This is a genomic window from Corallococcus sp. AB038B (genome assembly GCF_003668955.1).
GTDB classification, from domain to species: Bacteria; Myxococcota; Myxococcia; order Myxococcales; family Myxococcaceae; genus Corallococcus; species Corallococcus exiguus.
In genome coordinates this window covers 224,921-281,275 of the sequence record NZ_RAWO01000007.1, presented here as the reverse complement: position 1 = coordinate 281,275, position 56,355 = coordinate 224,921, and the positions used below count along the sequence as shown (strand labels likewise).

Genomic DNA, 56,355 nt, shown 5'->3' with positions numbered 1-56,355 from the left:
TCACCGTTCCAAGTCCGACGCTCCGCGCCATGGGGAGGCCTGCGCCCGGCGCGGGGGGCCCTTATGATGGGGGCGTGTCCACCCGTCCAGACGACCTGAGAGCGCGGCTGGAGGACCGAGCGGACCTCCTGGAGGCCACGCGCCTGCGCTACCGCGCACTCAAGGGCGTACTGGAGTCCTTCTTCTGGAAGGACCGGATCCGCAACCACTTCGAGCTGCTGCGCGAGGTGGCCGCCGACCAGCCGGAGGTAGACGCGACGCTGGCCGCGATGCGGCGCCGCGTGGAGGCGGAAGGCTGGCCACCCAACGCGGCCCCCGTCCGGTTGATGCACGAGGTGGAGCGCCTGCGAGAGGCGGTGGAGCGCGCGGCCGAGAAGCGGCTGTCCGCCAGCGCATCCACGGCTTCCTACGACGAAGGCACCGCGGAGGAGGACGACGGCCCCGCCACGCTGGGAGAGCGGCTGCTGCGCCTGGAGACGGAGGTGCTGGACGCGGCACCGTTCCTGGGCGGCCGTGTCTGGGCCCAGGCGGTGGAGCTGTTGCCGCGCAACCTGCCGGAGCTGCGCGCCGCGTGCGCCGCGGGCGAGGTGTTCGAGCGAGTGTTCATGCGCCCGGTGACGGAAGGGGCGCCAGCCTTCTCCGACGACGAGGCGCGGGAGCTGGCCCGAGCGCTGCCGCTGGGCGCCGCCGCGCTGGTGGCGCTGTGGGAACGGCTGGAGCGCTACGACAGCCGGGGACGGGTGAAGGACTTCCTCCAGCGGCGCATGCGCCGAGCACCGACGCGGGTGGCGCGCAGCGGGCCGGAGCTGCTGTTGCACGCGGCCTTCTGGCACGACGTGGCGCGGGTGCGGGTGCGCGCGGTGCTGGAGGCGGAGCTGGCGCCGGTGGTGCCGCGCGAAGCGGAGCTGCCCACGCTGTTGTCCTGGCGGGCCGCACTGTCGGAGGACCCGGCGCTGCGACTGTCCGCGCGGAGCGTCTTCACGGAAGGTCGCGCGGGGTTGGTGGAGACGGCGGCGGCGCTGGCGGCCCTGTCTCGCGAGCGGCCCCGGGGCGCGTGGAGCGAAGAGGTGGCGTGGTCGCGGCTGGAGCAGGCCGCGATGAGGGCGCGCGCGGAGGAGGGGACGGAGGCGGAGGCCCTGCGGGACGCCCTGCGCCTCTTCGTGATGCTGCGAGGCCAGGCACGCACGCCCGCGCGGCTGTTCTCTCCGGAGCACGCGAAGCCAGCGGGGGGCGACGTGGCTCGGAATGGGGACCTGGTGGCGCTGGCGCAGGCGGCGCGGCACGCGGCGCTGCGGCAGGGCGGCTGAAGACAGACACCGGTTTGGGGGCGGTGGCGGGCTTCTGTTAGGTTGGGTGGGCCCGTTTCCCTTTCTCTGTCGCAATCCCTGCCCATGACCCAGCCTGTTCCTCCGCCGTCCGATGACGCGGCGTCGCTCCAGTTCGATCGCGCCGAGTTCACCGAAGCGCCCTCGGCACCGAAGTGCTCCGTCTGCCAGCGCGCCATCAAGAGCGTGTATTACGACTTGAACACGCGCCTGCTGTGTCCCGATTGCCGCGAGCAGGTAGAGGCCGCGATGACGGGCGGCTCGAAGTCGAAGCGCGCCCTGACGGCGTCGGTGTTTGGCTTTGGCGCGGCCATCGCGGGCGCGGCGCTGTACTGGGTGGTGGGCCTGTCGGGCTACAACATCGGCCTCATCGCCATCGCGGTGGGGTGGATGGTGGGGACCGCGGTGTTCAAGGGCTCGGAGTCGCGCGGCGGCTGGTTCTACCAGGTGCTGGCGGTGGGGCTGACGTACTTCGCGGTGGCGGCCTCGCTCGCGCCGGATGTCTACAAGGAGCTCACGACGCAGCCTCCGGCCGAGGTGGCCACTGAAGCGCCAGCGGAGGAAGCGGAGGCGTCATCCCCCGTGGTCACCATGGTCCTCGCGGGAGTGATTTCCGTGGCGGCGCCGGTAGTGGTGGGAATCAACAGCCCCATCTCCGGGCTCATCTACGGCTTCGCGCTGTTCGAGGCGTGGCGCCGCACGAAGCGGACAGAGCTGAACATCGCGGGGCCGTTCAAGCTGGCGGAGGCGCCGGCCGAGGGCGAAGCCGCGCCGACGGAGCAGGAGCGGTCCGTTGGCTGAGGCGCTCGCGGTATCGCTCCTCACGCAGCGGTGTGAGGGGTGTGGTTCGGAGCTGGCGCCCCGGCTGCTCACGTGTCCGTCGTGCCGGAAGCTGGTGCATGGGAAGCGGCTGACGCAGCTGGCGGCGGATGCGCAGGCGGCGTCGCAGCGGGGCGCGCCGATGGAGGCGCTGGCGCTGTGGCGCGAGGCGCTGGACCTGTTGCCGCCGGACACGGCGCAGCACGCGCAGGTGACGGCGCGGGTGACGGCGCTGAGTCAGCAGGCGGATGCACTGGGGTTGTCCGCGCCGTTGGCGGAGGCGGAGCGCAAGCGTTCGGGGATGCCGAAGGTGTTGGCCAGCATGGGCGCGGTGGGCCTGATGCTGTGGAAGTTCAAGTTCTTGCTGGCACTGCTGTTGGGCAAGGGGAAGCTGCTGCTGCTCGGGCTCACGAAGGCGAGCACGCTGTTCTCCATGATGTTCGCGGTGAGCGTGTACTGGACGATGTGGGGCTGGAGCTTCGCGCTGGGGCTGGTGGCCTGCATCTACGTGCACGAGATGGGGCACGTGGCGTCGCTGCGCCGGCTGGGCATGAAGGCGGACGCGCCCATGTTCATCCCGGGCCTGGGTGCGTTCGTGCGCCTGAAGCAGGTACCGGTGGATGAGCGCGAGGACGCGCGGGTGGGGCTCGCGGGGCCCATCTGGGGCACTGCGGCGGCGGTGGTGGTGATGGGGGCGGCGCTGCTGACGGGGTGGAAGGCGCTGGGCGCCATCGCGCACGCGGCGGCCTGGCTGAACCTGTTCAACCTGGTGCCGGTGTGGCAGCTGGATGGTTCACGAGGGTTCCGGGCCCTGGCGCGTCAACAGCGGTGGATCGCGGTGGCCGTGCTGGGCGCGACGTGGTTCGCCACGGGAGAGAACCTGCTGCTGATCATCGCCGGAGTGGCGGTGTTCCGGGCCCTGCTCACGCCCGCGTCGGAGACGGGAGACCGCCGCACGCTGGTGGAGTACTGCGTGTTGGTGGTGGGCCTGGGCGCGCTGGGCTGGGCCGCGCAGCATTGGACGGGAGCGACGGCGGCACTGTGACTGGACCCGAGACGCCCATCCAGGTGGGCCCCTACCGGCTCCTCCGCCTGCTGGGAAGCGGAGGCATGGGGCAGGTCTTCGCGGCGCTCCATGAAGGAACCGGACAGGAGGTGGCCCTCAAGCTGCTGTCGTCCGAGTCCGCGGAGGATCCCCAGCTTGTCGCGCGCTTCCTTCAGGAAGCGCAGGCCCTGGCGCGACTCGACCATCCTGGCGTGGTGCGCGTCCTCGACAGTGGGCGGATGGGCGCCACCGCGTTCCTCGCCATGGAACTGCTCCAAGGGCAGTCCTTGCGCGAATGGATGAATGCGTCCAGGGGCGACTTCCACGGGGCCCTGGCGCTGTGCCGACAGATCGCCAGCGTCATGGTGGACGTCCACGCACGCGGCATCGTCCACCGCGACCTGAAGCCCGAGAACATCTTCCTCTGCCCGGATGCCACGACGGCTCCGGGACAGAGGGTGAAGCTCCTGGACTTCGGCATCGCCAAGCTGCCGCCCGGTGACACGGGGCCCTTGGATCCGACCCAGGTCCATACGCATGAGTCGACCCTCATCGGCACGTACGCGTACATGGCGCCCGAACAGTTTCGCAGCGCCGCGACGGTCGGGCCCCGCGCGGATGTGTACTCCCTGGGGGTGGTGCTCTTCGAACTGCTCGCGGGCCGCACGCCCTTCGACTCGACCGAGCCCATTGAACTGCTGACCGCGCATGCGCGGGAGGAGCCTCCCGCCATGCGGCAAGGTGCTCCAGATGTGCCCGGAGCACTGTCCGCATTCGTGGCCACCCTCCTCTCCAAGGAGGCGGAGGACCGGCCCACCATGGCGCGGTGCCAGCAGGTCCTGGAGCAGCCCTGGAAGCCTGAACCCGAGGTCTGCTCCATCCCGGGGCTCGCCTCCTTCACCGAGTCCCATGCCGCGCTCTTCTATGGCCGTGACGCCGAAGTGGCGGCGCTGCTCGGGCTCCTGGAGGAAGCGCGCGTCGGGGCTCGACGCTGGGTCCAGGTGGAAGGCCCCAGTGGTGGAGGCAAATCCTCGCTGCTCCACGCGGGACGCCTGCCCCGGCTGAGGACCTTGGATATCCGGGAGGGAGCCCAATGGCTCATCGCCACGGTGCGTCCGTCGGCGACCCTCTGGGATGGCCTGGCCCAGGCGCTCACGACGGCGTTGGCCTCCGAGTCGAAGGATGCACTGCTTGGGACGCTGCGAGCGGGGCCCACCGCGCTGCGGGACTTCGTCTCGTCGAAGACGCCACGGGGCTTCCTCCTGCTGCTGGTCCTCGAGCCCCTGGAGGAACTGCTCACGCTCGACGTGGCGGACCGGCAGGCTGTTGATGCGTTGTTGGCCGAATCCTTGAGGGGCGGCGAAGTGCCACTGCGCCTGCTCACGGCGGTGCGCGGTGATTTCCTCCATCGGATGGAACAGCAGCTCCCCGCGCTGGCCCGGAACCTTCCCGAGGCCGTGCGCTACCCGTTGCCACCCATGAGGGCGTCTGGCCTCGCGCAGGTCGTCCACGGCCTGTCACGCCACGCGGGGCTCCATCTGGAGGAAGCGCTGGCTTCGCGGATGGTGGAGGACGCCCGTGATGAGGACGGACGCCTGCCGCTGCTGAGCCATGCGTTGAGGGGGCTCTGGGGTCTGCATGCGGAAGGTTCACTGACGCTCGCGGACTACGACCGGATGGGGGGCGTGGGCGGCGCGCTGTCGCGGCAGGCAGAGGGCTTGCTGGACGCCTTGGGGCCGCAGGGGAGGGAGCGGGCACCGTGCTGACATGGGGGTTCCCGCCTATCAGCAACCAGGGCTCCCCGGGCTTGGGATGGACATTGAGCAAGTCGCGCTGCTCACCGCGCGGATGACATTGCAGACGCTCGGAGATCGGATCGACGGAGGGCTCGACTACCCGAAGGCCCACGGCGATCACCTGATCTGGTCCAATCACGGAGGATGGGCAGTCGACGGTCCGCTTCAGGCGAGGGTGGAGCGTATTCCGCGAAACCGCGAATGCCTCGTGTGTGGGGTTGGAGGTGAACTCCCCCTGGCCTTGGAGGAGGAGCAAGAATTGGCCGCCCTGCAAGTGGTCCGAAAGTAAAACCTCACAGATTTCACCTTCCGTGCCGTCTCCCTCCGTTCCAGGTCGTCAAGTCAGCCCGCCCTGATAGTCCTTTCCTCGCATGGTTGTGCGGAGGATTCACGGAAGTTGAGGGGACTTTCCATGAGCAGAAGGTGGGGCCTGGCGCTGTGCCTCCTGTCATGGGCATGGCCTGACCGAGTGGCCGCACAGGAACTGGAACCGTCCAATGCCGCGGAGGACTGGCACTTCCTGACCCGGCTCGACGTGTCGACCCTGGCCCTGCTGCCTGGCGGCGACAGCGGGACACGCGAAGGTTTCATCCAGTTCGGTCCCACCCTGATGCTGGATGGTGGCGCGGAGTTCGGCGTCAACCTGGGGGCTCCGGTGAGGCTTCGCCTGTGGGGCGGCGCACGGAACGCGGGTGCCTTCCGCCAGGAAGACTGGGACAGTCTGTCCGACTGGGGGCAACTGATCCGGGCCCTCAAGCTGGGGTCGAATGAAGCGCCTCTGTCGCTGTGGATGGGGGCTCTGGATCGCTACAGCCTGCTGTCCGGGCACCTTGTGCGGCGCTACTCCAACCGCATCAACCCCGACTACCACCCGGCGGGTGGCTTCCTCACCGGGACGCTCGGCCCCCTCTACGTGGAGGCGTTTGCCTCGGACGTCCTGGGCGCGCGGATCTTCGGAGCGGAAGCCGAGGTGGACCTGGAGCACGTCCTCTTCGGGCGGCCCGCCCAGGCCGGAAGGTACACACTGGCCGTGTCCGCGGTACACGAGGGTGGCAAGGGAGAGGGAACCTCGCCCAAGGTCACGCTGGCCCATCTGGATGGAACCGCGGTGGTGTGGACGCGTCCGGGCTTCGAACTGCACCTGCTGGCTGGCTGGGGAGGCCAGCCTGGAACGGGTGGCGCGTGGGGCGCGGTGGCCGGAATCGGCGCGGACGTGGAGAGCCCCGCGTTGAATGCGCGGCTGCGCTTGGAGGCGCGGCGGCAGCACGGAGGCTTTCGCCAGGGTGCCTTCGGCCCGGACTACGAGCTGGCGCGCTTCCGCGCGGTGGGCGCTTCCAGACAGCCCCTGGCGAAGGCGTCATTCCCGGACGGGGGCTCTGTCTACGCCGAGGCAGACGTGAGCTGGGACGCAGAGCAGTTGGTGGGAAGGGTGCAGCGGCACCTGACCTTCTCCTGGGCGGTGGAGGTCTTCACCGGGGGGCGCGTGGACACGGACGGACGCCTCGCGCTCCAGCTCTTCGATCGGAACCTGGAACTCGCCGCGAGCGTGCTGGGAATGGGCCTGGGCCAGCCGGGGGCCCGTGTCCTCGTGTCCGGAGACCTGCGCTGGCGCTTCGCAGGCAGGCTGTACGCGCTGGGACAGGGAGGGACGCTGTTGTTCCCGGAGGCGGACGGGGCGCTGCGTCCGGGTGCCTATGCCTCGCTGGGTGTGGGAGTCGACAATGCGCGCTGAGGTGCTGCTGCTGAGCGCGGTCCTGCTCGTCACGGGCTGTGTTTCCACAAGGCCGCAGTCCGGGCACTCCAGCGTCCTCAATCGAGGCTCGGGGGTCGCGCCCTTGCGTCGTCATCACGCCGAGCGCTCCCTGGACACGGAAGCCGCACGGAGCACACGGAGCCAGGTCGCCGCGCGGGCCGTCCTTCACGGCACCGAGGAGGCTGATGCCTTCGAGCGTTTGTTGATGCTCGCGGGGCTGGCCCCCGGGGACGAACTGCCCCTGCGTGCGTCCGCGCTGACGCCAACGCAGGCCGCGCGATTGTTGTCGGTGTTGCTGAAGAAGCCTGTGACCCTGGGCAACTTCCCGCCTCGCATGGGCGCGAGCCTGCTGCTGCGCCAGGTGCTGGAGGGTGACCGCGTGTCGCGGGAGGAACTCCTGCGCCGGATGACACGCCTCGAACGGCTCGCGGTGTTAAGGCCCGACGGCTATCTCGCGTGGGTCATCAACGGGCATACGCAGCAACGCGTGGGGCCGGTGGAGTGGAAGGACGGAGCCTTCGTCGCGCTGGGCTTCGAACTGGGGCGCTTCTACGTCAACACCGGTGGCGTGTTCCGGCCGACGGATGAGCAGCTCCAGCCCGTGTTCAATGGGTTCGTCGTGGAGGTGTACGACGACGCGGACATCCTCGGCCGCTCACTGGACGGCGCCGGGGACGCGTTCTTCGAGCTGGCCATGTCCATCGGGAAGTTCTTCACCGCTCCAACGGACAGCCTCCTGGCACTTCAACACCTGCCAGAGGGCATCGCCGCCCTCGTCGCTTCCTCTCCCGAGTACCTGGAGCGCTTCACCTTCATGACGCGAGGAGAGCAGGTGAGGGCTGTCGCGAAGCTTTTGACGACGCTCTATGCCGGAGGAGGTGTCGCGAAAGGCTCCGCCGGCGCTCTGACCACGGCGATGGGCGGCGCGGACGCCATGCTCCCCGTGCTGTCCCTCACCGGCGAGGGGGCGCTGGTGATCGAGCGCGTCGCGATTCCCGTGGGACGGATGGCCCACGCGTTGGGGACCGGCGTCGGAGGACTCTATGTCCTTGCCTCAGCGGAGCCAGGGGGCGGAAGCGGTTTGAAGGTCGCGCCACCCGAGCGTGTGGTGAACGACCTCAAGGACTTCTCAGGGAAGCGTTTCCAGGCGGGCGCTGAGACGTTCCTTCTCGACAAGAAAGGGCTCCAGCACATCCTCGAACGGCATCACCCCCGGTATTGGGATGGGACGACGAAAGAGACGCAGAGTTTCTTTGGCGCGAAGATGAGCTTCGAGGACGTGATTCGTGCCATCGAGGCGGTCCTTCAGCAGAACCGGGCGCGGATGGTCGGGCGAGGAACACGCGGGATGTACCAACTGAGGGGGACTGTCGATGGAGTAGAGTACGTCCTGGGACTCAACCAGGGCCGAGTCGGCCAGTTCTACCCTCGATAGGTGAAGCAAGACGCATGGTCCAGATCGCCACCTACTTCAGGCAAGGAGAGGTCTTCGTCCCAATCGATGCCTTCGTCGGCCCCATCCCCGACGAGGACTACATCGAGGGCGCGCTGGAGTTCTCCATGGGTGGGCGCTCGATGTTGACCCGCCAGGAATGGGACTACATCGATCAGCTGTGGGCCTACCTCGTTGGAGGCGTAGCCGACCTTCAAAGGGGGGAAACGTTCCAGACCTTCTTCCCCGATCAGCCCATCGAACTGAGCATCACACCCGATGGGGTCGGTGGGCATGCCACGATGCGTGTCGTCATCGGGGGAGACGTTCGCGAGGCATCAGTAGAACTCGCCGTCCTTGTTGCCGAGGTCCTGAAGGAGGCCAGGCACTTCTTCGAGCGGATTCAGAAGGTGCTGCCCCGGGAGGCCTACCAACAGACGCTCCAGGAAATCTCAACGCTGGAGCGGATGCAGGGCTCAGCCTGAAGCCGCGCGCTTCCACCCGCGCCCACCAGCCAGGCGTCACCCGCTGAATCCCGCGCACCGCCGGCCGCCGCATCTGTAGTACGAAGGTCGGCCCCTTCACGGTGACGCTGTGCGCCTCCTCTCGCTCCAGGTCCAGGACTTCCGCAACCTCCCGGCGGTGCAGCTCGCACCCAGCCCCCACTCGACCATCGCCGTGGGCCAGAACGGGCAGGGGAAGACCAACCTCCTGGAGGCGCTCTACTTCCTCGCCACCCTCAAGCCCCTCCGCGCCGGACGCCTCTCCGAGCTCGTCCGCTGGGGCTCCCAGGCCGCTCGCGTCACCGGCCGCTTCCTCCTCAAGGGCGCCGAGCGCGAAATCTCCGTCGAGGTCGGCGGTGGTACCCGCCAGGCCCTCGTGGACGGCAAGAAGGCCGCCAGCCTCGAGGACTACTTCGGCGGCGTCTCCGTCGTCGCCTTCACCCCGGATGACCTGGAGGTCATCAAGGGCGGCCCCGACTCCCGCCGCGCCTTCCTCGACCGCGCCGTCTTCAACCGCTTCCCCGCCTTCCTCCGGGAAAGCCGCGAGTACGCCCGCGCCCTCAAGAACCGCAACCGCCTGCTTCGTGACGGCGCCACCGTCGACGCCGCGTACCTCGACGCTTACGACGAGACCCTCGCCGGCGCGGGCGCACGCCTCTACGCCCGCCGCCGCTCGCTGATGGCCGAACTCGCGCCCCGCGCCCAGGCCACCTTCGCGTCCATCGGCCGCACCGTCGACCCTGCCGTCTACGGCTACCACCCCGCGCACCTCGGCGCCGACTTCGCCCACGCCGACGAGGCCGCCCTCGCCTCCGCCCTGCGCGAAGCCCTCTCCGCGCGCCTGCGCCGTGACCTGGACCGCGGCTTCACCTCCGTGGGCCCGCATGTGGATGACGTGTCCGTGACGCTGGGCGGCCGCAGCGCTCGCGCCTACGCGAGCCAGGGCCAGCAGCGCGCCTTGGTGCTGGGGTGGAAGATCGCGGAGATTGAAAACCTGGAGGCCGCCATGGGCTTCCTCCCCCTGCTGCTGCTGGATGACGTCTCCAGCGAGCTGGACCCCGAGCGCAATGCCTATCTCATGGGCTACCTCGCCCGGAGCGGCGCGCAGGTCTTCCTCACCACCACCGACGCGGGGCTCGTCCGAGCCGCCGCCGCCAGTGACTCCCTCTGGCTCACCGTCCACGCGGGACAGGTGGCCACCGAACCTCCGTCACAACCCTAGTGCACCCGCCGCCGGTGCCAGGGCCAGTGCACCGACCGGCGCGGATGGTGGGGCAATTCCTGCCGCGTCACGTGCCCGAAGTACTCGAAGCGGAACTCCGCCCAGAGCAGCCCGAACGCCACCGCGAACAGGAACACCGCCATCGTCAGCCACCACACGGTGCTCGTCGCCAACGCGATGATGAACAACACCCCCAGCGCCGCCGCCACCCCCAGCGACACGTCGCGCAGGCGCTTCGACTCGCTGAACGCCATTCCCATCGCCAGCATGGAGAGCGCCAGGAGCGGCCACGCCAGCCAGTACGAAGTGCGCGCGTACAGGTTGGCAATCGACAGCAGGAACAACCCGAATCCGAATATCGCCAGTCCGCCGTCCATCGAATCCTCCTCGGGAGAATCCCCGGCTCCCGGCTGAACATGGGACCTCCTCATGTCCCCATGCACCCCGCCTCCCCCAGTCCGACCGGGGACACGGCGGGAGAGCGACCCCGGTACCCCCTCCGGAATAGACGACGCCTGGCCCCGGTCTCCTTCGTGTTCCCACGAACGCGTGCGCACCTGTCGCCCGGAGCCCGTTCGGGGTGCCGGGCCCTCGGCGGGCGCGCGTCCGTGAGTCGACGTTCGCTCCGACGAAGTTCTTGCGGACCTGCCGGGCGTGCACCATGACCATGCCCGCCGTCCCACCGGGCGGACCCGGGACGAACGAAATGGTGCCATGTCGCGTTTGCTGCTGACGCTCGTGCTGTCCACCCTCCTCGCGGGGTGCCACCGCGCGACGTTCGAGGACTCGGTGCTCCGGAAGTCCGACGTGAAGTACCGCGTCGGCCCGCTGTCCAATGACGTCTGGGAACGCCGCGGCTTCGACGACAACGACCTGGCCTTCGTGGAGCGCGGCGACACCGGCCGCGTCATCGCCACCAACTCCACCTGCCGGGACCATGACGACCCGTCCCTCCAGGTCCTCACGAAGCACCTGCTCATGGGCTTCACCGAGCGTCAGGACCTGGGCCAGCGCACCTTCACCCTGGACGACCGCGAGGCCCTGCGAAGCCGCTACGTCGCGAAGCTCGACGGCGTGCCCGTCTCCCTGGAGCTCGTGGTGGTGAAGAAGGACAACTGCGTCTTCGACTTCAGCTACGTCGCCCCCGTGGGCACCGCCGACGCGCGCATGGCGGACTTCGAGAGCCTCTTCCAGGGCTTCCACGCGGAGCGCCAGCGATGATGCCCGAGGCGAAGCTCTCCGGCGGCCCCAGCCTCAAGGAGCGCCTTCGCGAGCGCATGGAGTCCCTGGGCGCCCTGTCCGTCATGACGGGCCAGGTGTTCAGCCGCGCCGTGCGCCCACCCTACGACTGGGCCGGCCTCATCTTCCACACCGAGTCCCTGGGCGTGCGCTCGCTGCCCATCGCGCTGCTCACCGCGACGTTCGCCGGGCTCGTCATCTCCTTGCAGTTCGGCTACTTCCTCGCGCGCTTCGGCGTGCAGTACACCGTGGGGCGCGTGGTCATCCTCACGCTGTTCCGGGAGCTGGCCCCCGTGCTCACCGCCCTCACGGTGGGCGCGCGCATCGGGTCCGGCATCGCCGCGGAGCTGGGCTCCATGACCGTGACGGAGCAGGTGGACGCCATCCGCGCGCTGGGCGCGGACCCGCTGCGCAAGCTGGTGGTTCCGCGCGTGTTCGCGTGCCTCATCGTGATGCCGGTGCTCACCGTGTTCTCGGACGTGGTGGGCCTGGTGGGCGGCGCGCTGGTGGTGAAGTCCCAGTACGGCATCTCCCTGGACCAGTTCTCCCAGGGCGCGCTGGACGCGGTGTTGATGGGCGACTTCGTCTCCGGCGTCGTCAAGGGCGCCGTGTTCGGGCTCATCATCGGCCTGGTCGGCTGCTTCAAGGGGCTGGCGGTGGAGGGCGGCACGGAGGGCGTGGGCCGCGCCACCACGCAGACGGTGGCCATCACCTCCGTCACCGTGTGCCTGGCGGACTTCTTCATCACGAAAATCACGCTCTACTTCTGAAGCCAACCGCACCATGCGCAAGGCCCACCACCACCGAGACCCCGCCGTCCCGTTCAGCTTCCGCAAGCCCACGCCGGGCGAGGAGCTCATCCGCTTCGACGGGCTCATCAAGCAGTTCGGCCCCAAGCGCATCTACGACGGCGTGGACCTGGACGTGCGCGCTGGCGAGACGCTGGTGGTGCTGGGCGGCTCCGGCGTGGGCAAGAGCGTGCTGCTCAAGTGCCTCATCGGCCTGCTGCACCCGGACGGCGGCAGTGTCCTGTTCGAAGGCTACGACCTGGCGAAGTTCTCCGAGGAGCAGTTCCTGGAGGTCCGCAAGCACGTGGCCATGGTGTTCCAGGGCGCGGCGCTGTTCGACTCGCTCAGCGTGGCGGACAACGTGGCGTACCCGCTTCGCGAACACTTCCCCACCATGTCCCGCGCGGAAATCCAGAAGCGCGTGGCGGAGAAGCTGGAGCTGGTGGACCTGCCCAACACGGAGAAGCTGATGCCGTCGGACTTGTCCGGCGGTATGCGCAAGCGCGTGGGCCTGGCGCGCGCCATCGCCACGGACCCGGAGGTCATCCTCTGGGACGAGCCCACGACGGGCCTGGACCCCGTCACCACGCAGACCATCAACGAGTTGATTGATTCGATGAAGCAGCGCCTGGGCGCCACTTCCATTGTCGTCACGCACGACATGGTGAGCGCCTTCGTGCTGGCGGACCGGATGGCCATGCTGGCCAACCGGAAGATCGTCCAGGTAGGCACCCCGGAGGAGATGCGCCGCTCCCAGGTGCCGGAGGTGCGCGCCTTCATCGACGCGCGCCGCCTGGAGCTGAACCCCCGGGGAACACCATGAGTCTCTTCACGTCGACCTCGAAGGAGAAGCGCCTCGCCGTGCGCGCGGGCCTCTTCGTCGCCGTTGGCCTCGCCGTGGCAGGCATCGTCGTCTTCTTCATCGGCCGCGAGTCCAACCTCTTCCAGCGTCAGGTCATCTTCCACGCCTACTTCCCCAGCGTGGACGGCCTGAGCGACCAGTCCCCCGTGTGGATTGGCGGCCTGAAGGTGGGCCGCGTGAACAGCGTGTCCTTCTCCCAGGACCTGAAGGACAGCCGCCTGCAGGTGGAGCTCCAGGTGGCCAGCGCCTACGCCAGCCGTATCCGCGCGGACTCCGTGGCCCGCCTCACCAGCATGGGCGTCCTGGGCGACAAGGCGGTGGACATCTCCCTGGGCAGCGCGGACAAGCCCGCCGTGGAGCCCGGCGGTGTCATCCAGTCCAGCAGCGGCGGGGACCTGTCCAAGCTGATGACCAGCGCCAGCCGCGTCATGGAGAACTCGGTCGAAATCAGCGAGTCCCTCAAGGAGGCCGTGAAGGTCTACACGAACCCGGAGCTGTCGCGGGACCTGGCCAAGAGCGTCGCCTCGCTGCGCAACATCATGGAGGAGGTGGAGAAGGGCAACGGCGCCCTGCACGCGCTCATCTACGACCCGCGCACGGGCCAGGAGGTGAACACGCTGCTCGCCAACGCGTCCGGCGCCGCGAAGCGCATGGACGGTGCCCTGGGCCACGTGGAGGCCATCCTGTCGGAGGTTCGCCGCGGCGACGGCACCGCGCACGCGCTCATCTACGGCCAGGACGGTGCGGTGGCCATGCGGGAGCTGGGGGCGGCGGCCGGCCAGCTCGCGGGCCTGCTGGAGGACGCGAAGAAGAGCCCCAACGGCGCCGTGCACCAGCTCGTCTACGGCGACGCCAAGGGCATGTTCGCGGACCTGGGCAGCGCCGCCGCGGACATCAAGACCATCACCGCCACCGTGGCCAAGGGCGACGGCACCCTGGGCGCGCTCGTCAACGACCCCACCGTCTACGACGACCTGCGCGAGGTGCTGGGCAACGTGAAGCGCAACCGCATCCTCCGCGCCCTGGTGCGCTTCTCCGTGAGCAACCGCGAGTCCCTGGACCAGGTGGGAGCCCCCCAGACGGCGCCCACCCCGCTCACGCCCGCCCCGGACGCGGGTGACGCCCCCGCGCCGACGCCCTGAGCCACCGTTTGAGCCCATAGTGTTTTGCAGTGTTTCCAGGACTGTCCGTGGATTGACTCTGGAGTCACTAAAATCGTATTCCAGCTCCCCCCTACTTTTCGAGGAGTTGGGAAACCATGCTTCGTCACGTCGCGCAGCGCAGTGGCCGTTTCGCCGTTGTCGTTGGCACCCTGATGTCCCTGGTGGGCTGTAACAACAATGCCCCGACCACCGAGGAGCAGACTCCCGCTCCCGCGGAGGAGACCACCAACGCCCAGGCCATCCCGCACCGTGGCTGTGCGACCGTCGAGCCGTCGGCCGACGAGAAGCTGGAGATCGAGGCCGCGATCGCGGGCCACGTGTCGGCCAAGCGCGCGGTGGGCTCCGTGAACGTGCCCGTCTACTTCCACGTCATCCGCAAGGGCACGGGCCTCGCCAACGGCGACATCCCGGACTCGCAGATCACCTCGCAGATGAACGTGCTGAACGCGGCGTACGCCAACACCCCGTTCAAGTTCACGCTGGCCGGCACGGACCGCACGACCAACGCGACCTGGTACACGGTGACGCCGGGCAGCTCCGCCGAGACGAACATGAAGAACACCCTGCGCAAGGGTGGCAAGGAGTCGCTCAACCTCTACACCGCGAACATTGGCGGTGGCCTGCTGGGCTGGGCGACCTTCCCCTCCAGCTACACCAGCCAGCCGAAGAAGGACGGCGTGGTCATCCTCTACACCAGCGTCCCCGGCGGCACGGCGACCCCGTACAACCTGGGCGACACGGGCACGCACGAGGTCGGCCACTGGCTGGGCCTGTACCACACGTTCCAGGGCGGCTGCGCCAGCCCGGGCGACTCCGTCAGCGACACGCCGCCGGAGGCCTCGCCCGCGTACGGCTGCCCCGCCGGCCGTGACACCTGCTCCGGTGGCGGCGCGGACCCCATCTACAACTTCATGGACTACACGGACGACAGCTGCATGAACCAGTTCACCGCTGGCCAGATCACCCGCGCGGACAGCCTGACCCTGACGTACCGCTAGAAATAAACAGCGCGGCTGTGGCCGATGTGACGACGCCGGGGTCTCCGTTCAGGGGGCTCCGGCGTTTTCCATTTTTCGGGACGAAACACAGACAGGCCGTCTCCCGGCCCTGTGACGCTTGGTCTGTCTTGGGTGTTTTACCGCGAGTACATTTTTATCGCGCCATTTGACTTGCGCTGTTTCATCCGCGTATCAATGTTTCACCCATTTTCTGAGGAGTTGGGAAACGATGCTTCGTCACGTCGCGCAGCGTGGTGGTCGTCTCGTGGTTGTCTTTGGCACCTTGATGTCCCTGGCGGGCTGCAGCAGCAACGCCCCGACCACTGAGGAGCAGACCCCGGCTCCCGCGGAGGAGACCACCAACACTCAGGCCATCCCGCACCGTGGCTGCGCGACCATCGAGCCGTCGGCCGACGAGAAGCTGGAGATCGAGGCGGCGCTGGCGAACCGCGTGTCGGCCAAGCGCGCCGTGGGCTCCGTCAACGTTCCCGTCTACTTCCACGTCATCAACAAGGGCACGGGGCTCGCCAACGGCGACGTTCCGGACTCGCAGATCACCGCGCAGATGAACGTGCTGAACGCGGCGTACGCCAGCACCCCGTTCAAGTTCACGCTGGCCGGCACGGACCGCACCACGAACACCCAGTGGTTCGCGCTGGGTTCGGGCTCCGCCGCGGAGAAGAAGATGAAGCAGGCCCTGCGCAAGGGCGGCCCGGAGTCGCTGAACATCTACACCGCCAACCTCAAGGGCGGCCTGCTGGGCTGGGCGACCTTCCCCTCCAGCTACAGCAGCCAGCCGAAGATGGACGGCGTGGTGATGCTCTACAGCAGCGTCCCCGGCGGCACGGCTGTCCCCTACAACGAGGGCGACACGGCCACGCACGAGGTCGGCCACTGGCTGGGCCTGTACCACACGTTCCAGGGCGGCTGCACCGCCACGGGCGACTCCGTCAGCGACACGCCCCCGGAGGCCTCGGCCGCGTTTGGCTGCCCCGCCGGCCGTGACACCTGCGCGGGTGGTGGCGCGGACCCCATCTACAACTTCATGGACTACACGGACGACAACTGCATGAACCAGTTCACCGCCGGCCAGGTGACCCGCGCGGACAGCCTGACCGCGACGTACCGCTAGTCCACACCTTCGCTTCCTGAAGTCCATGACGCCGGAGTCCCCGCCGCAGGGGCTCCGGCGTCTGTGTTTCCAGCGTGGACAACCCGGGCCCGCGCTGGCCACAGTGGGGGACCGCCCTTCGGCTGTCCGGAGGGGGCCTTCAGGAGGAGTGGCGCCGTGAGAGACCTGTTGATGATTCCCGGGCCGGTGGACGTGGACGCGGACGTGTTGCAGGCGATGTCCGGGCCGGTGCCCGGGCACCTGGACGCGGGCTTCATCGCCACCTTCGGCCGGGCCCTCAAGCGCCTGCGCGAGGTGTCGCTCGCCCCCGGCGCGCAGCCCTTCGTCGTCTCTGGCAGCGGCACGCTGGCCATGGAGCTCGCCGTGGCCAACCTCATCGAGCCCGGTGACCGCGCGCTGGTGGTGAACACCGGCTACTTCAGCGACCGCATGGCCCACATCCTGGAGCGCCACGGCGCGAAGGTGACGCACGTGCGCGCGGCCGGCGTGGGCAGCGCCCCGGAGGTGGCCCAGGTGGAGGCGGAGCTGCGCGGCGGCGGCTTCAAGCTGATGACCGTCACGCACGTGGACACCTCCACCGCGGTGCTCGCGCCCGTGGAGCCGCTGGTGAAGGCCGCGCGCCAGTACGGCGTCCTGGCCGTGGTGGACGGCGTGTGCGCCACCGCCGGTGAGGCCTTCCAGCAGGACGCGTGGGGCGCGGACGTGTACCTCACCGCCAGCCAGAAGGCGGTGGGTGTGCCGCCGGGCCTGGCGCTCCTCACCGTGAGTCCCCGCGCCATCGCCGCGTGGAAGGCGCGCAAGACGCCCGTCGCCAGCGTGTACGCGGACTGGGCGGAGTGGCTTCCGGTGATGGAGGCCTACGAGGCCGGCAAGCCCGCCTACTTCGCCACCCCGCCCACGTCCCTGGTGTGCGCGCTGGAGGTCAGCCTGGGACAGATCCTGGCGGAGGGCATGGAGGCCCGCTTCGAGCGCCACCGCCGCATGGCCCGCGCCTTCCGCGCCGCCTGGAGCGCGCTGGGCCTGCGGCTCGTGCCCACCTCGGAAGGAGTGGCCGCCAACACCCTGAGCGCCGTGTACTACCCGGACGGCGTGGACGCGTCGCTCGTGGGCCGCGTGAAGGCGCAGGGCGTGGCCATCGCCGGCGGCCTCCACCCGGAAATCAAGACGCGCTACTTCCGCGTGGGCCACATGAACCGCGTCAGCGCCGGGGACGTGCTCGTCACCGTGGGCGCCATCGAGCGCGCCCTCCACGCCGCCGGTCACCGCGCGTTCGCCCCCGGAACCGCCGTCGCGGCCGCACAATCCGCGCTCTCCGGGTAAGACCCGGAGTGAGGGGTTTGGCCCCCATCTGTTTCTCAGTGTATAGGAAAGCCCATCCGCACTCCTATTAGAATTGTGTAATCCCGGAGATAATGGCAGGTACTTCCTGTCTTACTGGGATTTCTTGCCGCTCTGATGGAATTGTGTGATTGGGCTGCACGGTGTGAGCGGGGCGTGGGCCCCGGCACCTGTGAGGGGGAAGGGCTGCGCTGGCGGATGGACCCACGAAACGGGGGGGCCGATTCCAGCGCCTGAAGTGGAAGTGGAGGTCGGTATGGATCGCGGACCGGTGGAAGGTTCGACGAAGGCGGCGGGCTGGGTGCAGGAGCCTGCGGCGTGGCACCTGGTGGAGCGGTGCCTGGCCGCGACCCCGGAAGACGGGGCGCGCGGGATGTTCTTCCAGGGCGTGGTGGGCGTGGTGAACTTCCTCCAGGGCGAAGAGGCCGGAGCGAAGTGCCTCGCGGCGTCCGGGCTGAGGGAGCTGAACGCCGAGGAGCTGTACCCGGTGGCGCGCTTCCTGGAGATGTCCGCCGAGGCGACGCGAATCCTGCGCCCCCAACTGGGCGACTGGGAGCAGGCGTTGCGGTACATCGGGACGCAGGCCACGGTGGACTTCCTGGCCTCCATGTTCGGCCGGGACCTGATGCAGGCCGCCGCCGGCAACCCCTGGCGGATGCTCCAGCACATGGCCGAGGGCTACCGCGTCGCGGTGAGCTACGGCGAGCGCAGCGTCCTCTGGACGGGAGACCACAGCGCCCGCTTCGTGATGCGCCGGGACTTCATGCCCGCGCCGTACCACGAGGGCGTGCTCCAGGCCGCCCTGGAGGCCGTGGGCGCCCAGGACGTCCAGGTGCATGGGCGGCAGCTGTCCCTGCTCGATACCGAGTACGACGTTTCCTGGTAATCCGGGGCTGTTGCACCCTCGTGGGGTGGAGCGCTGGCGTGGGACGTTCACCAGCCAGCGCTCGGTGCTGAACGTCCGCCATTTCTCCCGATGGCGTGACAGGGAGGGCCACTAGCATGTGGTGAAAGAGGCCCACACCCTACGGGAGGAGCAACGCGAATGGATGCAGCACGAGGCTCCCGGCCGAAGGGGCGAGGTCAGTCCCCTGGGCTGATGGGTGGGGCCCGGGCATGACGCCCTTCCGGCTGTTGCTCGTGGAGGACAGCGTCAACGACGCGGCGCTGGTGACGGCGGAGCTGGAGCAGGCGGGCTACCTGCCCACGGCCCGGCGCGTGGAGACGCTGGAGGCGCTGCGCGAAGCACTGGCCACTGGACCCTGGGACCTGGTGCTGTGTGACTACCGGCTGCCGAGCTTCAACGCGCTGGACGTGCTGTCGCTCCTGCACTCGCAGGGGCGGGACGTGCCCCTCATCGTCCTGTCCAGCCAGCTGAGCGAGGACCAGGCGGTCACGCTGATGAAGGCGGGCGCGCGCGACTGCTTCTCCAAGGACCGGATGGCCCGGCTGGGCCCGGCGGTGGCGCGCGAACTGGAAGAGACGCGCGTGCGGCGCGAGCGCACGCGGGCGGAGGTGGACCGCGACATCCTGGCCAAGGCCAGTGAGCTGCTCACCGGCCCCCTGGAGCAGGCGGCGCGGTTGGATCAGCTGGTGCAGTTGATGGTGCCCCGGGTGGTGGACTGGTGCGCCTTCTTCCTCCAGGACCCGGACCAGGGCGGCCTGCGGCTGGTGGCGCTGGCGCACCCGGACGCGGAGCGGCGCGCCCATGCCTGGAAGCTGGACCAGCGCTTCCCGCTGGACCCCCAGGCCGCCGCAGGCCCCGCGTACGTGCTGCGCACCGGCCAGCCGGAGTTCATGCCGGACGTGCGCAAGCGCCCGGAGCCCATCACCCGGGACGTTGCGCACCAGCGCGCCATCGAGGGGCTGGGGCTGCGCTCGGTGGTGAACGTGGCCCTGCCCGGCAACGATGGCCGGCTGGGCGTGCTGTCCATGGGCACGCTGGGCGAGCGCACGCTCGCGCCGGTGGACCTGTCGCTGGCGCAGGAGCTGGCGCGCAGGACGGGGCTGGTGCTGGAGAACGCGCGGCTCTTCCAGGAGGCCCGTGAGGCGGTGCGCCTGCGCGACGAGTTCCTCACCGTGGCCGCGCACGAGCTGCGCACGCCGCTCACCACGCTGCGGCTGCAGCTGGGCACGCTGTTGCAGCGCACGGAGGCGCACCGCCTGGAGCCGGACGTGGTGACGCGCCTGGAGCGCAGCGTGCGCCAGGTGCGCCGGCTGGGCACGCTGGTGGAGGGCCTCCTGGACGTGTCGCAGCTGTCCAGCGGCGAGCTGTCGCTCATGCCCGAGCGCTTCGACCTGGAGGAGCTGGTCTCCGAAGTGCTGGACCGCTACCAGGCGGAGGCCCGCGCGGCCGGGTGCGAGCTGCGCCAGTCGCCTCGCCGCGGACTCTGGGGGACGTGGGACCGGCTCCGCGTGGACCAGGCCGTGGCGGCGTTGATATCCAACGCGCTCAAGTTCGGTCCGGGACGGCCGGTGGAGGTGGACGTGGGGCGGGAAGGGAGCTTCGCGCGCATCCAGGTGCGCGACCGGGGCATCGGCGTGCCCGTGGATCAGGTGGAGCGCATCTTCGAGCGCTTCGGCCGCGCGGTCAGCTCGCATTCGTATGGAGGCCTGGGCCTGGGGCTCTACCTCGCCCGCCGCGCCGCGGAGGCGCACGGCGGACGGGCCTGGGCGGAGCCCGCCGCGGGAGAGGGCGCGCGCTTCACGTTGGAGCTGCCGCTGGAGAAGGAGACGCGCGAGTGAGTCGGCCGGTGTTGGTGGTGGATGACGACACGGACCTGCGGGAGGCGCTGGAGGAAGTGCTGCGCGACGCGGGCTACACCGTCTTCGGAGCGGGCAACGGGCTGCAGGCGCTGGAGGTGCTCCGCCGGGAGCCGGTGATACCGTCGCTGGTCCTGCTGGACATGATGATGCCGGTGATGGACGGCGCGACCTTCGGCCGGCAGATGCGCCAGGTGGAGGCGTGGCGGGACATCCCCGTGCTCGTCTTCTCCGCCTCCGCCAACGCGCGCCAGGTCGCGGAGGAGATGGGCGCCTGCGGCTACCTGCGCAAGCCGGTGGACGTGGAGACGCTCCTCAAGGCCGTGGCGGCCAACAAGGCCTCCGAAGCCTCCTGACACTCCGGGTGTGTCTTCTCGCGCGGGCGGCCCTGCTCGCGCGTGTTGACGCTGCGCGCGACGCCTTGGTAAGTGCATCCTTAACACTTTCCCAGCGAGGCCTGTCCGATGAATCCCCACATGCTCGCCCAGCTCCTGGTCCAGCTCATCGTCATCATCGCGGTGTCCCGGCTCATTGGCCGGGGCGCTCGTTGGCTGGGGCAGCCCCTGGTCATCGCGGAGGTGGTGGCGGGCATCGCGCTGGGCCCGTCACTCCTGGGCTGGCTGGCTCCGGGCGCCATGCACTGGCTGTTCCCTCCGGAGTCCATGCCGTTCCTGAAGATGCTGGCCGAGGTCGGCCTGGTGCTCTTCATGTTCCTCATCGGCCTGGAGCTGGACCCCAAGCTGTTGAAGGGGCGGGGGCACGCGTCGGTGGCCATCAGCCACTCCAGCATCGTCGTCCCGTTCGCGCTGGGCGCGGCGGCGGGCGCGCTGTGGCTGTACAAGTCGCTGTCCAGCCCGGACGTGCCGTTCTCCTCGTTCGTGCTGTTCATGGGCGTGTCCATGAGCATCACGGCCTTCCCGGTGCTGGCGCGCATCCTCACGGAGCGCGGGCTGATGCAGTCGAAGCTGGGCGCCATCGCCATCGCGTGCGCGGCGGTGGACGACGTGACGGCGTGGTGCATCCTGGCGTTCGTGGTGTCGCTGGTGCGCGCGTCGGACCTGGCGCACGCGGGGCTCACCACGCTGTTCGCGCTGCTCTACATCGCCTTCATGCTGCTGCTGGTGAAGCCGTTCCTCGCCCGGCTGGGCGCGCGCGTGGCCAACCGCGAGGGGCTCACCCAGAACGTGGTGGCCATCACCCTGGTTCTGCTGCTCGGCTCCGCGTGGACCACCGAGTACATCGGCATCCACTCGCTCTTCGGCGCCTTCATGTTCGGCGCGGTGATTCCCAAGGAGGGCGGGCTGGCGGTGGCGCTGGCGGAGAAGCTGGAGGACGTGGCCGTCGTGTTGCTGTTGCCCGTGTTCTTCGCCTTCAGCGGCCTGCGCACGCAACTGGGCCTGCTGGCCACTCCGGAGGCGTGGCTCACGTGCGGCGTCATCATCGTCCTGGCGTGCCTGGGCAAGTTCGGCGGCAGCGCGGTGGCCGCGCGCCTCACGGGCCTGCGGTGGCGGGAGGCGGGCGCCATCGGCATCCTGATGAACACGCGTGGCCTGATGGAGCTCATCGTGCTCAACCTGGGCCTGGACCTGGGCGTCATCTCGCCCACGCTCTTCACGATGATGGTCATCATGGCGCTGGTCACGACCTTCATGACCACGCCGTTCCTGCGCCTGCTGTATTCGCCGGAGGAGCAGGCGCGCGATCAGCTGCTGGGCGCGCCGGAGCCGGCGCTGCCCCCGTCCGCGTACACGGTGCTGCTGTGCGTGTCGCACGGGCAGGCCGGTCCGGGCATGGCGGTGCTGTCTCGCGCGCTGTCGGGCGAGCGCAACGAGGCGAACCTCTACGCGCTGCACTTGTTGTCCCCGGAGCGCTCGCTCAAGGCCCGCGGGGAGTCGCTGGACCCCACGGCCGCGTCCAGCGGAGCGCTGGCGCCCCTGGTGGGCCGCGCGGAGAAGCTGGGGCTGTCCGTGCGCACGCTGTCGTTCGTGTCGTCGGAGCCCGCGCGGGACATCTGCCGCACGGCGCAGGCGAAGCGCGCGGACCTGGTGCTGCTGGGCTGGCACAAGCCGCTCTTCAGCCAGACGGTGCTGGGCGGCACGGTGCACGAGGTGATGCAGGAGGCGGGCGGCACGGTGGCGGTGCTGGTGGACCGCGGCCTGTCGCAGGTGCGCCGGGTGCTGGTGCCCTTCGTGGGCAGCCGGCATGACCGGGCGGCGCTGGGCCTGGCGCGGCGGCTGGTGAAGCAGGCCGGCGCGGAGGTGACGGTGCTGCACGTGACCTCTCCCGAGGGCTCGGGCGCGGGCCGCGCGCAGGTGGAGGAGCTGTTCCCCGCGGACGAGGGCGCCTCCGTGAAGCTGAAGGTGGTGCGCCACGCGTCGCCGGAAGAGGCAGCGCTGGAAGAAGCGAAGGCGGGTTACGACCTCGTGGTGGTGGGCCTGGGGACCGAATGGGGCCTGGAAGACCGGTTGTTCGGCGTTCAGCGCGAGCGAATCGTGCGCGACGCGCCCGCCTCGCTGCTGCTCGTGCGTCACCCGGAGGGGGCGACGGTGCTGGCCCAGACTCCGGAGCAGGCCCGGACGCAGGGCGCGACTCCAGAGGCGGCGCAGCCGCTGAGCGCGCGGAGCTGACCGCCATGCACCTGGGTGCCACGCTGCGTCTCCTTCGGGTGGACGCGGGGTTGTCCCTGCGCGACCTGGCGCGCCGCATCGGCGTGTCCAGCGCGTACCTGAGCCGCGTGGAGAACGGCGTGGACGCGCCGCCCACGCAGGAGCGGCTGACGGCCATCGCCCGGGAGCTGGACGTGCCCCCAGGGCTGCTGATGGACGTGGCCAACCGGGTGAGCCCGTACGTGGCGGGCTACCTGGAGGATGTGCCCGCCGCGGGGACGCTGATGCTGGACATCGCGCGCCGCAAGCTCACCGGCGCGCAGCTGGCGCGCGTGCGGGCCTTCCTGGACGCGGAGTTCCCCCTGCGCGAGGTGCGCGGCAACGAACCCGTGCCCCCGCTGGGGCCGCTCCTGAGCGCGGAGCGGGTGGTGTTGCAGCTCTCCTGCGGGGACTACGAGGACGCGCTGGACGTGGCGGCCGGACGGCTGGCGGCGGCCCTGCCCGGCGTGGACGGGGCGGCGCTCGCGGAGGGCCTGCGCCAGCGCGAGGGCACGGCCCCGTCCCAGGTGGGCAACGGCGTGGCGGTGCCGCACGCGTTCGTGCCCGGCGCGGCCCCGGTGGCTGCGCTGGTGACGCTGGCCCGGCCCCTGAAGGTGGACGCGCCGGACGGCCAGCCCCTGCGGCTGGTGGTGGCGCTGGTGGACGGCCACGTGGGCCGCGCGCGGCTGATGCGGCTGGCGCACGTGGCCCGGCTCGCGGGGCGCGGCCTGGCGGACCGGCTCCATGGCCTGGAGGAACCCCAGCGGGTGCTGGAGACGCTGGAGGAGCTGGAAACGCTGCGCTGAATCCGGGCGCCTTCAACCCGCCTTCACCGCCCCTGGGGCACCCAGTGCTCCCAGGGGCCCAGGTCGCGGTAGCCCAGGTGGCGGTACACGCGGATGCCCGCCGGGGTGGACTGGAGCACCGTCGCGGTGCACCCGCGCTTGCGGGCCTCCGAGATGATTCCGCGCATCACCGCCGACGCGAGCCCCAACCCCCGGGCCTCCGGGTGGGTGGCCACCAGGTACACGCCCGCCGTGTCCGCCACGTCCACCGCCAACCCGCAGGACAGCGCCCGGCCGTGCTCGCGCGCCACCACGGTGTGCACCGGCAGGCGGGGCGGCCGCTGCCACACGGAGAGGATGTCCCGCCACTCCGTGCCGTAGGTCTGGACGTTGATCTCCACCAGGTCGTCCATGTCCTCCACGGGCTCCACCGGCACCCCGGGCGCCGCGTCCGGCAGCTCCTTCAGCCAGGCCCCCATGGCCACCACGGTGAAGTCCGGCCGGTAGCCCGCGGCGCCCAGCACCCGCGTCGCGTCCCGCTGCCCCGGCGTCAGGGTGACCCGCCAGCGGGACAGTCCATGCCCCCGGTAGAAGTCCGTGATGGCCGGCAGCGCGTCCGCCAGCGCGTCCGCGTCCGTGAAGAGGACCTGCTGGAAGTGCGCGTCCTGGTAGCCAGGCAGCGCGAACGCGTCCACGCCGGGGAGGTGCAGGTGGCGCAGCGGGCCGCGCTCGGCCTGGAGGCGTTTGAAGGCGATGAGGTTGGTGTGCAGGCGCAGGGTGAGTTCGGCATCCGTCATGCGTGCCGGCCAGCCTATGCGCGGGGACGACGGCCAAAGAACAGCCCCGGAGGAAAGGACGCGCACACCGTGCGCCAGGGGGTTAGGTTTCCATCCCTTTTGGGCCCGCCACCATGACCCCGCGCTTCTTCTCGTTCGATCCACGTCCCACCCGAATCGCCCTCATCCTGGGCGCGTGCTTCCTGGCGGTCCTCACCGCCTGGGCCCTGGCGGACTACCGGGGCGGCGGGGGGCTGATCGCCATGGCGCGGGCGGGCATCAGCGCGGGCCTGATGCTGACCTTCCTCGTCTCCGTCCACCGCCTGCGCCCCCGCGCGCAGTGGGGCATCACCCTGGACGCCGCGGGTGTGCGGGTGGCCCGGCCCTTCAGCGGCCAGCCGCTGGAGTTGCACTGGGGACAGATTGATTCCGTGCGCCGGGTCGGCCGCAAAGGGAGCGTGCTGGGCCTGTTCCTCAAGGAACAGGGAAGGGTGCTCGTCACGAGACATCTTTTCGCCCGCAAGGCTGTTTATGAAGAGTTGATCACGGCGCTGGAGGACCGCCTCCCGCCCTCGCGTTTTGACGCCTGATTCATGAATCTTTCCGCAGCCTTGCGTGGGCTCCCAGAGCTTGTTCGGGATGCCCGGTGGTGGTAGGCACAACGGGCTTGAGCCCTGTCGCAACGGCAGCCTTTCCCAAGGACACGCTTCACATGGAAAAGACCCCCGCTACCGGTGTCGCGCCGGCCGCGCCGCCCGCCGATTATGGGACGGACGCCATCACCAAGCTCGAAGGGCTGGAGGCCGTCCGCAAGCGCCCCGGCATGTACATCGGCGACACGATGACCTACGGGCTCCACAAGCTCGTCTACGAGGTCGTCGACAACTCCGTGGACGAGGCCCTGGCCGGCCACTGCACGGACATCGACGTGATCATCCACGTGGACGGTTCGCTCAGCGTCCAGGACAACGGCCGCGGCATCCCCGTGGGCCCGCACCCCGACCCCAAGTTCAAGGGCAAGGACACGCTGGAGGTCGTCCTCACGGAGTTGCACGCCGGCAGCAAGTTCGGCAACGGCGCGTACAAGGTGTCCGGCGGCCTGCACGGCGTGGGCGTCACCTGCGTGAACTTCCTGTCGGAGTGGTTCAAGGTCCGCGTCCAGCGCGCCGGCAAGGTCTACGAACAGTCCTACGCGCGCGGTGTGGCCAACGGTTCGCCCCAGGAAGCGGGCACCACGGACAAGGTCGGCACGACCATCCATTTCAAGCCGGACTCCATGGTGATGGAGACGGTGGACTTCAACTTCGAGACGCTCAGCCAGCGCCTGCGCGAGCTCGCGTTCCTCAACGCGGGCCTGCACATCACCATCCGCGACGAGCGCACCCAGAAGGAGCACGACTTCAAGTTCGACGGCGGCATCTCCTCCTTCGTGGAGTACCTCAACAAGGCGAAGGAAGCGCTGCACGACAAGCCCGTCTACATCAAGTCGGAGCGCGAGGGCGTGTCGCTGGAAATCGCCATGCAGTGGAACGATGGCTACGACGAGCGCATCTTCACCTTCGCCAACAACATCAACACCCACGAGGGTGGCAGCCACCTGTCCGGCTTCAAGGCCGCGCTCACGCGCACGCTCAACAGCTACGCGGAGAAGGGCAGTCTCTGGAAGGACCTGAAGGAGACGCCCACGGGTGAGGACGCGCGTGAAGGCCTGTCCGCCGTCATCTCCGTGAAGCTCTCCAACCCCCAGTTCGAGGGTCAGACGAAGACGAAGCTGGGCAACAGCGAGGTGAAGGGCCTGGTCGAGCAGATGGTGAATGATCAGCTCGCCAGCTTCCTGGAGGAGAACCCGCCGCTGGCCAAGAAGGTCGTGGTGAAGATTGGCGACGCGTGCCGCGCCCGCCTCGCCGCGCGCAAGGCCCGTGAGACGGTGCGCCGCAAGGGCGTGCTGGACGGTGGAGGCCTTCCCGGAAAGCTCGCGGACTGTCAGAGCCGCGACCCGCACGAGAGCGAGCTGTACATCGTGGAGGGTGACTCCGCAGGTGGCTCCGCGAAGCAGGGCCGGGACCGGCGCAACCAGGCCATCCTCCCGCTGCGCGGCAAGATCCTGAACGTGGAGAAGGCGCGCTTCGAGAAGATGCTGACCAGCGCCGAAATCGTCACGCTCATCACCGCGCTGGGCACGGGCATCGGGGCGGAGGACTACGACCCGGAGAAGGCGCGCTACCACCGCATCATCCTGATGACGGACGCAGACGTGGACGGCAGCCACATCCGCACGCTGCTGCTCACGTTCTTCTACCGGCAGATGCGCGAGCTCATCGACCGGGGCTACGTCTACATCGCGCAGCCGCCGCTCTACAAAGTCACGCGCAACAAGAAGGACAGCTACGTCAAGGACGAGCGCGCCCTCAACGAGTACCTCCTGAAGATCGCCGCGGAGCACTGCCGGGTGAAGACGCCGGCCGGTGAGCTGGGCGGCAGCGACTTCAAGGCGCTGCTGGAGAAGGTCATCACCTACGAGGAGCGGCTGGAGAAGCAGGCCAAGCGCCGCGACGCGCGCATCGTGGACGCGCTGGTGCAGGCCACCCGTCTGCGTTCGGAGACGCTCGCGGACGGGGCGGCGGTGGAGGCGGAGCTCGTCACCATGCGCGACTACTGCCAGCGGCGCATGCCGGAGGTGATGGGCCGGCTGTCCACGCGGCTGGAGCAGGACGCGGAGCACCAGGAGGCAAAACGGCTGGTGGTGACGACGGACGTGAACGGCTCCATGCGCGAGTCCGTCTTCGACCAGGCCTACCTGTCCTCGCCGGAGTACCTGGAGCTCGTCGCCCTGCGCGAGGCCTTCAGCTCGCTGGGCAAGGCGCCCTACCTCGTCCAGGTGGACGCGGGCGAGGTGTCGGCGTTCTCCGTGCAGGAGGTGCTGGCCGCGGTCCGCAAGGACGCGCAGAAGGGCCTGGGCCTGCAGCGCTACAAGGGTCTGGGCGAGATGAACCCGGAGCAGCTCTGGGAGACGACCATGGACCCCACCCGCCGCACGCTGCTCCAGGTGCGCGTGGAGGACATGGTGGAGAGCGACGAAATCTTCTCGCTGCTCATGGGTGAAGCGGTGGAGCCGCGCCGCGAGTTCATCGAGCGCAACGCGCTGGACGTGCAGAACCTGGACATCTGAGGTTCGGCGCACGCAGTGCCATGTAGCTCCAAGTCGTCACACCAGGCCGGGCCCCGGGGACAAAGACCCGTGGGCCCGGTGCCGTTTTCGGCTCCGCGCCCACGTGCCCTTCCCATCCTTTTCGAGCCGGGCCGCGGAAGTGACGCACGGCGGCCCCCGTGAGCCCTTACGGAAGGAACCTGGCAACCAGTGACCAGCGCGAGGACGCCCCCGCGCGCATGTTGAGGATGGCGGTGATGCCGATGACGCCCGCCATGGCGGCGAGGTTCGCGATGCCGCCTACGTCCAGCGCCCGCATCGTCTTCGCGGCCTTCTCCGGCGTGCTCGCGGTGGGTGTGAGGCCCGTCTCCACCGGGACGGCGCCCTCGGGGGCCTGCTTCGCCAGGTAAGCCCCGCCGAAGACGTTGGCCGCGCCCAGCGCCACGGTGGCGCCCAGCAGCACGTCCTTCGCGATGACCAGCCCGCGCGTGGTGCGGTCGATCTCCCGGCCCGTCAGCCGCGAGCGGCCCACCAGCCAGGTGATGGCCGCCAGGCCCACGGACGCGGCGTTGACGATGTTGAAGCCGTTCCACGCGGCGTTCACCACCTGTCCCCGCTCCGCGTGGGAGCCAATCACCTTCACGGCGGGGTTGAGCGCCACCTTGCCGAAGAGCGAACCGCCGAACCCCACGGCGAGCCCCAGGTTGTGCAGCACCAGGCCGGTGGAGGACAGGACAGGCATCATGAACGGACTCCAGAAGAGAAGAAGTGGATGTCCGTCAGGGTAGGCACTGCCCTTTCGCGCGGGACTCGCGCGTCAGGGGGGCACTGGGGAGTGGATGCGACGCCCGCCTGCTGGACGTGCACCCGGGCGTGGGCCCGGGTGCCTGCCCGCTACCGCTCGGAGCGCTTGGCGCCGCGCAGCGCCTCCGCGCGTTCCTTGCGGGACATGTTCGTCACGTCGACGATGTCGAAGTCGAGCGCGCCCTGGTTGTCCCCCAGCTGCAGGTCGGGGAAGAGGCAGCGCATGTCCTCCACGCCGGACACCTGGTAGCGCTTGCCCGTCTCGAAGAGGCGGTGCGAGCTGCGCACGGACTCGGCCTTGGGGCCCTTCTCCACGCACAGCACCGTGTGCACGCGGCCATTGGTGCCGGAGCGCACCTCCGCGAAGTCGTCGCGCACGGTGAAGGCGTAGGTGGACTTGGGGTTGAGGCCGCGCAGGTGCATCTGGTGCTGGGGCTTCACAACCAGGGCGTTCTTCTCCGGCTCGAACAGCACGGAGCGGGGCGGGATGTACGCGGACTGCCGCAGGTGCACGCGGATGGAGCCGCGGTTGTCCTCGAGGCCGGTGTCGTCCAGGGCGAAGAAGTGGAGCTTCTTCGCGCCCTTGAGGGTGCGCGGCGCGCTGCTGATGAAGCCCACGGTGTTGTCCGCCGGCAGGTCGCCTTCCGCGTAGTAGACGAGCGTGCCGGACGCGGTGCCGTCGCCGTCCGCGAATGCCGCGCTGCCCTCGGTCCACACGGAGTACGCGGCGCCGGGCGACACGTCGATGGTGGCCGTGGGGTACTCCGGCAACGGCAGCCCGTTGTACATGGGGCGCAGCACCAGCAGGCGCGTGGGGTAGTCCGCGCGCCGCATGTCACGGTCCTTGTCGTTCGCCAGCGGGTCGGCGGCGGACTCGGTCCCCGCGTCCGTGGCCGCCAGGCCTCCGTCCAGTTCCAGGGAGGTGCCCGCGTCCTCGCCAGCATTGACCGCGGCGACGACGGCGCCCGTGCCCGCGTCCGGGGCCTCGGCGCCCGCGTCGAGCTTGTTGGAGGTGGGAATCTCCGACGCCATCTGGCTGGTGCCGGGCGCCACCTCCAGCTCCGCCTTGACGTGGACCTCCGCCTGGTTGGGCGTGAAGCGCCGCGTCCAGGCGCGGTAGCCCGGTTTGGTGACGACGATGGTGTGGGACGTCCGTTGATCCGCGCCGATGATGCGGCTGGGCGTGTTCCCCACCGGCCGGCCATTGACGACGACGGAGGCCCCCTCCGGCTTGGAGGTGATCCACAGGACGACGGGCTCGTTGGAGACGTCGCCCTCCTCGGCCGGGGACAGGAAGTGGATCAACAGGCCGATGACGAGCAGCACGCCGGTGATGCCGAACACGAGCATGCTCAGCTGGCGCACCTGCTTCGTGCGCTTGCCCTCGCGCTCGGCGGCCTCGGCGGCCAGCTTGTCGCGCGCGTCGTCCGCCGTGGTGCGGGCGCGCGGGGCCTGCTTCTCCTCGGGCTCGGGCGGCTCAGGCGGCCGCGGCGATTCCGGCGCGATGGCCGTCTCCACCGGCGTGTCATGCGGCGCGGCCAGCGTGGGCAGCGCCCGGGGCATCGCCGTGGGCTCCGTGCCACCGTCGGTGTCCGGCTCGGCGGCAAGCTCGGGCGGCAGGGGGCGGCGGCCGGTGCCGGTGTTTTCGCGGGTGCCTCCTGGCGTCGTCACGCGGCGCACGCCGGTGGTGCTCCTGCGCACGGCGGTGGCCTGGGTGGCCGAGCGGCGCGGGGCGCCATCCGTGGAGGGGCGCAGGCCGGGCGAGCTGCCGGAGGCGCGCACGCCGGGGCTGGAGGGCCGCGCCACGCCCGGGCTGGACGGGCGGGACACGCCGGGGCTGCCGGGGGTGGGCGACCGGCCGTTGCTGGACGGCATCCGCGCGCGGCCCTGGGACGGCTCCGACGACGGCGACTGCCACGCGGCCAGCTGCTCCTTGAAGCCGGGCGGCAGCTCCACCTTGCGTCCCTCGGCGGCCAGCTCCTCCGCGAAGAGGTACGTCATGAGCTGGCTCAGCATCGTGGGCGTGAAGCGCGGCGTGTCCCGGTAGAGCAGCTCCACCGCGGACTCGCTCAGGTCCTTCGCCGTCTGGTAGCGGGCCTCGCGGTCCACCGCCATGGCGTGCGCGACGATGGTCTCCAGGTCCTCGCCAATGGCCGGGTTGACGGCGGACGGGGGCAGACAGTCGCCCTGGATGATGCGGGGCAGCACGGTGACGAACTCGCCCTCGAAGGGGCGCCGGCCGCAGAGCATCTCGTAGAGGACGATGCCCGCCGCGTACACGTCCGTGCGCGCGTCCAGGTCCTGCCGCCCCTGCGCCTGCTCCGGGGAGAAGTAGGGGTACTTGCCCTTGAGCGTGCCCGGCGACGTCCGGGCCTCCACGACGCTCGTGGCCTTGGCGATGCCGAAGTCGATGACCTTGACCTCGCCCTCGTAGGAGATGAGGACGTTGTCCGGGGACACGTCGCGGTGGACCAGGCCCAGCAGCTGGCCGTCCTCGCCCACGTGGCGGTGCGCGTAGTCCAAGCCCTCGCACAGCTTGCCGGCGATGTGCAGCGCCAGCGGCTGCGGGAAGAACCCGATGCCCGCGCGCGACGCGCGCCGCAGCACCTTCGACAGGGGCTGGCCGTGCACCAGCTCCATGGCGATGAAGTACTGCCCGTCCACCTCACCGAAGTCGAAGACCTGCGCGATGTTTCCGTGCGTCAGGCCCGCCACGAGGCGCGCCTCGCCGATGAACATCTCCACGAAGTCGTGGTCGTCCACGAAGTGCGGGAGGATCTGCTTGATGACGCAGGGCTTGGTGACGCCCATCGCGCCCGTCATACGCGCGCGGTAGGTGACCGCCATGCCTCCCGCGGCAAGCTTGGAGACCAGGACGTACTTGCCGAATTGCTGGGGACTGGGTTCTGCCACGGGCGGGGAGGCGAGGCCGGGTTTGGGGAAGCCCCAGCATACTCGCCTTCCACCGAAAGTCCCGACCGCGCTCGCATGGCATGCGAAGATTTCGCTCCGGGTGCTGTCCGGCCAGGAGCGGGCGTCCTGGTGGGTCGGAACGGCCCTCGGGCGTGACGCGATGTCCCAGGTGGGTGGGAGGGGGGGCGTGAGGCGGACTGTTGCGCCGGTTCACACTTCTTCACGCTGCTTCGTTCAGCGCATTCCGGGGGCGGGGTTATCACCTGCGCCATTCCGGGCTTCGGCCCGGGGTGGGAGGGGTGGAAGGCCGCTCCCAGGGAAGCGAGACGACGGTCATGGGGCATGGGCGCCCGGTGTGGAGTGCGCGAGCCACCTTCGCGGTGGTGCTGGGGCTTTGGCTGGTCTCGGGGCCCGCGCGGGCGCAGGACGGCGGCGGCTGGCTGTCCGCCTTCGAGCTGCTGGCGGGCGGTCCCGAGCTGGGCGGGAGTGACATCCCCCGGGACGTGCCGAAGCGCCGGGGTTCGGACGCGTCGGTGGTGCCGCCAGAGGTGATGGCCCGGGTGCTGACGGAGGAGGGGCCCCGGCCGGTGCCCACGGCGTCCGCGGCGGAGTCCGGCCCGGTGGTGGCACCGGAATCTCCGGGTGCGATGGAAGGCGGCCGGGTGTCGGAGCCGCGCGTGCGCCTGACGGACGACGCGCCGAGGCCGCCGTTCAAGGCGCTGCCGGTGGCGGTCGCGGTGGTGCCGGGGTTGCTGCTGCACGGGTTGGGTGCGTGGACGGCGGGGGATTCCGCGACGGCGCGGGGCCTGTTCGCGGCGGAGGCGACGGGGCTGGGGTTGATTGCCGCGGGGTTGGTGCCCATCGCGTTGACGGGCGCGTCGCGCAAGACCATCGGGCCGCTGTACGCGGTGACGCTGACGGGGGCGGGGGTGTTCTCGCTGTCGATGCTGGCGAACCTGTACGCGGTGACGTCGCCGGCGTTCGACCCGGGGCAGGTGCCGGACACGCTGCCGCCGCTGGAGTTCGACCTGGGCTACCAGTACGTGCACGACGCGACGGCGGACTACCGGAACTTCTTCGCGCTGGGCGCGGTGGCGCGCCTGTCGAAGGTGCGGCTCCAGGCGTCCGCGCGGTTGGCGCCGGACGAGGGCAACACGTTGATCCGCGCGGGCGCGGCCTACCGGTTGTGGGGCGCGCCGGAGCGGACGCCGGGGTTGGGGGACGGGACGTCGTTGGACGTGGAGGGCATCGCGACCTACCACCGCTACCCGACGGAGGGCTTCACGCTGGGAGGCGGAGAGGTGGGGCTCAAGGGCCGCTACGCGATGGAGCGCTTCGGGCCGCGCTTCGCGGGCTCGTTCGTGGAGGGCGGCCTGGGGCTGTCATTCCAGGGCTACAGCTATCCGGGGCGCGTGGACGACGACAACCTGTACGGCCAGCTGCTCTACACGTTCGGCTACGGCGTGTGGCTGGGGCGGGGCGGGCCGCTGAGGGGCGAGGCGGTGCTCTTCTACGACCACCGCAAGGACGGACTGGTGGGAGGGCTGCGAGGCCGGGGCGGCGGGATGATTGGGTCGTTCGGTCTGAAGGGGCGCGTGCTGGTGACGGAGCGCTGGGGCGTGGCGGCGGAGGCGCAGGCGGGTGGCGCGCTGATGGGGCGGGTGTCGCTGGTGTACGCGGTGGGAGGTGACACGTGAGCGGAGGACTTCGTGCACTGGGCGCGGTGGGCCTGACGGCGGCGCTGTTGACGGCGGGCTGCGTGCGCCCCAGCGAGGACCGCGCGGTGCGGGACACGCGCGTGGGCCAGGCGGAAGCGGACGCGCTGACGGTGGAGGTGGAGGGCGGGCTCGCGTCGGTGCGGACGCTGGCGTCGGGGACGCTGGAGCTGTGGGGGCAGGCGCCGGTGTTCACCACGAAAGTCACCGCGGGCTCGGATGCGCGGACGGACTGGCTGTTCATGGTGCACAACGCGATGCCGGACGCGGTGCTGGACGCCGTGGACGAAGCGGGCACGCCGCTGACGGTGGTGGCGATGCCGGACGCGCACCCGACGGTGAAGGCGTGGCGCGTGGCCCTGCGGCCGGGGACGTCGATGCGGCTGACGGTGGCTCCGCCGGACTGGGACACGCGCGAGCCGTTCCGGTTCGCGGCGCTGGCGGACGTGCAGGAGGCGCTGTCGAAGGTGGGGGACGTCTACGCGCGGCTGAACCAGGACCCCACGTTGCGCTTCATCTTCTTCGCGGGGGACCTGACGGAGTACGGGACGCGAGAGCAGTTGGAGGAGTTCCAGCAGCGGCTGGAGGCGGGCTCGCGGATTCCCCTGTTCGCGACGCTGGGCAACCACGAGACCTTCACGGACGACGCGCGCGAGTACCAGCGGCTGGTGGGCCGGGGCAGCCAGCACTTCACCTTCCATGGCGTGCACTTCAGCCTGGTGGATTCCGGCAGTAGCACGGTGGATCCGATGGTGGAGGAGGCGCTGGACGGTTGGTTGGAGGAGGCGCGCGACGCGGTGCACGTGGTGGCGATGCACATCCCTCCGTTGGATCCGATTGGAGTCCGGGGTGGAGGCTTCGCGGTGCGCAACGAGGCGGCGGGGTTGGTGGGGAAGATGGCGCGGGCGGGGGTGGACCTGACGCTCTACGGCCACATCCACAGCTACTATTCGTTCTCGAACGCGGGCATCCCGGCGTACATCTCCGGAGGGGGCGGGGCGATTCCGGAGCGTTTCGACGGGGTGGGCCGGCACTTCCTGGCGGTGGACGTGGATCCGTCGGCGGGTGTGCGAGAGGTGGGGCTGGTGCGGGTGGATTGATCAGCGCCAGAGCCCTTGGGGCCTTGACGGTGGCTGCGGGGCCGACTTTCCGGCCGGTTAGAAGACCCCCTTGAAAGGGCACTGAACATCTGGGCAGATAGGCGGCGTTCAACGACGCCTTGTGAGGAGGCCTGTCCATGTTCGAAACCCCCGAGAACGATTCCATCTCCCCCGCGCTGCGCGCGCTGCTCGAGCTGTTCGCCACGGACCTGGCGGACGTGAAGTTCCCGGACGTGGACACCGCGGTGTTGGGCGAGTCCGCGGCCCACGTGCGTGAGAAGGCGGAAGCCGTGGCCCGGGCGCAGGCGGCGCTGGACGCGGCGAGGCACGCCCTGAACGAGAGCCAGGAGTCGCTGCTCCAGAAGGGTCAGCGCGCGTTGGCCTACGCGAAGGTGTTCGCGGAGGACGACGGAGAGCTGGGAGCGAAGCTGGAGGCCATCCACCTGCCGCGTCCGGTGCGCAAGGCGGGCCAGGCCCAGATGGAGCCGGTGGGCGCGGCGCCGGGCAACGACGACAACGCCCCGCGCCGCCGCGGCCGTCCCCCCAAGCTGCGCCCGGTGGCCAACCTCTTCACCGACGGCAACGGGCCGGACGGCGCGCAGGACGAGGCTGTCGCAACGCTTCAGTCGTAGCCCGCGATAAAGAAGACCGCGTGCCCCCGTACGGCGTTCCGGGAGCACGCGGTCCATGTTCACCGAAGGGCTAGTTCTTCGGGAACGAGGTCCAGCCGGCCAGCCAGTTGGTGGTGCCCACCGCGCCGACGAAGCGCGCGCTGGTGTCGAAGCCCGCGCCCGGGGTGGCCGCGTTGTCCGGGTTCAGCGCCGGGGAGCCCGTCGCCGGGGTGAAGTTCGGGGCGTCCAGGTTCAGCGCCGCCGTCAGCTGCGGATCCAGGACCTTGTTGCTCAGGCCCGTGGCCAGCACCTTCTCCGCCTCCGCGAACTTGCTCACATCCGGGTCCGTCACCGCGCCCGACGCGTCCTTCTTCGGGTTCGGCGCGTTCGGGATGGAGACCGTGTCACCCTTGTTGGACCAGAAGAACGTGTTCTGGATGGAGAGCTCCGGGGTGGCCGCGTTCCACAGCGCCGCGGAGGCCGTGCCGTCCACGTCGACCGCCGAGTCCGCGAAGTTCGCCACGATGACGTTGCGCAGCAGGCCGCCCGCGCCCGTGTTGAACACCAGGCCCTCCTGCGCCGGCGTCGTGCCCGCCGCACGGCCAGAGCCGATGAACGTCGCGTTCCAGATCTCCGGCACCGTGTGCGGCTGCGCGCCGTTGTCGTTCTTGTTCCCGGACGCCTCGATGCCGCGGTTGCCCACGACCGCGTTCTGCTGCACCACCAGGAACTGCACCTTGCCGCGCCAGCCCAGGTCGTAGTCCAGGCCGTCGTCGTCCGGCTGGCTGATGACGATGTGCTTCAGGCCCGCCGTGCCACCGAACATCTCCACGCCGTCGTCGGCGCCCTTGTGCACCTGCACGTAGTCGATGTCCGTCGACGTGCCGCACGCGCCCGTCGTCAGGCCGTTGAGCTCGTTGTCCTCGGCCAGCTCGTAGCCCGCGAACTCGATGCGCGCGTACTTCAGCTTGCCGCAGTCGTGCGCGTCGTCCTGACCGCCGTACTTGGTGCGGGTGTCACCGCTGGTGGCGAAGAAACCCTCGATGGTGTTCTCGCCGCCGGCCACGTTGATCTTCGCCTTGCCCAGCAGCACCACGCCGCCCCAGTCACCGGCCGCGCGCGTGCCCACCGCCTGCGAGCTGGTGAAGACGATGGGCTTCTCCGCCGTGCCCACCGCGTTGATCTTCGCTTCACGCGTGATGACCAGCGCGCTGCCCGTGTCGCCCTTGACGGTGACGCCCGGCTCGATGGTGAGCGTGCCGCTCTCCACGAACACGTAGTCCTTCAGGGTGTACGTCGTGCCGGCCTTCCACGTCGTGTCGCCCTGGATGCTGCCCTTCACGTCCTGCTCGGTGGCCTGCGGGTCACCGCCGCCGTCCGGAGTGTTGTTGGGCTCGTCGTCGCCGCAGCCGGAGAGCAGCGCGATGCTGGAGAGGGTGAGGACGGAGGCAAAGAGGCTCTTCATGTCGGTGCGTCCTTTCAGGGAATGGGAGGAACTACAGGGCCCAGCCGAGCGACGCGGTGAACGCCACGCCGGGCTTGTACGTCTGCACCGTCACGTCCCCCTGGCGGAGGGTGACGGATGCGTTGAGGAGGTTCGCGGCGGTCAGCTTCAGCTGCGTCGCGCCGAGCTTCTGGGTGAGGCTGATGTCCACGCGGTGGAAGGGCCGCTCGTACACGTCCGGCAGGCCCTGCACGCCGACCTCGCTGATGCGCTGGCCGTACACGTTGTAGAGCACCGCCACTTCGGTGCCGCTCTCCGGCCGCTCGTAGCCCACGTTCACGTTGACCACGTAGGGGGACTGGCCCTGGAGCGGACGGTCCTTGTTCGTCTGCGCGCCCAGCGCGGAGTCACCCAGGTCCACCTGCGACTGGATGAGCGTCAGGTTCGCGCCCACGCGCACCGGACGCAGCGAGGGGCTGAAGCGCGCCAGCGACGTGCGCGCCTCCAGCTCCACGCCGTAGCTGTCCGCGCCCGCCGCGTTCTCGAAGCCCAGGTCGCCCGAGTCCGGGTTGCGGATGACGCGCTCGATGGGGTTCTGGAAGCGCTTGTAGAAGGCGCTCGCGGCCAGCACGTCGTTCTCGCCCACGAACCACTCGGCGCGGAGGTCCACGTTGTGGATGCGCGTCTCCAGCAGGTCGGGGTTGCCGGACACGTTCCGGCGGCGCACGAAGTCGAAGAAGATGAAGGGCGCCAGCTCGCGGAAGGTGGGACGCGCCAGCGTGTAGCTGTAGCCCGCGCGCAGATTCACCTCAGGAGACAGCGCGTAGGTCGCGTTGAGCGACGGCAGCACGTCCAGGTAGTTCTGGTCCGCGCCGCCGGAGTCGCTCTCCACGCCGGTGAACGGGTCCTTGAGCGTCAGCTGCTGGTTGGACGCCTCCAGGCGCACGCCGCCCACCAGGCGCAGCGGATCCACGGGCTTGTAGTCCGCGGACACATAGCCGGCGTAGACGCCCAGGAAGGCATTGTAGGCGTCATCCGCGCGCGTCGTCTCACGCACGGTGATGGAGGTGCCCACGTTGTCCGGCGAGAAGAGCTGCTCGGGGGACTGGGTGCGGTCCACCGGCTCGTCGGTGAGCAGGTAGCGGAAGCGGCGCGCGTTGAAGTTGCGGAAGGACACCTGGGTGAGACCGCCCACCTTCAGGCGGAAGTCGGAGCTGAAGGGCAGGGTGAGGTTGAGGCTGCCACCGGTGGACGTCTCGCCCAGCTCCGCGAAGAAGCGCTCGCCGCTGTTGGGCTGGTTGGGGAAGGACAGCTGCGCGTCCGGGTTGTTGAGGGCGGCGCTGTAGAGCGTGTCGCGCGTGTCCGGCTCGTCGCGGTCCACGCGGGAGATGTTGGCCTGCCAGTCCACTTCGGAGTCACCCAGCAGCCCCAGGCGGTGGAAGCCGCGCAGCTGCGTGAAGGACAGCGCGCGGGTGATGAACTGGAGGCGGGTGCTGGCGTAGGAGTCACCGCGCACGTTGTTGTTGCCGTTGGCGGTGTACGTGCGCGTGTCGGTGCCGCGCGTGTAGAGGCTGAAGAGGGTCAGCTCGTTGTCGCGGTCGAACTGGTAGCCCAGGCTGGCCAGGCCGCTGAGGTTCGCGGTGGAGAAGCCCTGCGTGGTGCGCGCCACGTCCTGGGAGATGAGGCTTCCGGACTCGTCGCGGGCGGCGCGGGCGAAGTCACCCGTCTGCACGCCGTCGCGGTGGCCGTAGTTGACGGTGGCCAGGTAGCCCAGGCGCTGGTTGCCGAAGCGCAGCGTGTCACCCAGGGACGCGCCCAGGCCCATGTTGGGGACGGCGCGCGTGGTGCGGCGCTCCCAGACGTTGGTGAAGCTCTCCCACTGGCTCTCCAACTGCTGCGCTGACTCGCCGCCCGCGCCCAGGCGGTGGTCGCGGGGGAGCGCGTCCGGCAGGGCGCGGTCGGAGGAGGCGAAGCCCAGTGTCTCTCCGAAGCCGCCCTGCGCCTGCGAGTTGCGCTCGCGGAAGGTGGTGACGGTGTCGCCGCCCAGGGTGAGGCGCGGCTTGAACTCGAACTGGGAGGGGTAGGTGTTGGTCTCGATGAGCAGCGTGCCGCCGCCGAAGGTGCCCGGCAGGTCCGACGTGTAGCTCTTCACCACGTTGAGGTTGGCGAGCAGGCTGGTGGGGAACAGGTCCAGCGGCACGCTGGGCTCGTCCGGCTCCGGGCTGGGCAGCAGCGCGCCGTTGAGGAGCGTGGTGGCGTAGCGACCACCCAGGCCGCGCAGCAGCACGTAGCGGCCGTCCACCACCGTGGCGCTGACCACGCGCTTCACGGCGTCACCGGCGCTGGAGTCCGGCGTGCGGGCGATTTCCTGCGCGCTGATGGCGTCGGAGACGGCGGCGGCCTTCTTGCGGTCCTGGAGCAGGGCGCCTTCCGCGCGGCGGTCGGAGCGGGCCTCGACGACGACCTCCTGCACCGCGCCCACGTCAGCGCTGAGCGCGACGTCCAGCTTCGTGGCCTTGCCCTTCGTGACGATGACGCCCGTGATGCGGCGGCCCTGGTACACGTCGTAGAAGGCGCGCAGGTCGTACTTGCCCGGCGGCAGCGCGAGCCGGTAGTTGCCGTCCAGGTCCGTGAGGGCCTGCTTGTCGGCGCCCGTCACGACCTTCACGGTGGCCTCGATGAGGCCTTCACCGTTGGCCTCGTCCGTCAGCCGGCCGTAGATGCCGGTGAAGCCCGGAGGCGGCGCGGCGGACTCCGCCAGGGCCTCATCACCCATGGCGGCCTCGTCGGAGGCCGTGGCCTCGTCGGAAGGAGTGGCACCGTCGGCCGGCGTCTCGGACTGCGCGGCGGCCGGAGCCGAAGGATCCACGGGCTGACCGGCCTGCGACGGCGTGAGGTTGCCGGGCTGGCCGGCCTGCACGGGCGCGTTTCCCGGCTGCGCGGCCTGCGACGGATCCGCGTTGCCGGGCTGCGCGGGGAGCGGATTCGCGGCGCTGCCGGGCTGCGTGCCCAGGGACGGCGCGGGGCTGGTGGGCAGCGCTCCGTCCGGCTGCGACGGGGCGGAAGGGGCCGGCGGGGTGCCCGGCGCAGGAGGAGTCTCTCCGGCCGGCTGCTGGCCCGGGGAGGCGGAGGGCGAAGGCGCGGCGGGCGCGGAGGATTCCGCACCGGGCGCCTGCGCGAAGGCAGGCAGGGTGATGAGCACGAGTGACGCGACGAAGGCGCGCACGAAGCTTGTACGAGACAACACGGCTCTCCTTGCCGACAGCGACGCGCACTCAACGCGACGCCCGTGGCATTGGGATGAAGGGTTTGTGACGTCTGTGGCGGTGGCGGGAAAACTCGGCGTCACGAACCGCGCGCGGCTTCATGAGCCGCGCGCGGGGCGCCTGGAGTCAGTCCGCCAGTCGTTCCGGCAGCACGGCGACGGTGATGTTCCCGCCCCGCGCCAGGTCCAGCACTTCCATCGCACTTCCGTACGGCACCGCGTCGCTCGCGTCGAAGAAGACAATCTTGTCCGCGCGCGCGTTCAGCATGCGCTGCAGGCGGACCACCACCTGGTCGCGCGGAACCTCTTCGTGGTTGATGCGCAGCGTGCCGGCCTTGTCCACCGTGAGCACCACCGGCGGCTTCGCGTCCGGAGGAGGAGGCGGGGTGTCCTCCTTCTTGTCCGGCTTCGCGGGCACGTTCATCCACAGGTTCTTGGTCATCAGCGGCGTGACGACCATGAAGATGATGAGGAGGACGAGCACCACGTCCACCAGGGGCGTCACGTTCATCGTGGGGCGGACGCCGCCGCCCTTGCTGCCACCGACGTCGAAAGCCATGGCGCGTGCCTCCCCTTCAGTTCTTCTTCCGGTCGATGACCTGGAGACTGATGCCCGGGAACCCGATGTCCTGCATCGCCTTGAACACGCCGCGCACCTGCGCGTACGCCACGCCCCGGTCCGCCTTGAGCACCACGGGCGCGTCCGGCTTCGCCTGGTGCAGCGCCTTGAGCTCCACCACCAGCGCGTCCCGGGTCAGCTGCTTGCGGTCCAGGTAGAACGACCCGTTGGACGCCAGGCTCACCGTGGTGGGCTCCAGGTTCTTGTTCTCCGGATCCGGGTTCATCGCCGCGGGCAGTTCCACCGCGGCGCCGGCCTCCAGTTGCGGCGTGACGACCATGAAGATGATCAGGAGGACGAGCACCACGTCCACCAGCGGCGTCACGTTCATCTCCGGCGTGAGGCTGCTCTTACGCGTGGCCGACATCGCCCGCCTCGGTCCGCGTGGAGACGACGTCGGAGCCCGTCGCGTGCGCGCCGCCGTGGGCCGCCACCGCGCGCTTGTCGCCGGACATGTCCTCCAGGTGGTCCATGAACTCGCTGCGGGCCTGCTCCAGGGAGAGCAGCAGCGCGTCCGCGCGGGTGGACAGGAAGTTGAACATCAGCACCGCGGGGATGGCGACCAGCAGGCCCAGCGCCGTGACGACGAGCGCCTCCGCGATACCGGCGGACACCGCGCCCAGGCCACCGGAGCCCTCCTTCGCGATACCGGCGAAGGCCTCGATGATGCCCACCACCGTGCCGAGCAGACCGACGAACGGCGCCACCGAACCCACCGTGGCCAGCACCGACATGCCCCGGCGCACGTCCGCGGTGATGCGCTCGTTGATGCGCACCAGGTCACGCCGCGTGAGCTCCACCGGGCCCAGCTTCCCGGCGGGAGCGCGGGACCTGGCGAGGAACGTCTTCATGCCACCGCCCAGCATCATCGCCAGGTGGCTGCTCTTGCTGCCGTCCGCCTCCTTCACCAGCGCGTCGTGCTGCTGCTGCGCGAGCAGCGGACCGGCGCGGCCCGCGAACTGGCGGGACGCGGCGCGCGAGCGGAAGAAGACGAACAGGCGCTCGAAGAACACCGCCAGCGACGCGACCGCGAAGGCGATCAGCGTCCAGGCGATGCCCAGGGCGAAGACGCCCATGTGCGCGTAGATTTCCTTGAGATTGAAGTTCATGGCTGTGGCTTTCCGAAGGGGGAGGAAGGCGTCAGGACTTGAGGCGGAACGGGACCTTGAAGATGCGGAAGACGGCGGTCGGCTGACCGGACACGACGGCGGGCTTGAAGCGCCACGTGCGCGCGGCGGCCAGCGCGGCGCTGGCGAAGGGCTCATCGCCGCGCATCACCTTGAGGCCGGTGACGCGGCCGTCGACCTCGACGACGCCCTTGAGGATGACCATCCCCTCCAGCCCCTTGGAGCGGGCGTCGGCGGGGTACTCGGGGATGAGGTTGGAGGCCAGCGGCTCTGGCGGCGTCCCCGCCTCCGGGAGGTTGATGGGCTGCGCGCGGCCACCACCGATGGCCATGCCCTCGCCGCTGCCGGTGCCACCCACCACACCGCCAGGGACGAGCGTGCCCGTGCCACCGACGGCCATGGGCGCCGCGGCGACGACTTCCTTCTCAGCCTCGGGCGGCTTGTCGAGCGGCACCGCGTCCGGGGCCTTCAGTGGCGCGGGAGCGACGGTGGGCATCGCCGCGGGCGGAGGAGCAGCCTTGGCGACAGGCGGCGCGGCGCGAGGAGGAGGCTTCGCGACGGGCGGAGGCGGGGGCGGCGGCTTCACCTCCACGACGGGAGGCGGCGGAGGTGGAGGGGGACGGAAGACGACGTCCACCTTCTTCTCCTTGATGACTTCCTTCACCGTGTTGGCCGCGGTCATCGCCGCCACGGCGATGAGTCCGAAGACGGCGACCGACGCGGTCGTGGAGAGCGCGAACCGCCGGGCGGCGGGGGCGCTGGAAGCGCTGTCGAACGTTTCGAACATGACGGGGACGCATATAGCGACACCGTGTGTCACGAAGGTTCAGGCTCCGTGACACTTTGCCCCCGGCCTTGTTTCGATTGGGTCACGAACCGCGAGCGTTCAAAAATCCGCGCGGCAGGTGAGTCACGGTCTTGTCGGAAATCACCGCCGTGGGCGTTCCATGACGCCGCGTCTGCCACAACAGCGCGAGCAGCAGCGCGGAGTACGCCACCGCGAACGGCCGGAAGAGCAACACGCGCCGGGCCCACTCCGCGCCCAACACCGCGTCCGAAACGACCATGCCGATGAGAGCCACTCCGGCCACGCACACCTGCCCCAGGCGCGAGCGGCCCTCCAGCGCCGCGCGGATCACCGGCCACGCGAGCAGGTAGTTCGCGCGCCACGCCAACGGTGACAAAAGCGTTACGCCCAGGCAGCAGAACGCGAGCAGCTCCACCGGACCGGGCCGCGCCCACACGAGCGCACCGATGAACAGCCCCATCGCCACGACCTGCGCCGCGGTCATCGCGCCAGCGGGAGGCAGCGATTCCGGAGGCAGCACCAGCGAGAGCAACAGCGTGGGCAGGCCCTGCGGGTTGTGGCCCAGCGCCCACGGCGGCGTGGTGCGCGCCAGGATCTCCGTCCAGTCACGCAGCTGTGACAGCGTGCCAGTCCAGCCGTAGCGGCCCAGCGTGGGCAGCACCAGCAGGACGCCGAAGAGGGCGGTGGTCCCCACCACGCGCCAGTGACGGCGCGCCAGGAAGAACAACCCCAGCAGCGCGGCCGGAGGCTTGAGCAGGCACGCCACGGCGAAGGCCGCGCCGGGGCCCCACGTGCGGCCCCGCTCGGCACCCACGGCCGCGAGCACCAGCAGCCACAGCAGCACGACGTCCACCTGGCCGTAGAAGATTTCGAAGGAGAACGCGGGCAGCAGCGCGGCGGTGGCGAGCACCGGAGCCCACGGCCACGGCGTCGCCTCTCCGTCCTTGGGCAACGCGCGACGCGTGAGCACGGACACGGCGGCGAGCGCGAGCACGGAGCCCAGGTTCCACAGCGCCACGGCCGCGCGCGGCGGCACGGCGGTGAAGGGCAGGAACAGGGGCGCGGTGACGGGCGCGTACTTGAACGGCATGGTGCCGTCCTCGGCGCGGTAGAGGTCCGTGCCCTCGCGGAAGCGCTCGGCGGCGGTGAGGTAGACGCGGAAGTCCGCGCCTCGCCGGGGATGCTGCCCCACCGCCACGGCCGCCACGGCGAGCACCAGTAACAGCGCCCACTCCACCTTCAGGGACGCGCGTTGGCGGGCGGGCTCAGCGGTGCTCATTCACGGACCGGGACACGGAGGGGCGCGCACCATTCCACGCGGGGGCGCCCCGCCGCAATCACAGGCCGTAGGCTTCCAGCAGCCGCAGCCACACCTCACTCACGGTGGGGTACGACGGCACCGCGTGCCAGAGCGTGTCCAGCGGCACCTCGCCCACGACGGCGATGGTGGCCGCGTGGATCATCTCGCCCACGCCCGGCCCGGTGAACGTGGCGCCCACGATGACCCGGCGCTTTTCGTCCACCACCAGCTTGGCCGTGCCCTTCAGGTCCTTGCCCATGACGGCCGCACCGGCCACGTCGCCCAGCCCGTACTGCACGGTCTTCACCGGCACGCCCGCCTTGCGCGCCTGGTCCTCGGTGAGGCCCACGCTGCCCACCTGCGGGTGCGTGAAGATGACCTGCGGCGTGGCCTTCGCGTCCGCCCACGCCTTCGCGGGCTTGCCCAGCAGGACGTCGCCCAACAGCCGCGCCTGGTACTTGCCCATGTGCGTGAGCATGTTGCGGCCGTTCGCGTCGCCGCACGCGTACAGCCAGCCTCCGTCCACACCCGTGGCGCGGAGCTGATCATCCACCTCGATGGTCGCGCCGGGCTTGAGTCCCACCGTGTCCAGACCCAGGTCGTCCGTGCGAGCGGTGCGGCCCATGGCCACGAGCAGCGCGTCCGCGCGCAGCGTGTCTCCGCCGGTCAGCGTGATGGTGTATTCGCCCTGGGCTCCGGAGCGCTGCACCTTGGTGGCCTGCGTCTCCAGCAACACGCGCACGCCGGAGTCGCGCAGCGCCTCGGCCACCTGCTCGCTGACGAAGGGTTCGAAGCGCTTGAGCACGCGGGGCCCGCGCTGCACCAGCGTCACCTCCGAGCCCAGCTCGCGCCACGCCTGCGCCAGTTCCACCGCCTCCACGCCGCCGCCCAGCACCACCAGCCGGCCCGGCACCGCCTTGGCGCCGGTGCCCTCGCGGTTGTCCCACGGCCTGGAGTCCTTGAGGCCCGCGATGTCCGGCAGGCGCGGCTTGCTGCCCGTGGCGATGACGACGGCCTGCTTCGCCTCCAGCTCGCGCACCTTGCCGTCCTTGCCCGTGACGGCCACCTTGCGCGGGCCGTTGAGCCGGCCCTTGCCTCGCATCACGGTGAGCTTCGCGCCCTCCGCCCACTTCACCTGGGACCTGTCGTCGTAGCCGGACACCATCTGGTCGCGGTGCTTGAGCACGGCGTCCGCCTGGAGCGGGCCCTGGATGAGCTCGCGCACGCCGGGCGTGTGCTTCGCGAGCCACAGCGTCTCGCTGGGATGCAAGAGCGCCTTGCTGGGCATGCAGGCCCAGTAGGAGCACTCGCCGCCCAGGAGCTCGTGCTCCACCAGCGCGACCTTCAATCCCCCCGCCGCCGCGCGCGCACCCGCGTTCTCGCCCGCGGGACCCGCTCCAATCACCACCACGTCGAAAGTCTCGGCCATGACCCCTCCCGCCCCCTGCTTGCCCTGGGACGGCCGTCCCGCCAATCCGACTGGCGCCGCGCGTCGGATGGTGGATGGAGCGGCTGGTCACCAGAGGACAGCACCGCCTTTCGTCAGGACCTGGAAGGCCCCCGCGTCAGGGGGCGGACGGATGCGTGTGTTCCCCGCGTCCGGTGGATGGTCCGCGCGTCGGATGCGCGGCGGGAGGTGTGCCATGGGACGTGTCGCCAAGGTGGTCTCGGTCCGCTCCGCGGGGTCGCGCTTCTAGCGTCACCGGCGGCGTCCAGCGCCCGTCCGAAGGCAGCGCCCTGGTGCGCGCTGTCGCGGCCGTGGAGGACGCCTCCGACGTGAGGTCCAGACGGCGTGTCCGCGCGGTGTCGTTCGCGTGCACACCCCGGCCGTGCTCCGGCACGGCCCGCAGGAATCCGTCTTCGTTCATGTCCTCTTCCAAGCATCGCCGTACCCGCACGTCCCTCCGGCGCTCGGGCTCCTCGCTGTTCCATTCCGAAGCTCCATCCGCGCGTCACCTGCGCGTCCAGTCCACCCTCTCCGAGGATGTCTCGCTGCTCTTCCGCGGTGAGCTGTCCGACCCCATGCTCGAAGGCGTCGCGCTGACGTCGTGCGAGCTGTCCCCCGAAGGCCGCACCGTGCGCATCGGCTACTCGTTGCCGCACGACGTGAATCCCGCCACCGTGAAGGAGGCCCTCGCCCGAGCGGAGGGCTTCCTGCGCTCGCGGCTCGCGCAGCGCTTGAACCTCAAGCGCACCCCGCACCTGCGCTTCGTCCTCGTGGGCACCGCCCCACGCACGGAGCCCGAGGAAGGAGGTGACGCATGATGCCCCGCATCCTCGAAGTCCCACCGGGCGCGGTGCCCCTCCTCGCCTGGGCGCGCACGGTACCCCTGGCGGCCTTGAAGCAGCTCCAGCAACTCGCCGCGCAGCCCTACGTCACGGAGCACGTGGCGGTGATGCCGGACGTGCACCTCGCGTCGGGCGTGGCGGTGGGCACCGTCTTCGCCACGGAAGCCCACGTCGTCCCCGGCGCGCTGGGCAACGACCTGGGCTGCGGCGTGAGCGCGCACCGCTTCGCCTTCCCCGCCGCGTCACTCTCGCGCGCGGACCTGGAGCGGCTCCTGTCCCAGCTCGCCCGGGTCATCCCGGTGGGAGATGCGGTGCACCGGGGACGAGGCCTGCCCCTGCCGCCGGGGCTCGAAGCTCCACCGCTGTCCACCCAGAAGCTCGCGCATGCCTGGGAGCGACTGGCGCCGCGCCACCTGGGCACGCTCGGTGGGGGCAACCACTTCCTGGAGCTGGACCGCGACGGGGCAGGGGACCTCTGGCTGCTCATCCACTCCGGCTCGCGGGGCGTGGGGGGCGCGGTGGGGGAACACCACCAGCGCGTGGCCCAGGTGCTGGGACAGGGCACGCCACCCGCGCTCGACACCCGTACCGAAGCGGGCCGGGCCTGCGTGAATGACCTGGACCTGGCGTGCCGCTTCGCCCGAGCGAACCGGGACCAGCTCGCCGCCCGGGCCCTGGCGGTGCTGGCGGACGTGCTGGGCGTGGCCCCGGACCCGGACAGCACCGTGGACGTGCACCACAACCACGTCGCCTCCGAGACGCACTTCGGCCGCGCGCTCTGGGTCCACCGCAAGGGCGCGGTGGGGCTGGATGCCGGAGCCCGGGGGCTCATCCCCGGCTCCATGGGCACGGCCTCCTACGTCGTCGAAGGGCAGGGGGAGCCCCGCGCCTTCCGCTCCTGCTCGCACGGCGCGGGCCGCGTGCTCACCCGCAAGGAGGCCCGCGCCCGCATCCGCCCGGACGCCCTGGTCCACGCCCTGCGCCGCGTGGTGTTCGACCCGGGCCGGATCCACGCCCTGGTGGAGGAGGCCCCCGCCGCCTACCGGGACCTCACCGAGGTGCTGGAGGACGAGGCGGAGCTCGTGACGCCCCGCGTCCGGCTCACGCCCCTGGCCGTGCTGAAGGGCTGAAGAGGGGCCTCAGCTGTCGGGTGGATGACAGCCCGTCCCCCCGGCAGCCTCCCAAGTGGCGTCCGGGGGAGTGATCCACCCCCCGCACGCCATGGACTGAGGGGACCAGCGTCAGAGTGGGTTCCCGCGCCCGTCAAAGTGCCGTAGTATCGGCCCACGAGTACGCGTGCGAACCTGCTGGGGCGTCGTCTAATGGCAGGACGTCAGACTTTGACTCTGATTATCAAGGTTCGAATCCTTGCGCCCCAGCCACTCCGCTCCGGGGGGACGCGGTCAACGTCGTCCGTCCGGAGGTAGAAGGCGGTGGGCTGATGCCGCAGAAGACGCTCCTGCTGGTCACCGTGGGCAGTCCACCGTCCGCGATCGTGAACGCCTTGCAGGAACCGCTGGCGACCCATGTGGGCGTCAGCTCGGTCGTGAGCCGGATGGCGCTGTCCTCCCCGGCCTACGCCTTCAACAAGGACCGCAGCCAGTACCACTGCAACGCCATCATGCGCCGGTTGGGTGCGGTGCTGGATGAGTCGCCGCAGGAGCTGGTGATGGGCGTGACGGACGCGGACCTCTTCGAACCGGACTCGCCCTTCGTCTTCGGGCAAGCGGACCGGGAGTCCAAGGTCGCGGTGATGAGCCTGTACCGGCTGCGCCAGGGCGCGGAGGGCGACACGCTTCGCCGCCGCGTGCAGGTGGAGGCGGTGCACCAGGCCGGGCACCTCATCGGCCTGTCGTACTGCGAGGACTCACGCTGCGTGATGTTCCTCCCGCAGTCCCCACAGGACATCGACCGCAAGTCGCTGGGCCCCTGCAACGTCTGCCGCAACGAACTGAACCGCCTCAACCGCTGAAGGCGCGTGCGCGCTCCCGGACACGGGGGCGCGTGAATGCCTCCGCGTGCGTTGACGTCTTGTCCGGCGCGCCCTGTAGTGTTCGGGCGCGAAGCGCGCGTGTGACAGGGCCGGCACGGCGGGAGAGACAGCGATGATGGGCATGCGGCGATGGCTCGGTGGTGTGGTGGCGGTGGGGTTGTTGGGGGCGTGCCAGCCCCTGGACGAGGGCGGTGGCGGCACCACGGGTGACGTCCTCTTCGACCGGGGCTTCGCCTTCGTGCGCGGCGACCGGAACATCTACGTGGTGGACGACGACGGCGACCCCAACAGTCCGCAGCGGCTGACGACGGCCGGCGGCGCGTACACGCCCTCCATCTCCAAGAACGGCAACAGCATCGTGTTCGTGCAGCGCTCTGGAAACACGTACTCGCTCCAGACGGTGCCCACCACGGGCGGGCCGGTGGCCACGCTGCTGAGCACCAACGACGCGGCATGCGGCAGCTGCACCGGCTTCCGCGGGCCCACGTTCAGCCCGGACGGTCGCTTCATCGTCTTCGCGTTCGAGCGGACGTCGGGGGCGCTGAGCTCGCTGGCGCGCATCGCGGTGGATGGCAGCGGCTTCGTGGAGCTGACGCCCAACGCGGGCATCGCCTTCGGGTCGCCGTCCTTCTTCCCCAGCGGCAACACGGTGGTGGCGCCCGCGGGCAGCAGTGCCTCCTTCTACAACCAGCTCGCGTTCGTGCCGGCCGCCGGTGGCAGTGCCAACTTCGTGGCGCTGGGCAACGAGGTGCTGGCCATCGCGAACCGCGCGGTGGTGTCCCCGGACGGGCGGCAGGTGGCGCTGGACGGGCGGCTGTCCAACGGCAGCACGCGCATCTTCGTGGGCAACGCGACGGCCAACGGCATCAGCGGCTCCGTGCGGCGGCTGACGGACTACACGGCGAGCACCGTGGAGGAGAGCTTCCCCAGCTGGACGAGCAGCACGGAGCTGGGCTTCCTCTTCAACGACTCCGGCGGTGACCCGAGCATCTACCGCGCCCCGGTGTCCTCCGTGGCCAGCTCCGTGACGCTCGCGGTGCCCGCCGCGGGCGAGCCCTTCTACGGGCCCAACTAGTTCAGCTTCTGCACCAGGCTGAAGACGACCATGCCGAGCACGGACAGGAAGATGGCCGTGATGAGCACGCGCGTCGACATGGCCGTCTCATGCCATCGACCTGGTTCCAGCGGGGGTTGTCCGGCAGGTAGAGGACTTCGAGGGGGCCCCCTTCCTGGGGAATGGAGCGAGCCCCCTCCTCGGGGTGCTGGTAGCTGCCGCGCACCTCCGGACTGTGTGCTCGACGCGGCCCCTCGTTCCCTGCGTGCGCAGCCCCCGCTCACGCAGCTTCTGGGCGAGCAGGTAGGGACGCCACGCGGTCCAGATTGCCGCGAGCGGAAGGGCGATGAAGAAGAACACCGCGACGAAGATGAACTGCGCCACGTTCATCCGGTGCCTCCTAGTAATCGTTCGTCCGGTTCCGCGGCCCGGTGACCCGCTTCGAGCGCGGAGGCGGCTCGTCGTAGGTCCGCAGCCTGCCCGAGGGCGTGGACCCGCGCGGCGCGGGGGCCTTCTTCGACGGTGCGTTCATCATCACGATGATGGCCAGGGACATGAAGACCACCAGGCCGAACACCCCGGTCAGGACGGCGAACAGTCCGACCTCCGTGCCCACGCGCTGGTGCCGGTGGGGGTTGTCCGGATGGTAGAGGACCTCCAGGGAGTCGCCCTCGGAGGCGCGCTGAGACCCGAACCCGCTCCGGTGCTCCTTGTACTCGCCGTGGATCTCCCCGCCGTCCGGCAGGGGGAAGACATACTCCACGATTCGGTGCCTCGCGTTCAGCCAGCTCCGGCGGGAGCGGACCACCTCGCCCCGGGCGTGCAGCCCCTGCTCCCTCAGCTCCAGGGTGAGCTGATGCTGGATCAGCAACCGCACCATCATCACCAGGGGCGCCCCGATGATGAACACCACGATCAGGACCGCGTTCATGGGCATGGCGTCTCTCCCGGGCTACGGCTGGTGCTGCTGCACTTCCTGCCGGCGGATGTCCTCGGTACGCCAGTGGGCGTTCAGGACGCCGAGGACGCCCACGGTCAGCACCAGCACGAGGAGGACCGTCCCCCGGATGACGTCCTTCCGCTCGACGCCGGAGCCTACCCTCATGTTGTGGTGCGGCAGGTCCGCCAGATAGACGACCTCCACGGTGGAGCCCGGCTCCCAGTCCCCGGCACCGGGCGCTCCTCGGAAGTTGCCGAACATCCGTAAGCCGTCCGGCAGGGCGAAGGCGTAGAAGACGTGGCGCTGCTGGCTGCGGGCGTACCTCGTGACGCTCTGGACCTCGGCGCGCACGCGCACGCCCTCCTGCCGCAGCCGCACGGTGAGGCCCCGGTACTTCAAGAGCAGCCGCCACAACAGCACGGGCACGCCCACGAAGACCGCGATGAGGAGCAGGAGGAGCGTGTCATTCATTGCGGCGCTCAGGATGACGGGGGGAGGGACGCGGAGGCAACCCGGCTACGGGCCCCACCGGAGCGGGGGCACCAGCCCAATCACAGGCGCGATGAGGAAGAGCATGAAGAAGCACGTCAACATGACCGCCAACACCAGGCTGGCCTCCTGGCCCACGAGCTGATGCTTCCGGGGGTCTTCCGGCAGGTAGTGCAGCGCCAGCGTGTCCCCCACCTGGGGGTTGGGGCGGGACTTCTTCTTGTCGTGCTGGTAGTCGCCGCGAACTTCCGGGGCGCCTGGGGGATGGAAGACGTACTCCACCCGCCAGTAGGCGGTGCCCTCGTCGGACTCGTACCGGGCGCGGACCACCTTTCCCCGCGCGAGCACCCCTCGCGCGCGCAGCTTCTGGGTGAGCACGTACGGACGCCACGTCCACACCACCCCCGCCAGCGGGAGGACCCCGAAGCACACCCAGTCGAAAACGACCTTCGCCAGGCTCATGGGGTTTCGACTCCTGTTCGTCCATCCGGGGGCGCGTCGGGCACCGCCTTCCCCAGGAGCGCCACCAGCCCGATGAGGAAGAGGCACACTTCCACGAAGCTGAGGAAGAGGGCGAGTCCCAGCGACGTCACCCCATGGCCCTCCGGGAAGCTGCGGCGCGGGTCGCTCTGGCCATATTGCACCTGGATGCGGTCCCCGGGGCGCAGCCGCTTCCACAGCTTCGAGGAGATGTTCCGCCGGTGCTCCTGGCGCTCACCGCCCTGGGGCGTGAAGGCGTAGACGAGGATGTAGTCGCTGTCATCCGAGGCGGCGAGGAACTCCTTCTTCACCACCGTGCCTTCCGCGTACAGCCCCTCGCGAAGGACGCCCATGTCCCGCCGGTACGACCCCCAGGTCAACACCAGCATGGCCGCGCCCAGCACCACGAACGTCGCACCCAGGACCCGCGCCGCGAAGAGAGCCACGCCGTGCCTCCTGCCCGCCTTTTAAGCGGGCACCCGGCGACGCGAAACGGCAATGCCCTCCACGCCCCTCCGTAGAGCCAGCGCGTGGGCCCCTCCCTGGCGTCGCGTTCGCCGAAACGCCATGCTCCCGCGCGTCCTGTCCGGAGGTACGCACCGTGTCCCTGTTCGATGCCGTCGCCGCGGGTGACCGCGCCGCCCTGAGCGCCCAGCTCGACGCGGGCGCGGACCCCAACCCCTTCGACGACGAGGGCCGTACGCCGCTGATGATGGCCGCGCGCTCGGGCCAGGACGACCTGGTGCAGGCGCTCCTGGAGGCCGGCGCGGACCCCACGCTGCCGGACTCCGTGGGCGAGACACCGTTCGTCGCCGCCGCCGCCTACGGCCACTTCCGGGTCTGCGCGCTCCTGTCCCCGCACGCCACCTCCGACGAGAAGGACATGGCGCGCACGCTGCTCAAGAACCAGGGCATCGACGAGATTCCCGCGCGTCCCTCGCGAGCGTCCGAGGTCGCGCCCGACGACTTCCGCCGCAAGCTCGCCTCCGCGGGCGCCTACGTCGCGGGCAAGCTGGGCGACGACGGCGCCACCAAGCGCCTGGAGCGCGTGCTGCGCTCGGAGGGCAACGCGCCCAAGGGTCCCTTCAAGGGCCGCAAGTAGTCTTCCAGCCCGGAAAGGCGAAGGGCCCGGCCGCTCCCACCCTGGGGAGCCACCGGGCCCTCGTCACATCTGGAGCCGGACCTGCGTTACTCCGGCTTGGCGCTCACCACGGGGCTGGGGCTCACGGTGCCGCCCTTGTTGGTGGTCTCCATGGAGTCCGCGACCAGCTCGGTGATGTCCTTGATTTGAATCTGCTCACGACCGGTGTCGTTCTTCGCGTCGTTGAGCATGGTGGAGCAGAACGGGCAGGCCACCGCGACGATGCCCTTGCCGCCCGGCTCCTTGTAGTCGCCCACCATGCCCGGCTTCTTCTTGTCCGCGGCGTCGGGGTAGGGCGTGTTGGGGTCCTCCGCGTGCTTGAGCGTGAGGGCCGCCTCGTTGATGCGGTTGTGGTTGATGCGCGTGCCGATGTGCTCTTCCATCCACATCCGGCCGCCACCGGCGCCGCAGCAGAAGCCCTCGCGCTGGCTGCGCTGCATCTCCACCACTTCCAGGCCCGGGATGCTCTTGAGCACTTCACGGGGCGCGTCGTACACGCCGTTGTGCCGGCCCAGGTAGCAGGGGTCGTGGTAGGTCAGCTTCGTTCCGGCGTTCATCACCGAGGACAGCTTGATGCGCTTGTCCTTGAGCAACTCGTTGATGAGCTGCGTGTGGTTGATGACGCGGTACTCGCCGCCGAACTCCGGGTACTCGTTCTTGATGGTGTTGAAGCAGTGCGGGCACTGCGTGATGACCGCCTTCACGCCCATCGCGTTCCAGGACTCGACGTTCGTCTTGGCCAGCGTCTGGTACAGGTACTCGTTGCCCATGCGGCGCGCGGAGTCGCCGTTGCACATCTCCTGCTTGGACAGCGTCGCGAAGGACACGCCCGCCTCGCGCATGATCTTCACCAGCGCGCGGCTCACCTTCTTCTGCTTGTCGTCGTAGCTGCCCGCGCAGCCCACGAAGAACAGGTACTCGTACTCGCCGCCGTCACCCCAGGTGGGCAGCGCCAGGTCCGCCGCCCACTCGTCGCGCTGGTCCTGTCCGATGCCCCAGGGGTTGCCCTGGCGCTCCATGCCCTCGAACACGCGCTGGATTTCCGCCGGGAACTCCGCCTTCACCTGCACCTGGTAGCGGCGCATGTCGATGAGGCGCGGGACGTTCTCGATGAACACCGGGCAGGCCTGCTCGCACCAGCCGCAGCTCGTGCACGCCCACACCGTCTCCGCCTTCAGCGCGCTGCCGACAATCTCAGGCAGGGGCTCCTTCACGCCGTTGGGGCCGTAGCCCTCCTCCACCCAGCGCTCGTTGTCCCAGAGCCAGTGCTTCAGGTCCTGGTTCACGGCCTTGTGCGTGAGCGGCTTGCCCGTGATGTACGTGGGACAGTGCGTCTGGCACCGGCCGCACTCCGTACAGGAGTAGAGGTCCAGGCCGTTCTTCCAGGTGAGGTCCTTCACCGTCGCGGCGCCGAACTCCTCCTTCTCCAGGTTGGGCGTGGGCAGCTTGCCGGTGGAGTGCGTGCGCTGGAAGAAGACATTGGGCAGGCCCGTGATGATGTGGAAGTGCTTGCCCAGCGGCAGGAAGTTCAGGAACGCCAGGATGATGGTCAGGTGGATGAAGAAGCCCGCCACGCCCAGCACGTGCGACGCCTTCACGCCCAGGGGCATCATCGCCAGGCCCGTCAGGCTGGTGACGGGCTCCCACCACACCATCGCGGACGGCGCCGTCGGCACCTGCGTGGCGCCCACCGCCACCTGCTGCGCGGCTGCGTGCGCGGCCACCATGTGGCTGCCACCGAACATGAACTCGGTGATCATCAGGCCCGCGATGAAGCCCAGGATGAGGTAGGCCTCCCAGGACTGGGACATGCGGTCCGGCTTCACCTTCCAGCGCGTCCACACGAAGTACGCCACGCCCGCGAGCGCCAGCGCCGCCACGACGTCCTTCACCAGCAGGTAGAGCTTGTAGAGGAGCAGCAGCGGCGGCGCCACGTCCCACGCCGGGTGGGAGAGGTCGGTGAGCACGTCCAGCGCGGTGGACGAAAAGCCCATCACGAACATCATGATGGTGCGCAGCGCCAGCACCATGAACGCCGCGTAGATGAAGATGTGGAACAGGCCCGGGGTGAATTCCTCCGGATCCACCATGCGCTTCTGGCCCAACCCGAAGCGCACCAACTGCGCCACGCGGTAGGGGATGTGGTCCAGCCGGTTCTCCTTCTTCATCGCGAGCAGCACGCCCACGCGGCCGGACATCGTGATGATGAAGATTGAGACTGCGCCTGCCAGCAGCAGGCCGGTGATGATGGGGTTCATGGAACCTCGGGACCCTCTGGGGCCGCACGGTGGCAACGCCGGTTGCTGCGACGCGGCAATTCTGGAGTGATTGTCAACCCTAGCAGGGGTGATTCGCGAATCAAGCGCTCTGCGGGGGCCGTGTCCCGCAGCGTTCCTTCCACTGCTTCCAGACCGTCGTCCAGGGTGGTGCCCACCCACCCTCCGCCCCAGACCTGCCGTGCGCGAAACCCTCACGCCTGGCGTGCTGGAGGGCAGGCGGCCGGGCGTGGTTCTCCGGACCCTCAACGAACTTTGGTGTCCCGAGGGCTTTACAAAATCGGGGCGGACTCCCAACATGCTCGTAAATCGGTCAAGCAGCGCTTGTAAAGGGACCCGCATGGGGCGGGCCCGGTGACCGACGCAGGGCGTCCAAGGGGAAGCGAGCCGTCAAAGGCCGTACACCCCGTGAATGGAGCGCCGAGGAGCCGGACATGAGCCACGACGAGAGCACGTACCTGGACGAGGGTTTGGACGACCTGGAGCTGTCCGCGACGGGTGAAAACGGCCGTTCGGTTCCGCTGGACTCCACGGATGAGCGACGCTGGGGCCACCTGGACGAAGAGGCCTGGGGCGGCTGGCACGTGGCGGAGTGACGCCCTGCCCCCGCGGCCCGTGGCCTGCGCGGGGGCCTTCGTTGTCGAACCTGTCGGACAGTCGGACAGGTTTGCGGGACTTGCACTCCCGGACGCTGATGCAGTGCGCTGGATGCCGTGACGCTCCCCGTCCAAGACCGGGTCGAGCCCCACGGAACGGTCTCGGGAATGACCGGTGTAGGACCTTTCAAAAAGTAAATCCGTAAATGGCTGAACGAACCCGCCGGAATCCGCGTGTCCGTGGGTGACGCGAGGCGTCCCGAGGCGCGCCGGATGGGTGTTCGCCGGTGCCGAACGGAGGCTCGTAGGACCAGGGCTTGGTCGGGTTGGACACGTTGCTTTCACGACCGGAAACCCGACATCCTCCAGGAACAGCGACAGGACTTCAGGGCGAACGCGGGCCCGTGCAGGGGCGTTCGGGGCCAGGAGGCCGTCGCGACGGCGATCGCGTCGAATGAGCGGGATGGGGCCACCCACCATGCGGGAGTGCGGATGAAGCAGACGGCGTGGGCAGTGGAGCGCGACGCGGAGGGCGGCCGCGAAGTGCTGCTGCTGGTGACCCTGGAGGCCGAAGCGGAGACGCCTCGGGCCCCGGTGGCGGTGAACCTGGTCATTGACCGGAGCGCGTCCATGCGGGGCGCGCCGTTGGCGGCGGCGGTGGAGGCGGCACGCGCGCTGGTGGAGCGGGCGGGGCCCAAGGACTACGTGGGCCTGCTCACGTTCGACGCGGACGCGGAGCAGGTGCTGCCCGTGCGCGCGATGGAGCCGGGCGCGAAGGCAGCGTTCTTGAAGACGCTCTCTCGCTTGGACTCCGGCGAGGGCACCGCGCTGCACGAGGCCGTGGAGAACGGCGCGGAGGCCGTGCGACGCGTGCTGGTGCCGGGCGCCCGGCCGCAGCTGCTCATGCTCACGGACGGCGAGCCTTCCGTGGGGCCCACCGCGCTGGGCGAGTTCAAGGTGCTGGGCCAGCGGGTGCACGACTCCGGCGTGGCGCTGCACGCGCTGGGGTTGGGCAAGCACTACCTGCCGGAGATTCTGGAGGCGCTCACTGGCCCGTCCGGCACGGGCTTCACGCACGTGGACGACGCGGAGGGCCTTCCGCTGGCGGTGGGCGCGTTGGGCGCGGAGCTGTTCGGCGAGGTGGTGGCGGACGCGCGCGTGTACGTGCTGCCCACGGGCTTCGCGGATCTGCGCTGCCGTCACCGCTACCCGTCGCGTGTGGAGGGTGACGCGATGAGCGCCGCGCTGGGATCGGTGTCGCACGCGTTCCCGCGCCGCGTCCTCTTCGCGGGCGTGCTGGAGAAGGGTGACTGGAACCTCACCGTCACCGCTTCGTACACGGAGCACGGCGACACCCGGCGGCTGTCCGTGCCCGTGACGCGTCTGTTGCCGGACAGCGACGAGGGCCGCTTCGTGCGCGCGGTGTCCGCGGAGCTGGAGCTCGTGTCTCACGAGGCCGCCGCCTGGAAGGCGCTCTCCCGCCGTCAGCAGGACGCGGCCGAGCGGGCGCTCGAGAGCGCGGACAAGGGGCTCTACAAGCTGGCCCGCCTGGGCTCCGCGGAGGTCCCCGCGCAGCGGCACGTGGACCGTCTGGCGGACCTGCGCCGGGCAGTGGAGCGCCGTGCGGCCCAGCCGTCCGCCTTGGGAGTGCGCCGGGCCCAGTCGGAGGTGTCGCGCATCACCATGAGCCGCATCGGGCCGGCGCTTCCGGCCGCGGTGAATGTGGGCCCGCCCCCGCGAGCGGCCCTGCCCGCCGTGGCGAACGGCGGTGCGCCTCCACCGCAGGCGGTGACCCTGGACAGTGGGGGGCTCCTGCCCTGGAAGACGGGCGGCGGCGAGTCGTAACCGCCCGGAGTCCC

At 70.1% G+C, this 56,355-nt stretch carries 49 protein-coding genes and 1 tRNA gene; 33 read left to right on the top strand and 17 right to left on the bottom strand.

Annotated features, from left to right (window positions below; translation table 11 throughout):
* Positions 1–74 precede the first annotated feature (74 nt).
* The 8 genes from D7Y04_RS26610 to D7Y04_RS26570 all read left to right on the top strand — a co-directional run bounded on the left by D7Y04_RS26610 (position 75) and on the right by D7Y04_RS26570 (position 9,895).
* Positions 75–1,307, top strand: coding sequence for a hypothetical protein (locus D7Y04_RS26610; protein ID WP_233601588.1), 1,233 nt, complete (start codon positions 75–77; stop codon positions 1,305–1,307).
* 84 nt (positions 1,308–1,391) lie between these two features.
* On the top strand, positions 1,392–2,126 hold the full coding sequence (locus D7Y04_RS26605) for a hypothetical protein (protein ID WP_120596553.1): 735 nt from the start codon (positions 1,392–1,394) through the stop codon (positions 2,124–2,126).
* The gene (locus tag D7Y04_RS26600; protein WP_121761084.1) at positions 2,119–3,189 is read left to right on the top strand and encodes a site-2 protease family protein; all 1,071 of its coding nucleotides are present in this window, start codon (positions 2,119–2,121) and stop codon (positions 3,187–3,189) included. The genes D7Y04_RS26605 and D7Y04_RS26600 overlap by 8 nt, the downstream gene beginning before the upstream one ends.
* Positions 3,186–4,955: a serine/threonine-protein kinase gene (locus D7Y04_RS26595; protein WP_121761083.1), complete on the top strand. Its 1,770-nt coding sequence runs from the start codon at positions 3,186–3,188 to the stop codon at positions 4,953–4,955. Before D7Y04_RS26600 ends, D7Y04_RS26595 begins: the two co-directional genes overlap by 4 nt.
* Before the next feature lie 442 nt (positions 4,956–5,397).
* A complete protein-coding gene (locus D7Y04_RS26585) occupies positions 5,398–6,717 on the top strand; it encodes a hypothetical protein (RefSeq protein WP_233601587.1) in 1,320 nt (439 codons plus the stop codon).
* On the top strand, positions 6,707–8,173 hold the full coding sequence (locus D7Y04_RS26580; protein ID WP_121761082.1) for a hypothetical protein: 1,467 nt from the start codon (positions 6,707–6,709) through the stop codon (positions 8,171–8,173). Before D7Y04_RS26585 ends, D7Y04_RS26580 begins: the two co-directional genes overlap by 11 nt.
* A 14-nt stretch (positions 8,174–8,187) precedes the next feature.
* Positions 8,188–8,655, top strand: coding sequence for a hypothetical protein (locus D7Y04_RS26575; RefSeq protein WP_121761081.1), 468 nt, complete (start codon positions 8,188–8,190; stop codon positions 8,653–8,655).
* A 109-nt stretch (positions 8,656–8,764) separates the two neighbouring features.
* Positions 8,765–9,895 (top strand): DNA replication/repair protein RecF, encoded by a 1,131-nt coding sequence (locus D7Y04_RS26570; RefSeq protein WP_121761080.1) that lies wholly within the window; start codon positions 8,765–8,767, stop codon positions 9,893–9,895.
* On the opposite strand, the gene D7Y04_RS26565 is transcribed toward D7Y04_RS26570, so the two are convergent.
* Positions 9,892–10,272, bottom strand: a complete 381-nt coding sequence (locus D7Y04_RS26565; protein WP_121761079.1) for a hypothetical protein — start codon at positions 10,270–10,272, stop codon at positions 9,892–9,894. The two genes, D7Y04_RS26570 and D7Y04_RS26565, sit on opposite strands and share 4 nt — an antisense overlap.
* Positions 10,273–10,609: 337 nt before the next feature.
* Here D7Y04_RS26565 and D7Y04_RS26560 point away from each other — a divergent pair, with 337 nt between their 5' ends.
* From D7Y04_RS26560 to D7Y04_RS26505, 12 genes are all read left to right on the top strand, one after another.
* Positions 10,610–11,116, top strand: a complete 507-nt coding sequence (locus tag D7Y04_RS26560; protein WP_121761078.1) for a hypothetical protein — start codon at positions 10,610–10,612, stop codon at positions 11,114–11,116.
* Entirely contained in the window at positions 11,113–11,904 is a 792-nt protein-coding gene (locus D7Y04_RS26555) for an ABC transporter permease (protein ID WP_120599248.1), read from the top strand. The genes D7Y04_RS26560 and D7Y04_RS26555 overlap by 4 nt, the downstream gene beginning before the upstream one ends.
* A gap of 13 nt (positions 11,905–11,917) precedes the next feature.
* On the top strand, positions 11,918–12,745 hold the full coding sequence (locus D7Y04_RS26550) for an ABC transporter ATP-binding protein (RefSeq protein ID WP_120599249.1): 828 nt from the start codon (positions 11,918–11,920) through the stop codon (positions 12,743–12,745).
* Entirely contained in the window at positions 12,742–13,926 is a 1,185-nt protein-coding gene (locus D7Y04_RS26545) for an MlaD family protein (protein WP_121761077.1), read from the top strand. The genes D7Y04_RS26550 and D7Y04_RS26545 overlap by 4 nt, the downstream gene beginning before the upstream one ends.
* 116 nt (positions 13,927–14,042) lie before the next feature.
* The gene (locus tag D7Y04_RS26540) at positions 14,043–14,945 is read left to right on the top strand and encodes a zinc metalloprotease (RefSeq protein WP_120598187.1); all 903 of its coding nucleotides are present in this window, start codon (positions 14,043–14,045) and stop codon (positions 14,943–14,945) included.
* 229 nt (positions 14,946–15,174) lie between these two features.
* Positions 15,175–16,077, top strand: a complete 903-nt coding sequence (locus tag D7Y04_RS26535) for a zinc metalloprotease (protein WP_120598188.1) — start codon at positions 15,175–15,177, stop codon at positions 16,075–16,077.
* 156 nt (positions 16,078–16,233) lie between these two features.
* Positions 16,234–17,397, top strand: a complete 1,164-nt coding sequence (locus D7Y04_RS26530) for an alanine--glyoxylate aminotransferase family protein (RefSeq protein WP_121761076.1) — start codon at positions 16,234–16,236, stop codon at positions 17,395–17,397.
* 274 nt (positions 17,398–17,671) lie between these two features.
* The gene (locus tag D7Y04_RS26525; protein WP_121761075.1) at positions 17,672–18,301 is read left to right on the top strand and encodes a DUF2378 family protein; all 630 of its coding nucleotides are present in this window, start codon (positions 17,672–17,674) and stop codon (positions 18,299–18,301) included.
* A gap of 230 nt (positions 18,302–18,531) precedes the next feature.
* Positions 18,532–20,160 carry an ATP-binding protein gene (locus D7Y04_RS46590; protein WP_121761074.1) on the top strand — a complete coding sequence of 543 codons (1,629 nt, stop codon included), beginning with the start codon at positions 18,532–18,534 and terminating at the stop codon, positions 20,158–20,160.
* A complete protein-coding gene (locus D7Y04_RS26515) occupies positions 20,157–20,534 on the top strand; it encodes a response regulator (RefSeq protein WP_120598192.1) in 378 nt (125 codons plus the stop codon). The genes D7Y04_RS46590 and D7Y04_RS26515 overlap by 4 nt, the downstream gene beginning before the upstream one ends.
* Before the next feature lie 108 nt (positions 20,535–20,642).
* The gene (locus D7Y04_RS26510) at positions 20,643–22,805 is read left to right on the top strand and encodes a cation:proton antiporter (protein ID WP_121761073.1); all 2,163 of its coding nucleotides are present in this window, start codon (positions 20,643–20,645) and stop codon (positions 22,803–22,805) included.
* Between the two features lie 5 nt (positions 22,806–22,810).
* A complete protein-coding gene (locus tag D7Y04_RS26505; protein WP_120598194.1) occupies positions 22,811–23,629 on the top strand; it encodes a helix-turn-helix domain-containing protein in 819 nt (272 codons plus the stop codon).
* 23 nt (positions 23,630–23,652) lie between these two features.
* On the opposite strand, the gene D7Y04_RS26500 is transcribed toward D7Y04_RS26505, so the two are convergent.
* Positions 23,653–24,405 carry a GNAT family N-acetyltransferase gene (locus D7Y04_RS26500; protein WP_121761072.1) on the bottom strand — a complete coding sequence of 251 codons (753 nt, stop codon included), beginning with the start codon at positions 24,403–24,405 and terminating at the stop codon, positions 23,653–23,655.
* Between the two features lie 113 nt (positions 24,406–24,518).
* On the opposite strand from D7Y04_RS26500, the gene D7Y04_RS26495 reads away from it, so the two are divergent.
* Together D7Y04_RS26495 and gyrB are read left to right on the top strand one after the other, a co-directional pair.
* Entirely contained in the window at positions 24,519–24,974 is a 456-nt protein-coding gene (locus D7Y04_RS26495; RefSeq protein WP_120598196.1) for a hypothetical protein, read from the top strand.
* A gap of 122 nt (positions 24,975–25,096) precedes the next feature.
* Positions 25,097–27,553, top strand: coding sequence for a DNA topoisomerase (ATP-hydrolyzing) subunit B (gene gyrB, locus D7Y04_RS26490; protein WP_121761071.1), 2,457 nt, complete (start codon positions 25,097–25,099; stop codon positions 27,551–27,553).
* Between the two features lie 166 nt (positions 27,554–27,719).
* On the opposite strand, the gene D7Y04_RS26485 is transcribed toward gyrB, so the two are convergent.
* Together D7Y04_RS26485 and D7Y04_RS26480 are read right to left on the bottom strand one after the other, a co-directional pair.
* On the bottom strand, positions 27,720–28,277 hold the full coding sequence (locus D7Y04_RS26485) for a hypothetical protein (protein ID WP_120579791.1): 558 nt from the start codon (positions 28,275–28,277) through the stop codon (positions 27,720–27,722).
* Positions 28,278–28,426: 149 nt separating this feature from the next.
* Positions 28,427–31,249: a serine/threonine-protein kinase gene (locus D7Y04_RS26480; protein WP_121761070.1), complete on the bottom strand. Its 2,823-nt coding sequence runs from the start codon at positions 31,247–31,249 to the stop codon at positions 28,427–28,429.
* Positions 31,250–31,584: 335 nt separating this feature from the next.
* Between D7Y04_RS26480 and D7Y04_RS26475 the strand changes: the two genes are divergently transcribed.
* The 3 genes from D7Y04_RS26475 to D7Y04_RS26465 all read left to right on the top strand — a co-directional run bounded on the left by D7Y04_RS26475 (position 31,585) and on the right by D7Y04_RS26465 (position 34,696).
* Positions 31,585–32,946: a hypothetical protein gene (locus D7Y04_RS26475; protein WP_121761069.1), complete on the top strand. Its 1,362-nt coding sequence runs from the start codon at positions 31,585–31,587 to the stop codon at positions 32,944–32,946.
* A complete protein-coding gene (locus D7Y04_RS26470; RefSeq protein WP_233601586.1) occupies positions 32,943–34,064 on the top strand; it encodes a metallophosphoesterase in 1,122 nt (373 codons plus the stop codon). Before D7Y04_RS26475 ends, D7Y04_RS26470 begins: the two co-directional genes overlap by 4 nt.
* 137 nt (positions 34,065–34,201) lie before the next feature.
* The gene (locus D7Y04_RS26465) at positions 34,202–34,696 is read left to right on the top strand and encodes a hypothetical protein (RefSeq protein ID WP_121761068.1); all 495 of its coding nucleotides are present in this window, start codon (positions 34,202–34,204) and stop codon (positions 34,694–34,696) included.
* Positions 34,697–34,766: 70 nt separating this feature from the next.
* On the opposite strand, the gene D7Y04_RS26460 is transcribed toward D7Y04_RS26465, so the two are convergent.
* The 8 genes from D7Y04_RS26460 to D7Y04_RS26425 all read right to left on the bottom strand — a co-directional run bounded on the left by D7Y04_RS26460 (position 34,767) and on the right by D7Y04_RS26425 (position 44,667).
* Positions 34,767–36,140 (bottom strand): hypothetical protein, encoded by a 1,374-nt coding sequence (locus tag D7Y04_RS26460; protein ID WP_121761067.1) that lies wholly within the window; start codon positions 36,138–36,140, stop codon positions 34,767–34,769.
* 31 nt (positions 36,141–36,171) lie between these two features.
* Positions 36,172–39,366: a TonB-dependent receptor domain-containing protein gene (locus tag D7Y04_RS26455; protein ID WP_121761066.1), complete on the bottom strand. Its 3,195-nt coding sequence runs from the start codon at positions 39,364–39,366 to the stop codon at positions 36,172–36,174.
* 145 nt (positions 39,367–39,511) lie between these two features.
* Positions 39,512–39,943 carry a biopolymer transporter ExbD gene (locus D7Y04_RS26450; RefSeq protein WP_120599765.1) on the bottom strand — a complete coding sequence of 144 codons (432 nt, stop codon included), beginning with the start codon at positions 39,941–39,943 and terminating at the stop codon, positions 39,512–39,514.
* Between the two features lie 16 nt (positions 39,944–39,959).
* Entirely contained in the window at positions 39,960–40,370 is a 411-nt protein-coding gene (locus tag D7Y04_RS26445) for a biopolymer transporter ExbD (RefSeq protein ID WP_120599766.1), read from the bottom strand.
* Positions 40,354–41,112, bottom strand: coding sequence for a MotA/TolQ/ExbB proton channel family protein (locus D7Y04_RS26440; protein WP_121761065.1), 759 nt, complete (start codon positions 41,110–41,112; stop codon positions 40,354–40,356). The genes D7Y04_RS26445 and D7Y04_RS26440 overlap by 17 nt, the downstream gene beginning before the upstream one ends.
* A 31-nt stretch (positions 41,113–41,143) precedes the next feature.
* Positions 41,144–41,917 (bottom strand): energy transducer TonB, encoded by a 774-nt coding sequence (locus D7Y04_RS26435; RefSeq protein ID WP_121761064.1) that lies wholly within the window; start codon positions 41,915–41,917, stop codon positions 41,144–41,146.
* Positions 41,918–41,999: 82 nt separating this feature from the next.
* Positions 42,000–43,217, bottom strand: coding sequence for a glycosyltransferase family 87 protein (locus D7Y04_RS26430; RefSeq protein ID WP_233601585.1), 1,218 nt, complete (start codon positions 43,215–43,217; stop codon positions 42,000–42,002).
* Positions 43,218–43,275: 58 nt separating this feature from the next.
* Complete coding sequence (locus D7Y04_RS26425) at positions 43,276–44,667, bottom strand: NAD(P)/FAD-dependent oxidoreductase (RefSeq protein ID WP_121761063.1); 1,392 nt, start codon at positions 44,665–44,667, stop codon at positions 43,276–43,278.
* A 437-nt stretch (positions 44,668–45,104) separates the two neighbouring features.
* Here D7Y04_RS26425 and D7Y04_RS26420 point away from each other — a divergent pair, with 437 nt between their 5' ends.
* The 5 genes from D7Y04_RS26420 (at position 45,105) to D7Y04_RS26400 (ending at position 48,595) form a co-directional block, all read left to right on the top strand.
* Positions 45,105–45,503: a ribosome-binding factor A gene (locus D7Y04_RS26420; protein WP_172818535.1), complete on the top strand. Its 399-nt coding sequence runs from the start codon at positions 45,105–45,107 to the stop codon at positions 45,501–45,503.
* Positions 45,500–46,657: an RtcB family protein gene (locus D7Y04_RS26415; protein ID WP_121761062.1), complete on the top strand. Its 1,158-nt coding sequence runs from the start codon at positions 45,500–45,502 to the stop codon at positions 46,655–46,657. The genes D7Y04_RS26420 and D7Y04_RS26415 overlap by 4 nt, the downstream gene beginning before the upstream one ends.
* 178 nt (positions 46,658–46,835) lie before the next feature.
* A tRNA-Gln gene (locus D7Y04_RS26410) sits at positions 46,836–46,909 on the top strand.
* Positions 46,910–46,968: 59 nt separating this feature from the next.
* Positions 46,969–47,499 (top strand): non-proteolytic archaemetzincin-like protein, encoded by a 531-nt coding sequence (locus D7Y04_RS26405; RefSeq protein WP_121761061.1) that lies wholly within the window; start codon positions 46,969–46,971, stop codon positions 47,497–47,499.
* Positions 47,500–47,641: 142 nt separating this feature from the next.
* Entirely contained in the window at positions 47,642–48,595 is a 954-nt protein-coding gene (locus D7Y04_RS26400; protein ID WP_306465604.1) for a hypothetical protein, read from the top strand.
* Between the two features lie 379 nt (positions 48,596–48,974).
* On the opposite strand, the gene D7Y04_RS26390 is transcribed toward D7Y04_RS26400, so the two are convergent.
* Genes D7Y04_RS26390 through D7Y04_RS26375 form a run of 4 tightly spaced genes read right to left on the bottom strand, consistent with a single transcriptional unit; the run spans position 48,975 to position 50,929 of the window.
* Complete coding sequence (locus tag D7Y04_RS26390) at positions 48,975–49,505, bottom strand: DUF3592 domain-containing protein (RefSeq protein ID WP_158620823.1); 531 nt, start codon at positions 49,503–49,505, stop codon at positions 48,975–48,977.
* 21 nt (positions 49,506–49,526) lie between these two features.
* Positions 49,527–49,985, bottom strand: a complete 459-nt coding sequence (locus D7Y04_RS26385) for a hypothetical protein (protein WP_120599509.1) — start codon at positions 49,983–49,985, stop codon at positions 49,527–49,529.
* 45 nt (positions 49,986–50,030) lie between these two features.
* Positions 50,031–50,465 (bottom strand): DUF3592 domain-containing protein, encoded by a 435-nt coding sequence (locus D7Y04_RS26380; RefSeq protein WP_121761059.1) that lies wholly within the window; start codon positions 50,463–50,465, stop codon positions 50,031–50,033.
* Positions 50,462–50,929, bottom strand: a complete 468-nt coding sequence (locus D7Y04_RS26375; RefSeq protein ID WP_120599507.1) for a DUF3592 domain-containing protein — start codon at positions 50,927–50,929, stop codon at positions 50,462–50,464. Before D7Y04_RS26375 ends, D7Y04_RS26380 begins: the two co-directional genes overlap by 4 nt.
* 155 nt (positions 50,930–51,084) lie before the next feature.
* Between D7Y04_RS26375 and D7Y04_RS26370 the strand changes: the two genes are divergently transcribed.
* A complete protein-coding gene (locus tag D7Y04_RS26370) occupies positions 51,085–51,585 on the top strand; it encodes an ankyrin repeat domain-containing protein (RefSeq protein ID WP_120599506.1) in 501 nt (166 codons plus the stop codon).
* Between the two features lie 86 nt (positions 51,586–51,671).
* Here the strand turns inward: D7Y04_RS26370 and D7Y04_RS26365 are convergent, their stop codons facing one another.
* The gene (locus D7Y04_RS26365; RefSeq protein WP_120599505.1) at positions 51,672–53,882 is read right to left on the bottom strand and encodes a (Fe-S)-binding protein; all 2,211 of its coding nucleotides are present in this window, start codon (positions 53,880–53,882) and stop codon (positions 51,672–51,674) included.
* Between the two features lie 452 nt (positions 53,883–54,334).
* Between D7Y04_RS26365 and D7Y04_RS44570 the strand changes: the two genes are divergently transcribed.
* Together D7Y04_RS44570 and D7Y04_RS26360 are read left to right on the top strand one after the other, a co-directional pair.
* Positions 54,335–54,496, top strand: coding sequence for a hypothetical protein (locus tag D7Y04_RS44570; protein ID WP_158620735.1), 162 nt, complete (start codon positions 54,335–54,337; stop codon positions 54,494–54,496).
* A gap of 492 nt (positions 54,497–54,988) precedes the next feature.
* Complete coding sequence (locus tag D7Y04_RS26360) at positions 54,989–56,341, top strand: VWA domain-containing protein (protein WP_120597576.1); 1,353 nt, start codon at positions 54,989–54,991, stop codon at positions 56,339–56,341.
* Positions 56,342–56,355: the final 14 nt, after the last annotated feature.

What these genes read in the sequence shown, in the direction of transcription:
- D7Y04_RS26605 (WP_120596553.1), top strand. Translation starts at nt 1,392, where the DNA reads ATGACCCAGCCTGTTCCTCCGCCGTCCGATGACGCGGCGTCGCTCCAG.
- D7Y04_RS26585 (WP_233601587.1), top strand. Translation starts at nt 5,398, where the DNA reads ATGAGCAGAAGGTGGGGCCTGGCGCTGTGCCTCCTGTCATGGGCATGG.
- D7Y04_RS26580 (WP_121761082.1), top strand. Translation starts at nt 6,707, where the DNA reads ATGCGCGCTGAGGTGCTGCTGCTGAGCGCGGTCCTGCTCGTCACGGGC.
- D7Y04_RS26575 (WP_121761081.1), top strand. Translation starts at nt 8,188, where the DNA reads ATGGTCCAGATCGCCACCTACTTCAGGCAAGGAGAGGTCTTCGTCCCA.
- D7Y04_RS26565 (WP_121761079.1), bottom strand. Translation starts at nt 10,272, where the DNA reads ATGGACGGCGGACTGGCGATATTCGGATTCGGGTTGTTCCTGCTGTCG.
- D7Y04_RS26560 (WP_121761078.1), top strand. Translation starts at nt 10,610, where the DNA reads ATGTCGCGTTTGCTGCTGACGCTCGTGCTGTCCACCCTCCTCGCGGGG.
- D7Y04_RS26555 (WP_120599248.1), top strand. Translation starts at nt 11,113, where the DNA reads ATGATGCCCGAGGCGAAGCTCTCCGGCGGCCCCAGCCTCAAGGAGCGC.
- D7Y04_RS26550 (WP_120599249.1), top strand. Translation starts at nt 11,918, where the DNA reads ATGCGCAAGGCCCACCACCACCGAGACCCCGCCGTCCCGTTCAGCTTC.
- D7Y04_RS26545 (WP_121761077.1), top strand. Translation starts at nt 12,742, where the DNA reads ATGAGTCTCTTCACGTCGACCTCGAAGGAGAAGCGCCTCGCCGTGCGC.
- D7Y04_RS26540 (WP_120598187.1), top strand. Translation starts at nt 14,043, where the DNA reads ATGCTTCGTCACGTCGCGCAGCGCAGTGGCCGTTTCGCCGTTGTCGTT.
- D7Y04_RS26535 (WP_120598188.1), top strand. Translation starts at nt 15,175, where the DNA reads ATGCTTCGTCACGTCGCGCAGCGTGGTGGTCGTCTCGTGGTTGTCTTT.
- D7Y04_RS26525 (WP_121761075.1), top strand. Translation starts at nt 17,672, where the DNA reads ATGGATCGCGGACCGGTGGAAGGTTCGACGAAGGCGGCGGGCTGGGTG.
- D7Y04_RS46590 (WP_121761074.1), top strand. Translation starts at nt 18,532, where the DNA reads ATGACGCCCTTCCGGCTGTTGCTCGTGGAGGACAGCGTCAACGACGCG.
- D7Y04_RS26510 (WP_121761073.1), top strand. Translation starts at nt 20,643, where the DNA reads ATGAATCCCCACATGCTCGCCCAGCTCCTGGTCCAGCTCATCGTCATC.
- D7Y04_RS26505 (WP_120598194.1), top strand. Translation starts at nt 22,811, where the DNA reads ATGCACCTGGGTGCCACGCTGCGTCTCCTTCGGGTGGACGCGGGGTTG.
- D7Y04_RS26500 (WP_121761072.1), bottom strand. Translation starts at nt 24,405, where the DNA reads ATGACGGATGCCGAACTCACCCTGCGCCTGCACACCAACCTCATCGCC.
- D7Y04_RS26495 (WP_120598196.1), top strand. Translation starts at nt 24,519, where the DNA reads ATGACCCCGCGCTTCTTCTCGTTCGATCCACGTCCCACCCGAATCGCC.
- gyrB (WP_121761071.1), top strand. Translation starts at nt 25,097, where the DNA reads ATGGAAAAGACCCCCGCTACCGGTGTCGCGCCGGCCGCGCCGCCCGCC.
- D7Y04_RS26485 (WP_120579791.1), bottom strand. Translation starts at nt 28,277, where the DNA reads ATGATGCCTGTCCTGTCCTCCACCGGCCTGGTGCTGCACAACCTGGGG.
- D7Y04_RS26475 (WP_121761069.1), top strand. Translation starts at nt 31,585, where the DNA reads ATGGGGCATGGGCGCCCGGTGTGGAGTGCGCGAGCCACCTTCGCGGTG.
- D7Y04_RS26465 (WP_121761068.1), top strand. Translation starts at nt 34,202, where the DNA reads ATGTTCGAAACCCCCGAGAACGATTCCATCTCCCCCGCGCTGCGCGCG.
- D7Y04_RS26460 (WP_121761067.1), bottom strand. Translation starts at nt 36,140, where the DNA reads ATGAAGAGCCTCTTTGCCTCCGTCCTCACCCTCTCCAGCATCGCGCTG.
- D7Y04_RS26450 (WP_120599765.1), bottom strand. Translation starts at nt 39,943, where the DNA reads ATGGCTTTCGACGTCGGTGGCAGCAAGGGCGGCGGCGTCCGCCCCACG.
- D7Y04_RS26445 (WP_120599766.1), bottom strand. Translation starts at nt 40,370, where the DNA reads ATGTCGGCCACGCGTAAGAGCAGCCTCACGCCGGAGATGAACGTGACG.
- D7Y04_RS26440 (WP_121761065.1), bottom strand. Translation starts at nt 41,112, where the DNA reads ATGAACTTCAATCTCAAGGAAATCTACGCGCACATGGGCGTCTTCGCC.
- D7Y04_RS26435 (WP_121761064.1), bottom strand. Translation starts at nt 41,917, where the DNA reads ATGTTCGAAACGTTCGACAGCGCTTCCAGCGCCCCCGCCGCCCGGCGG.
- D7Y04_RS26430 (WP_233601585.1), bottom strand. Translation starts at nt 43,217, where the DNA reads ATGAGCACCGCTGAGCCCGCCCGCCAACGCGCGTCCCTGAAGGTGGAG.
- D7Y04_RS26425 (WP_121761063.1), bottom strand. Translation starts at nt 44,667, where the DNA reads ATGGCCGAGACTTTCGACGTGGTGGTGATTGGAGCGGGTCCCGCGGGC.
- D7Y04_RS26420 (WP_172818535.1), top strand. Translation starts at nt 45,105, where the DNA reads ATGTCCTCTTCCAAGCATCGCCGTACCCGCACGTCCCTCCGGCGCTCG.
- D7Y04_RS26415 (WP_121761062.1), top strand. Translation starts at nt 45,500, where the DNA reads ATGATGCCCCGCATCCTCGAAGTCCCACCGGGCGCGGTGCCCCTCCTC.
- D7Y04_RS26405 (WP_121761061.1), top strand. Translation starts at nt 46,969, where the DNA reads ATGCCGCAGAAGACGCTCCTGCTGGTCACCGTGGGCAGTCCACCGTCC.
- D7Y04_RS26400 (WP_306465604.1), top strand. Translation starts at nt 47,642, where the DNA reads ATGCGGCGATGGCTCGGTGGTGTGGTGGCGGTGGGGTTGTTGGGGGCG.
- D7Y04_RS26390 (WP_158620823.1), bottom strand. Translation starts at nt 49,505, where the DNA reads ATGAACGCGGTCCTGATCGTGGTGTTCATCATCGGGGCGCCCCTGGTG.
- D7Y04_RS26385 (WP_120599509.1), bottom strand. Translation starts at nt 49,985, where the DNA reads ATGAATGACACGCTCCTCCTGCTCCTCATCGCGGTCTTCGTGGGCGTG.
- D7Y04_RS26380 (WP_121761059.1), bottom strand. Translation starts at nt 50,465, where the DNA reads ATGAGCCTGGCGAAGGTCGTTTTCGACTGGGTGTGCTTCGGGGTCCTC.
- D7Y04_RS26365 (WP_120599505.1), bottom strand. Translation starts at nt 53,882, where the DNA reads ATGAACCCCATCATCACCGGCCTGCTGCTGGCAGGCGCAGTCTCAATC.
- D7Y04_RS44570 (WP_158620735.1), top strand. Translation starts at nt 54,335, where the DNA reads ATGAGCCACGACGAGAGCACGTACCTGGACGAGGGTTTGGACGACCTG.
- D7Y04_RS26360 (WP_120597576.1), top strand. Translation starts at nt 54,989, where the DNA reads ATGAAGCAGACGGCGTGGGCAGTGGAGCGCGACGCGGAGGGCGGCCGC.